We start from the raw sequence: 57294 nt of genomic DNA on the forward strand, positions 1-57294 counted from the left end.
CATTCTCGTTCTTCAAGATTTTCGTTCGGCTTCATTCAAGGGCTGGTTCAACCCCGGATGGCAAGGACGCTCCGCGCGATCACCTCACACGGCAAGGTCACACCACCGCCGCGCTCCGGTCCTTGCCATCCTTTGGTGATTAGGCCGCATCGTGCTCATACTTTCAGTGAGTAACTCGAAATCATTCCGAGAATCATGCTATCGCTCAAACGAATGCCGTGACTCTGCCCTGGATCAACTGCTACCTGACAGCCGCTGGCCGCCCTGATGACGTCGAGTAGCCGTGACCAAAGAACAGCTCCCACGGCAGTAACGAACACCACATCATCCGGCAGATTCTTCAACACGTAATCGCGAGAAGTGAAAATGGGTAACTCCTGAATCCTATCCGGGGTCGGGTATATCAGAAACATCGCCGTGCCGAGGTCTGTCTCCGAGCCTGCCTGCACTGGCACGACAAACGAACCGGCATAAAGCTGGGAATAGAGGTCAACCACTCGGCTTGGGTCGGCCGGCAGAGCCTTGAGAGTTTGGAGGAGGTCCGAATTCATAGTGCGGCCTAACAGCAACTTAGCTGCAAACTTTGCAGCCTATCTAGTTTCACGGTTCGACTGTATTTTCGACTTAATTGACTGCCCACCATAGCTTCTTGTTTTGCAATGAGCCTTGAACACGCGTCGAGAAAGACTGCAAATTGAATACCGAATTCGGGTCACTTTCCCAACTCCGGCTTCTCCATGAACGCGTAGCACAGCATGTGGCAGATGCCCATGTGCGCGTCTTCCACGCGGCCGTAGTGCGTGTCGTTGACGACAATGACCTGTTCCGCCAGTTCGGCCAGCCGACCGCGCTTGCCGCCGACCAGCGCGACGGTGTGCAACCCATTCTGCTTCGCCCACTCGAAGGCTTTCACCAGGTTCGGCGAATTGCCGCTGACACTCATCGTCATCACCAGATCGCCCGCCTTGCCGTAGTTCATCAACTGGCGGACGAAAACATCGTCGTAAGAGTAATCGTTGCCGAGCGCGGTCATCCAGCTCACGTTGTCATTGAGCGAGAGCACGCGAAACCGTTTGCCGAGCTTGTCGGACGAACCTTTGCCGAGGTCAGTGGCGAAGTGCGAAGCGTTGGCCGCGCTGCCGCCGTTGCCGAACACAAAAATCTGCCGGTCGTCCTTGAGCGCCTGCCGCAGCTTCTCGACGAGTTGCGCCACGCCATCCAGCGGGATGGAATCGTGCGCCGCCTTCTGCGACGTGATGTAATCTTTAATCCATTGTTTCATCTTGAGGCTATGATGCAACGCGGCAAGGGGTTTGTCAGTGGAATTTTCGGCCTGAACGGTGCAATCGTGAAGCATCCCCGATGTAACGGTGTGGCAGCCAGCCAAAGGGCGCGCGGACTTCAGTCCGCTTCGATGTGGTTCACTGTTTGATGTTCGATGACTGTTTTGCCAGATCAAGTTGAAGCGGAATAAACTCCGCGCGCCTTGGGGCCGGCGGCCTCGCCCCGTGGAATAGCAGTGTTCGCGTTGCCGGAAGCGGGCGCGGCGCTCATGCCACGGGGCGAACCGTGACTCCGGGAAAATTTCCCAACTACCTGCCCACGGCCTGGCGTCAACGGCAGCAACCACCATCCCGCGCCGTTGTGCAAAGGCTATTTGGAAACCGTCGCAGCGAATTCGTCAGCGGTCAGCGCGCGCAAGGTTTCCGTGCGGACGTTGCCGGCCTCGGCCAGCCGCGCGAGTTGCTGCAACGCTTGGCGTTCGTTGTCCGCGCTGAGGATCAACAGACCGTCGAACGCACCCACCGTCCAGTATTGCGCTTCCACTTTGACGCCCGCCTTCGCCGCGGCCTCGCGAAACGCCGCCGCGCGACTCGCGGACTTTTGGATGGCGCGCGCGCCTTGCTCGGTGAATCGAATGAGACTGACATACCTGATCATAATGATCCTTTCACTTTTGGTTTACGTCGGTGTTATTGCCTTTCCAGTCCGGCACTGGTATCAGGCCCGCAGTGAAGTTATCACCTTGCGGCGGGAAAGTCTTGTTCGGCCTTGGGCAGATGACCACTCGAAACCAAATGGCAAATGATTGACCATTGCGAGCGGCGGTTTGAAAATTGTCCGCGGAACCAAGCCTCAAATATGACATTGAGCAAGCCCCCCCTTGAAAAGCCACAGCCAACCCACCCCCTGACCCCTCCCAGGAGGGGAGAAGGTGGGTTCATGGGTTCAACGCGCGAAATTATTTCGAGGAATTCCCTCGCGGTCCGACTGGGGAAGAGTGAGGGTTAGCTTCACTCGCATCGTTCCGGTTTAGACTTCTACTGGCTGGTGGGCTAAGATAACAAAGAAACTATGGCTTCGACCATTGAACAATCCGACACAGCCGCGACGGCGACCTTGACCACCCGCGTCAAACAATACGTCGGCGAAGTGGTTTTCATCTACGCGTTCGATGTGGCGTATGAAATGTCCCGCCAGCCGGTGCGTGAATTATTGGGCCAGTCAGTCGCGCAATTCGTGGTCGGTGCCAGCAAACGCAGTCCGCGCCATCTCTTTTTCTACAAACCTCAAATGGTCCGCCTGCCGCCCTTGGAACGCATTGGCCCGCATGGCCGCGTGCGAGTCGAACGCGTGATAAAATTGCTGCCGGTTGGCGCGATCAGCATCACCGTCCGGGTTCCATTTGCCGTCGATCACATTGAAGAACTGGTGGCGTACCACGATCTGCAATTCAGCAACGGCTCGTTGCACGACGAAGTGCGCCGCTTGGCCGAGGAAGTGATCGAAGAATTGAAATGCTTTTACATTCGTCCGCACCCGCGGTTGATCGAGGAGGAAGCCTACACCGTGTTCTGTCTGGAATCACCGTTGACCGCGCGCGACGGCACCCCCCTGAGCGCGGAGAACTGGCTGCAAACGCACCGGCGCCAGGTCGCCTCGCTGCTGACCCAGGAGCCGGACATCGACCAGTTATCCAAACAGGAAACCGACGAGTCCACTGGCCGTTATCTCAGCTATTACAAGAACGACCTGGTGGTGATCGATTGGGATTCGGCCCTCATCATCGACGAGCCGCAAAATTTCGACGAGGCTCTTTACATCATGGAACTGGCGAATCTCCAGTTGGCGGAACTGGAAGCCTACGATCGCATCCTCGACGAGGCGCTGGAGCGTTCGTATCGCGACCTCGGCGAACGTCCTTTGCGCAAGCGCGGCAACATCCTGCGCGAGCTGCGCGAAATCCGTATTGACCTGGCGCGTTTCAACGATGAATTGTCCAACATCACCAAGTTTTTCGGCGACTGGCACCTGGCGCGCATCTACGAAAACATCTCAGCGCGTTTTCACCTGGCCGAATGGCATCGGACGATCGGTGGGAAACTCAAAACGCTCGACGATCTCTACCAGTTGCTCAAGCACGACCAGAACAATCTCTGGATGCTGATTCTGGAAACAACGATCGTGCTGCTGTTCATCATCGACCTGGTGATATTGTTCATGGGGCTAAAGACACCATGAGGTTGGAGTTCAAGCTTCAGCTTGTTTACCGACATGAACGCAATGACCCGACAAGCTAAAGCTTGAACTCCAACTGTGGCCAAACCCAAGCACATCGAACTCGGCGACGGCACGATCATTATCCCCATCCTGTACGAGGACCGTGCGATCATGGCCATCGACAAGCCGGCGGGGTGGTTGCTCGCACCAGATTCCTGGGACCGAACCGGGCGCAATCTGCAACTGGCAATTCAATCCTCGCTCAACGCCGGTGATTATTGGGCGCGTTCGCGCAACCTGAAATACCTGCGGTTCGTTCACCGGCTGGATGCCGACACTGGCGGCGTTCTGTTGCTGGCCAAAAGCCCGGGCGCGCTGCGGAGTTACAGCGAACTCTTCGAAAGCCGCCGCGTGGAAAAATATTACGTGGCCGGCGTGGATGGAATTCCCAAGCACTCAAGCTGGACGTGCCGTATGAAGTTGTCGCCCAAGCTAGGAACAATCGGCCAAATGAAGGTGGACGAGCGCCACGGCAAGGAGGCGGAAACTCATTTCCGCGTTTTGCAAACCACGCAGCAGACGGCGCTCGTCGAAGCCCGACCGTCCACTGGACGAACCCATCAAATCCGTGTCCACCTTGCCGCCTCCGGCCATCCGGTGCTGGGGGATCCGCTCTACCATCCGAAGGAGGCATCGAAGGCAAAAGCCGGGCGGGTTCAGTTGGCGTTGCGAGCGGTCAAAGTAAGCTTTCCCGACCCGTTTCAAAAACGGACGATTCACATCGAAGCTCCAACCGCCGAATTCTTGAAGCAGTTTTCTTTTGATTGCGGTTTGGCGACGCTCCGCCTAAGTTTCGCCCGTGAAACTGACGGTCAAATGTGATTACGCCACCCGCGCAGTTTTTGGACTGGCGCGGCATCATCACACCGGCGCTTCACTGCGAGTTGAAGCCCTGGCAGCCGAGCAGGGCATTCCCGCCAACTATCTGGTGCAGATTTTAATCGAGTTGAAATCGCAGCAGATCGTCAAGAGCGTGCGCGGAAAAGAGGGCGGCTATCTCCTGGCGCGCCCGCCGGCGGAAATCACTCTCGGCGACGTTCTCCGCTGCGTGGACGGACATATTTTTGACACGCCCGCCCTGAGCGATCTCAACTGTCCGCCCGAACTGCGCAAGGCGTGGCAGAAAATGAAAACGGCACTCGACGAAACCGCCGACGCCATCACCTTCCAGCAATTGCTCGAAGAAAGTACGGCGAAGGAGAAGATGTATTACATTTGAGCCCGTTCAGCCGAAAGCCCCCAGTTCCCAACGATTCGATTGCCGAGACGATGCTGACAACGCGCTAGGGATTGAGGGCCTTGACGATTTCGCGGGTGGTGAGCAAGGAGAATTTCTGCCGTGATTCACGCAAGGGTTTGTAAAATTCTGAAGTGGCGCCTACCCAGGCAACGGTTCCGCCATCGGTGTGCAACAAGAAGTGCGATGGATTGTGATTCTTTGTCTGTAGTTCGAGATCCACCACCAAGTCGCCCCAAATCTTCATGTAGATGTCCACCCGACAGAACTGAATGGTTCCGGAGACGCAGAGGTCGGCGGAGTCGCTGTCGGAGGGGCCGACCACTTTTGCCCCTAGGCTCTCCAAATCCATCTTCAAGGAATCCGCCAGCCAGGTTCCTGGATCATTCAATGCATATACATGACTTAGGACCATGCCGAAGCCATTGCGAACGTTGCCGATCTCACGCCAGTCCGCCTTTGACGTGCGCTTCTGCAACGCGTCGCCTTCCTGTTGCCAAGTTTTGCTGTCGGCGGCCGCGAACGGTATGTAGGTGTACTCAGCCGGCTGTTCGGGTTTGCTTGTTGGATCCGGCTTGGCCAGTGTCGCAACGGATTGGAAACCCTTAATGCAAATGGTCTTTCCTTTCAGCGGTAAGTCTGATCGCTGTGGAACCGACGACTGATATTCCTTGAGAAAAACGTGGCGACCATTTGTGGCGCAACCCGCGCCAAAAATGACCATCGTTGAAAGTGCCGCTAAAACGCAGACCCGCGGAAACGACTTGATGAACGTAAGCATAGTTACCCTTTCTCGTTGCGGTAGCCTCACCCGCTCGCAAGTCCAAACGTCACCCGCTCTTTCGCCTGATGGCGGAGAGCGGTTGCGCACGCAGGAGCTAACAGTTCGTGAGAATGTTCTGGGGAATGGGACGTGTCAATCGTGGATCGGAACGAGATTTCATCGGAGCAGTTCTTGAACTTTTTGCGCGTCCTTCGTCGGCGGCTGGCACGCGGTGCCGGTGCACAGGTAAACGACCGGGCCATCTTTCGCCGGCAATGTTCTCGCAAACGGTTCGACGGCACCGACGTTGCCGAGCACAACTTTGTTCGGTTGATAGACGGAATGGACGGCGCGGAGCAGGGCGCGCGTCTCCGGTTTTGACCGAGCACCGGCAATCACCGCCCGCTTTGGTTCTTCCATCGAGAAATCAAGCGCCGAGAGCATGTAGGGAACAGCCTGTGGAAAGTTTTGCAACCGATGTGAAAAGAACCGCAGCGTCTTCTCGGCAGCCTGCTTGAAATCTTTTCGGTCGGTGATCGCGCCCAGCTTTAACAACGCGAGCGTAGCGACGGAATTGCCGGATGGCTCCGCGCCGTCGTAGTCTTCCTTGACGCGCAGTATCAGGTCTTTCGCGCCGGCGGCGCTTTGCCAGAAGCCGCCGTTCTCGGCGTCGTAGAACTTCGCGGTCATGGCTTCCGCCAAAGCGATGGCGAAATCGAGATGCTTCGGGTCAAGCGTGGCTTCATACAAATCAATCACGCCGGCCAGCAGGAACGCGTAGGCTTCGAGCAGTTGGACTGAGTCGCGTTCCCCGTCCCGCCAACGGTGGTAAAGCGTTTTGGTCTTGGCATCCCAAAGCTTTGCCTGAATAAAGGCGAGGTTCTTCTCGGCGGCGGGGCGATATGATTCATCACCGAGCACGGCGTAAGCGCGCGCCATCGCGCCGAGCATCAGGCCGTTCCATGAAGCCAGCACTTTGTCGTCGAGATGCGGGCGAATCCGTTTGGCGCGGGTGTCGAACATTTTCTTCTTCGCCGACGTGAGCAATGGCTGATCGCCAGGTGCGAGTTTCGGATCGACGACGCTCAGCACGTTTTGATTGGGCAGCGGGTTGGGATCGCTGTGATCGACGAAGTTGCCTTTCTCGGTGACACCAAAGTAGCGGATGGCCACATTGAATTCTTCCGGAGTTAGCAACTTCGACAGTTCCTCGCGCGTCCAGCAGTAGAACTTGCCTTCCTTGCCTTCGCTGTCGGCATCTTCGGCAGAATAAAAGCCGCCCTCGCGATGCGTCATGTCACGCCGCACGTAAGCAATGATGTCGCGGGCGACATCGGCGTGATGCTTTTCCCCGCTGACGAGGTAGGCATCGAGATACAAGTTCACCAACTGCGCGTTGTCGTAGAGCATTTTTTCGAAATGCGGCACGAGCCATTGGGCATCTACGGCGTAACGCGCAAAGCCGCCACCGATCTGATCGTGAATGCCGCCTGCAGCCATCCGGTCGCAGGTGTGCAACACCATCTGCACTGCATCCCTGTCTTTGCTGTGGACGGCGTAGCGAAGTAGAAACCGCGGAATGCTCGGCTGAGGAAACTTGGGCGCGTCGCCGAAACCGCCGTGCTGCGAATCATACATTCGTTTGAATGACGACGCGGCATCGCGGAGCGCGGAGGACGTGAGAATCAAGTTGGTCGTGGCCTGGTTGGAGGTTGCGGCTTCGAGCTTCTCGTGCAACTGGGCGGCGGAATCGGTCACATCGCTGCGGCGCTCCTGCCAAACTTTCACGATTTGCTGGAGCACCGACAGAAAGCTTCCCCGGCCATAGCGATTCTCTGGTGGGAAATAGGTGCCGCCGAAAAACGGTTTCAGGTCGGGCGTGAGAAAACAATTCAACGGCCAGCCGCCGGAGCCGGTCGTGGATTGGACGAAGGTCATGTAAATCTTGTCCACGTCGGGCCGTTCTTCACGGTCCACCTTGATGCTGACGAAATGTTTGTTGAGATATTTGGCGACTTCTTCGCTCTCGAACGATTCGCGTTCCATGACGTGACACCAATGGCAGGTCGAGTAACCAATGCTGAGGAAGATCGGTTTGTTCTCTGCGCGCGCCTTGGTGAATGCGTCCTCGCCCCACGCATACCAATCAACAGGGTTGTGCGCGTGCTGGAGCAGGTAAGGGGATTTCTCGCGGGCGAGACGATTCGTGTGGGTGTGAACAGTGGCGTTGGTTGACACAGGCAAATTGGGTTGAGGGTGAACAGATTCTTTTTGGCAGGCGCTCAGGCCGAGCGCGACGACTGGCACGAGCGAAACGACTGCAACTTTATCCATCAGGAACACGGCCAGACCATAGCCCCACGCCGTGGTACGGGCAAAACAAACGTGAAACGCAATTCCACTTTTTCCATCGTCACTGGAGTCGGAGTTGATTAGCCTCCCGGTATGTTGTCGGAGAAACCGTGGAGCCCCTTGTCCGTGCTGCGTCTGCTGCTGCTGCTGTTTGTTTGCCTTTGCGTTGGCGGCCTGATGGGCGGTGTGATCAGACATTGGTTCGGGCTGGGCGTCGCGGATGAAACCTCATTGTTCAATCTGCTGGTCGGCGTGCTCAGTTTTCACGGGGCAGCCCTGGTGCTGGTCACATTATTTCTCCGGGAAGAGCACATCGGCTGGTCCGAGGCGTTTGGTTTCGCCACGCCGGAGCGCGGGCGTGCCCTGCTAATAGCGCTCATGATCGCCTGTATCGTGTTGCCCATCGGCTGGCTGTTGCAGTCGGCCTCCGCCGAAGCGCTAAACACATTCGCAGAAAAATTCCCCACGTTTCATATCAAAGCGGAGGAGCAACAGGTCGTTCACGCTTTGAAGACAACCACTTCGTGGGTTTATCGTGCGTGCCTCGGAGTGACGGCGATTGTGCTGGCGCCGCTGGCGGAAGAACTTCTATTTCGCGGCATCCTTTATCCCACCGTCAAACAAAGCGGTTATCCGCGTCTCGCCTTGTGGGGAACGTCACTGGCCTTCGCCGCCGTCCATCTCAACCTGGCGACCTTCGTGCCGTTGACCTTTCTGGCAATTGTTTTGACATTGTTGTACGAGAAAACCAACAACCTGCTGGCGCCGATCCTGGTCCACAGTCTTTTCAACGCCGCCAATTTTGGAATGCTTTATCTGCAACAACAACTCCTCGGTCAAATGACCTTTGGGTCGTGAACGAATTTGAATTAATCAACCGTTTGACTCCGCTGCTGCCCGTCAACGAATCGGTCGTGGTCGGCGCGGGCGATGACTGTGCGGTGCTGGAAGTCGGGCTGCCCAAACAGTGGATGCTCTTCAAGACCGACGCCGTCGTTGAAGGGATTCATTTTACGAAAGCGGCGTCGCCGGAAAAGATTGGCCACAAGGCGTTGGGGCGGTGTCTGAGCGACATTGCTGCCATGGCAGGCACGCCGACCGCCGCGCTCGTCACGCTGGCTTTGCCGCGCGATTTCGATCCGAGCTTTGTCGAATCGATTTACGCCGGCATGAATGCACTGGCTGGCCGATACGAGGTGGCCATCGTCGGTGGCGAAACCACGACCAATCCCGAGCGAATCCTCATTTCAGTTTCGCTCATCGGCACGGTAGCCAAAGGAAAATGTCCACTGCGGTCGGGCGCTTTGGCGGGCGACGCAATATTTGTAACAGGCGAACTTGGCGGTTCACTGACCGGCAGACATCTAGAGTTTGAACCAAGGCTGGCGGAGGCGCGCTGGCTGGCGGAAAATTATGCCATCCACTCAATGATCGACATCAGCGACGGTCTGGCTGGCGACCTTCGGCATCTGCTGCAAGCGAGTCGCGTCGGCGCGGAGTTGCTCTCTTCGGCGATTCCCGTCAGCCGCGCTGCGCGAGTCGCAGCCAAAGTGGAAGGTTCAACGAAACCGCCGTTGCTGGCGGCGTTGACCGATGGCGAGGATTTTGAATTGTTGTTCACAGTTGCGAGTAAGGACGCCGTTGCGCTGCTCGACACCTGGAAGCAAATGTTTTCTGAACTCCCGCTCAGTTGCATCGGCAAGGTGACCGCCGGGAGTGAAGTCACGATACGCGACAAGGATGGAGTTCGACCGATGACCGCGCATGGTTACACACATTTCGCATAGTCCCGCTGAGACGGAGGCGCTGGGCGAAAACTGGGGGCGCGCGGCTGTTGCCGGGCTGGTCATCGGTTTGACCGGCGATCTGGGCGCGGGCAAGACGCAATTGGTGAAGGGACTCGCTCGCGGGCTGGGAATTTCTGCTCGTGTGCATTCGCCCACGTTCACGCTGGTCAACGAATATACCGGCGGCCGGTTGAAATTGTTTCATCTGGATTTGTATCGCCTTGAGACGCGCGAACAGATCCTGAGTGCCGGCCTCGAAGAATATTTCTACAAACCGGCCGGGGTGACCGTCGTGGAATGGGCGGAGCGATGGTTTGAGGAAATTAAGAATTCAAAATTAAAAATGCAAAAGTGTCCGGAGCATTACCGGCGGGTTCACATCGAAACGCTCAACGAAACCGGGCGACGAATCAGCTATGAAGATTTTGGCGCTTGAATTTTCGTCGGCCCAACGGAGCGTCGCCGTGGTGGAAGGTGGAACTGACCACTTGCCGGTGGTGCTTGTTGAGATGGTCGAAGCCGGTGGTCGCGCCACGCGTGCGCTGGGTTTGATCGAAGAGGTATTGAAGTTATCACGCGTGGAGCGGGAGCAAATCGACTGTCTGGCCGTCGGCCTTGGCCCCGGCTCTTACAATGGCATCCGCGCGGCCATCGCTCTGGCGCAAGGCTGGCAATTGGCGACGGGCATGAGGATTCTCGGCGTCAGCAGCGCGGAATGTCTTGCGGCACAGGCGCAGGAGCAAGGCTGTTTCGGCAAGGTCAACATTGTCATTGACGCCCAGCGAAAAGAGTTCTATCTGGCAAGCTACGAAATCGGCGATGCAGTTCGGCGCGAAGTCGAACGTCTGCGGTTGGCATCGCCAGGCGAGGTTGAAGCCAAGATGAAAAGCGGGGAAATGGTGGTCGGGCCGGAAGTGAAGCGGTGGTTTCCCGCGAGTCGGGAAATATTTCCAGCCGCGGCTGTGTTGGGTCGATTGGCCGCTGGTCGCCGGGATTTTATTTCGGGTGAAAAGCTTGAACCGATTTATCTGCGGGAAAGCAATTTCGTCAAAGCCTTGCCGCCGCGTGTGATTCCAACCATACCGAAACCATGAAAGCGGCGGTACTCCACGGCAAAGAAGACGTGCGGATCGAAAAAGTGGAGGCGCGTCTATTGCGGACGGGCGAAGTGCGCGTGCAGATCGAAGCTGCGCTCACCTGTGGCACGGATCTGAAAGTTTTTAAGCGCGGCTATCACGCGAAGATGATCGTGCCGCCGGCGGTTTTTGGGCACGAGCTGTCCGGCGTGATCAGCGAAGTTCATCCGGCGGTGCCGGGATGGAAAGTCGGTGAGCGCGTCGTGGTGGCCAACTCCGCGCCGTGCGGCAATTGTTCTTACTGTCGCAACCACCAGGAGAACTTGTGCGACGACTTGCTGTTTCTCAATGGGGCCTATGCAAAATCCATCATCGTTCCGGCGCGGATTGTGGAGAAGAATATGTTGCGGCTCAAGCCGGGCACCAGCTTTCGTGACGCCGCCCTCGTCGAACCATTGGCTTGCGTGGTGCAAGGGGTTGAAGATGTTCAACTGCACCGTGATCAAAACGTACTGGTCATCGGCACCGGCCCAATCGGTCTGATGTTTGTCGCGCTGGCAAGGCATCTCGGCTGCCACGTCGTCGCGGCGGGGCGTGGCAATACCCGGATGAAGGCGGCGCGCAACTTGGGCGCGGAAAGAATTGTCGAGGTGACGGGCAAGAGCGACTTGGTGCGCACGATCCAGACGGAGGCGCGTGTAGAGTTCGACGTGGTGATCGAGGCGGTCGGCAAGCCGGAGGCGTGGGAGGCGGCGATCCGGCTGGTGCGCAAAGGGGGCGCGGTGAATTTGTTTGGCGGTTGCCAGTCAGGGACGAGCGTGGCGCTGGACACAGCGCGAATGCATTACGCGAGCCTGACGTTGAAGGCCAGTTTTCATCACACGCCGAGGACGATTCGGCGCGCGTTGGAGTTCATTGAAAACGGCGTGATTCGCGCAGCGGATTTTGTCAGTGGCGAATGGCCCTTGAGCCGGTTGCCGGAATTATTTGAGTCGATGGCCGCGGGCAATCGGGCGGTGAAGACCTTGATTCGCGTGCACGAATGAGCCGGCCGCCACCAGCAGGTCAGGGGTGGCGGTTCGCTGGGCCTTTACCAGATCATTCAGCAGCCCACATCAACCGCCATTAAACTTAACGATCGGCCATCGCTTTGGTGCCGTAGCTGAGGCATCATTTACAATCGGACACCCCCTCAATCGACTGGATTCCTGGGAGGATAATGGAAATGGTGGCCGGGATGGCGGCACGGTTTTCGGAGCGGGTTTTATTGCTCAAATTGCTGGAAGCAGTGGAGGGAGCTAAATAGTTAAAAAAAACGCTTGTGAAATTTTTCACGATGCGGCAATTTCTCGCGCGCTTCCGGAAAGCGCCGGTGTCAAACCAAGCGAATGGACATCTCCCGGCGCAGTTGTTAAACGAATGGAACTGGCAAAAAAAATATCCTTATGCCTGCTGCTCGCGGTCTGGCCGTTGACCGGGCTGTTGGCCCAAGCCACGCCGGCGCCGCCGCCGGCAAGCGAGGCGGTACTGCAGGAAGCCCCCCCGGAAAGCGTTGGCCAGAGCGTACCCGAAACCAAGGAAGAAGGATTGCCGTCGAGTGCGACGGAAATTTTTCATATTGGGAAATTTCCAGTCACCAACTCGATGTTGGTGACGTGGATCGTGGCCGTCGGCATCATCATTTTTGCACAGCTTGCGACCCGGAACATGAAATCCGTGCCTGACGGGGCGCAGAATTTTTGGGAATGGATCGTCGAGAGCCTTTACGAGTTTCTCGAGGGGATCGTGGGTCCGGAACTGGTGAAGAAAACGTTTTGGTTTTTTGCGACCATTTTCATTTTCATCCTTTTCACGAACTGGTTTGGGCTGATTCCCGGAGTCGGCACGATTGGCTGGGGAGTGGAGCGCGCGCACGGGTTTGAGCTGACACGTCCGTGGTTGCGCGGAGGTAATGCCGACTTGAACATGACCTTTGCGATGGCGGCGATTTTCATGGTACTCTGGCTGATCTGGGCGTTGCGATCCAACGGCATTTGGGGTTTCACGCTGCACCTCTTCGGGCCGAAAGGCGACAACACGGGTTTCATCAAGTATTTGATGATCGTGGTTTTCTTTGCAGTTGGCTTTCTGGAGGTACTCTCCATTGGCTTCCGGCCCATTTCGCTGAGCTTCCGGCTTTATGGAAATATTTTCGCCGGGGAAAATCTGCTTGAAGCGTTGTCGAACACGATTCAACACCCGGCCTGGGCCAAAGCGGTCTTCAGCGCGTTGTTGCCGGTGCCGTTTTATTTTCTGGAAATCCTGGTCGGGCTGGTGCAGGCGTTCGTGTTCATGCTGTTGACGACAGTTTTCACCGCGTTGATCTGCACGCACGAAGAGGCGCACGCGAAAGAGCATCATTAAGATTTCGGCGGTTCGACCGTGTTCAATCGCGGGAGCCGCTGAGCAACAACGAAAGAAAGGAAAACATCATGTTAACGCCAATGTTGGCAGAAATGAGCGGCAGCATCCACGTGGGTCTGGCCGGACTCGGCTCGGCAATCGGTGTGGGGCTAGTCGGCATGAAGGCTTCTGAAGCGGTGGGGCGCAACCCCGGCGCGTTCGGCAAAGTCATCACGCTGGCGGTGTTGGGCATGGCTCTGTCCGAGGCCATCGTGTTCTACGCGCTGTTCCTCGTGAAGGCAACACCGTAGGTCATATTGGGCGCGGAGTCCGACCGGCTCCGCGCCGTCCCTAAATAAAGAAAGTCCATGAATCAATTTACATTTCTCGCGAGCATCGGCAGCGACCTGTCGGAAACCGCCAAGAGCACGGCGGAGAAATTCGGCTTGGACAAGCCGCATTTTATCGCGCAGGTCATCAGCTTTGGTATCGTCGCGTTCCTGTTGTATCGCTTCGCCTACAAACCGATCCTGACGATGCTGGAGGAACGGCGGCAACGCATCGCAGAAGGTCTGGCGAACGCGGACAAAATCAAAGCCGAACTGGCGCGCACGGAAGCTTTGCAGCGCGCGGCATTGGAAAAGGCGAATGTGGAGGCCGGCAAACTCATTGAAGAAGCCCGCACCGCCGCGGCGCGCGTGCAGGAGCAGGAGACCCAAAAGGCCATCGCCGCCGCCGAACAGATCATCGCCAAAGCTCGTGAAGCCGCGGTGCAGGACCATGCCCGGATGTTGACGGAACTCCGCCGCGAAGTGGGGCGATTGGTCGTTGCGACCACCGGCAAGGTGACCGGCAAGATCCTGACGACGGAGGATCAGCAACGGCTGGCCGAAGAAGCGAATCGTCAACTGGCGGCCTGATGAAAATTTCCAAACAAGCGCGGCGCGATGCCAAACAACTGTTCCGCAGTTGCCAGGTAAACGGTTCGCTGGATGAGAACCGCGTCCGCCAGGTTGTGCAACTGGTCATTGCGCGAAAGCCGCGAAAGTTTGTCGCGATCCTGTCGCATTTCCAGCGTTTGGTGAAACTGGAAGTGGCGCGGCGCACGGCCAAAGTGGAAAGCGCGACGTCACTTTCTGAAGAATCGCAGTCCAGTGTACGGGCGAATTTGACCGGGGTTTATGGCGACGGATTGACCATTTCGTTCGCGCAAAATCCGGCGTTGATCGGCGGTTTGAGGATTCACGTCGGCAGCGATGTTTACGATGGCAGCGTCCAGGCGCGATTGGCCGCGTTGCAGGAAAGCTTTTAAGATCAAATGATGGGTTGCGGGGCTAACATCTCTCAACCTTCAACTATCAACTGAATACATGAGCAACTTATTGCAAGAAATCGAAGCCCAAATCTCGGGCGTGAAAACGAGTGTGGCGAAGCAGAACGTCGGCACCGTCCGCGAAATCGGCGACGGCGTGGCCAAGATCGAGGGTCTCACCGACGTGATGCTTAATGAGATGATCGACTTCGGCAACGGCGTCACCGGGCTGGCGTTGAATCTCGAAGAAACCGAGGTCGGCGCCATCATTCTCGGCGATTACACCGGTATCAAGGAAGGCCAGGAAGTCCGCACCACCGGCAAATTGCTTCAGGTGCCCGTCGGCAAAGGGCTGCTGGGGCGCGTTGTCAATTCGCTCGGGCAGCCGGTCGATGGCAAAGGGCCGGTCAAAAGCGAGATTTCCTATCCGGTCGAAAAAATTGCGCCCGGCATCATCAAACGCAAATCCGTCAGCCAACCGGTGCAGACCGGCATCATGGCCATTGACGCGATGATCCCGATTGGCCGCGGCCAGCGCGAACTCATCATCGGCGACCGTTCGACCGGCAAGACGACGATTGGTGTCGATACGATGATCAATCAAGCGATCATCAACCGCGCCGCGGAAGCAGCGGGCGACAAGGAGTATCGGCCGCTTTACAATATTTATGTCGCGATTGGACAGAAGCAGTCGAACGTGGCGCGCGTCATCAGCGTGCTCGAGGAAGCCGGCGCGATGCCGTACACAATCATCGTCGTGGCGTCGGCTTCGGACTCGGCGACGAACCAGTACCTCGCGCCGTTCGCGGGTTGCGCGATGGGGGAATGGTTCATGGATAACGGCATGGACGCGCTCATCATTTACGATGACTTGTCCAAGCACGCGACGGCTTACCGTCAAGTGTCGCTGGTGTTGAAACGTCCGTCCGGTCGCGAGGCGTATCCGGGCGACGTGTTTTATCTGCACAGTCGTTTGCTCGAACGGTCGGCGCGAGTCGCTGAGAAATATGGCAACGGTTCGCTTACCGGACTGCCGATCATTGAAACTCAATTGGGCGACGTTTCGGCCTACATTCCGACGAACGTCATTTCGATCACCGACGGCCAGATTTATCTGGAAACAGATTTGTTCTATCAGGGTGTGCGACCAGCCATTTCGGTCGGCTTGTCCGTGTCGCGTGTCGGGTCGGCGGCGCAAATCAAGGCGATGAAGCAGGTTGCCGGTCGCGTGAAACTGGAACTGGCGCAGTTCCGCGAGCTGGCGGCCTTCGCGCAGTTTGGCTCGGACCTGGACGCGGCGACGCAGGCGAAAATTGAACGCGGCAAGCGCGTGGTTGAGGTTTTCAAGCAACCGCAATACAAGCCGCAACCTGTCGAGGCGCAGGCGGCTGTGCTTTGGGCGGTGCAGAATGGTCATTTCGACGACGTGGCGGTGGACAAGATCAAAGATTGTCAGAACAAACTGACCGATTATCTGACCAGCCGCAAAGCGGAGTTGATGGCGAGGATTGCGAAGGAAAAGGCGCTGAGCGACGCGTTGATCGCAGATTTGAAGGCCGCGGTCACGGAGTTCAAACAAACGTACAAGTAGGCATGGCAACCACCCGCGATTTAAGACGCCGCATCAAGTCGATCAAGAACACGTCGCAGATCACCAAGGCGATGCAGATGGTGGCGGCGTCCAAGATGCGCAAGGCCCAGCAGGCCGCGCTGTCGGGACGGCCGTACGCCACATTGATGAACGAGGTGCTGGGTGAAGTGACGGCCAATGCGGGGGATTTCTCACATCCACTGATGGAGAAGCGCGAGGTAAAGCGGCGCAGCGTCATCATCATCAGCACGGACAAAGGATTGTGCGGCGCGCTCAACAGCAACCTGCTGCGCGAGGCGGCGAAATTCGACAAGGACACGACGATCTATATCACCGCTGGACGCAAAGCGTCTCAGTTCGTCGCGCGCACCAGACGTCAACTCGCTGCCGAGTTCACTTACAAGGACGCGCCGTTGTTCGGCGAGGCGCGGGCGATTTCAACCTTTGCCCGCGAGCTGTTCACCAAAGGCGAGGTGGATCAAGTCGATGTGCTTTACACCAATTTCATCTCCACGTTGAACCAAAAGCCGGAACAGCATCAATTGTTGCCGGTCGGCGAGATCAACGGCGTGTCGATGGATATTCACGGTCACGCGACCTCGGAGAAGTTGACGCAGAGTGGGACGGAGTTTCTCTTCGAGCCAAGCGTGGGCGACGTGCTGGGCGCGATGCTGCCGCATTACTTGAATTTCCAGATCTATCAATTTCTGCTCGAGGCCAAGGCGAGCGAACACAGTGCGCGCATGGTCGCCATGAAGAATGCGACCGACAACGCCAAGCAACTCATCAAAGACCTGACGCTCGAATACAACAAACTGCGCCAGGCGAACATCACGAAGGAACTTTTGGAAATCACCAGCGCCGCGATGTCGCTGGGCTAATACGAATCAGAGAAAGAACACATGAATAAAGGTAAAATCGTTCAAATCATCGGTCCCGTCGTGGACGTTGAGTTCGCTGGCGAGCTTCCCGCCATCTACAACGCGTTGACCGTGGAGTTCAGCGTGCAGGGGCAGCCCGTCAAGCTGACGCTCGAGGTGCAGCAGCATCTTGGCGACAACTGGGTGCGCGCCGTCGCCATGTCCAGCACCGAAGGGCTGAAGCGCGGTTACGATGTCGTGGACACCGGCAAGGCGATTTCCATGCCCGTGGGCGACGCCGTGATGGGCCGCGTGTTCAACGTCATCGGCGAACCGGTGGACGAGCGCGGGCCGGTCCAGGCCGACAAGTACTATCCCATCCATCGTCCGGCGCCGCCGTTGGTTGATCAAACAACTTCACCCCAGGTCCTCACCACTGGCATCAAAGTCATCGACCTCATCTGCCCGTTCTTGAAAGGCGGCAAGGTCGGCGCGTTTGGGGGCGCAGGCGTCGGCAAAACAGTCGTCATCATGGAACTCATCAACAACATCGCCAAGCAGCACGGAGGTTATTCCGTGTTCGCCGGCGTCGGAGAACGCACGCGCGAAGGGAACGACCTCTACCACGAAATGTCCGAAGCGGGCGTCATCAACCAAAAGGATTTGAGCAAATCGAAGGTGGCCCTCGTGTATGGGCAGATGAACGAGCCACCCGGAGCGCGGCTTCGCGTGGCGCTGTCCGGCCTTGCCATCACCGAATATTTCCGCGACGAGAAGAATCAGGACGTGCTGCTGTTCATCGACAACATTTTCCGTTTCTCGCAAGCCGGCTCGGAAGTTTCCGCGTTGCTGGGCCGCACCCCGAGCGCGGTGGGTTATCAACCAACCCTCGCCGCGGAAATGGGCGATTTACAGGAACGCATCACTTCGACCAAGAAGGGTTCAATCACATCATTCCAGGCTGTTTACGTGCCCGCGGACGATTTGACGGACCCGGCGCCGGCGACGACGTTCGCGCATCTGGACGCGACGATTGTGTTGGAACGATCCATCGCCGAGCTGGGCATTTATCCGGCGGTTGATCCGCTCGCGTCGAACTCGCGCGCCTTGACACCGGAAATTGTCGGGCAGGAACATTATGACGTGGCGCGTGGCGTGCAAAAGGTTTTGCAACGTTACAAGGACCTGCAGGACATCATCGCGATTCTCGGCATGGACGAACTTTCGCCGGACGACAAACTTACTGTATTCCGCGCGCGCAAGATTCAACGCTTCCTGAGTCAGCCGTTCTCGGTGGCTGAAGTCTTCACAGGTCACGCCGGAAAGCAGGTGGCCATCACCGACACCGTCAAAGGCTTCAAGGAAATCCTTGAGGGCAAACACGATGATGTTGGTGAAGGCAATTTTTACATGAAAGGCAAGATCGAAGAGATCAAAGAAGGTTGAGAGATTATAGTTGAGAGTTGAGAGCAGCCCGCCAATTCTCGACACTCAACTCTCAACGTTCAACACTCAACTCACATGGCCACGCTGAAATTAGAAATCGTCACGCCGGAAGCGAAGACCTACTCGGAGGACGTTGACATGGTCACGCTGCCGGGAGTGGAGGGCGAGATGGGGATCTATCCCATGCACGTTCCGCTGATGACCCAAATCGTGGCCGGCGAAGTTGCCGTGCGCAAAGACGGCCAGGATTATTTTCTCGCCGTGGGAGAAGGGTTTGTGGAAATCACGGGCGACAAGGTCGCCATCATGACGGACATGGCGATCAAGGCCGCCGACATCGACGAAGCCAAAGCCGAGGAGGCCCGACGCCGCGCTGAAGCCCGCCTGGCCGAGAAACTCGACGATGAAGAGGCCGCGCTGGTGAGCGCCGCGCTGATGCATTCGCTGGCCCAACTGAAAGTGAAACGGCGACAACAACGCTAAGCGCAAAGCAGATATTGGATTGGGAAAGGCCGCTGAATACAGCGGCCTTTTTGCTGCCCGGTCGTGCAGAGCAGTCCAGGCGGATGCCAGAATAAATTTCCGGACAGAAATGCACAGGCCCCTCACCCGACCTTCGGCCACCCTCTCCCCATCGGATGAGGAGAGGGGCGGGGTGAGGGGCCATTCAGAATTCAATCTTGTCAAACGGTAAGGTTTCGCGACAAACAAGAATTTTCTAGCAATGTTTTGCCTTCTTTCTGTCGTGACCTTATAAACGCGCGGACAAATATGAGTTCGTTGCGACACAGAGCCAATCCTTCCACCACCAAAACTGGCCTGCCTTCACCCCTGCACGTGGGTGGGGGCCGGAAACTCATGGTTGCCAACCGCAGCGAGATCGCCATCCGCATTTTCCGCGCCGCGACCGAACTGGGCTTCCGCACGGTCGCCATTTACGCGCAAGAAGACCGGTTAGGAATTCATCGCTTCAAGGCTGACGAAGCCTATCTCATTGGCGAAGGCAAAGGCCCGGTTGGCGCTTATCTCGATATTCCGGGCATCGTGGCCTTGGCGAAGGAGAAGTCCGTGGACATGATCCATCCTGGCTACGGCTTTCTCGCGGAGAACGCGGAGTTTGCCCGGGCGTGCAGGGAGGCGGGGATCACCTTTATCGGCCCACGGGCGGAGTTGTTGGAGTTGATGGGCGACAAAGTTGCGGCCCGTGCGCTGGCCGCGAAGTTAAAAATCCCCACGCTGTCGGGTACGAGCGAACCAGTGGCCGACCGTGCTGAAGCTTTGAAGGTCGCGCACGAAATCGGTTTCCCGCTCATCATCAAAGCGGCGTTTGGCGGTGGCGGTCGAGGAATGCGCGTGGTCGAAAAGCAATCGGAACTGGGTAATCTTCTGGACGAGGCGCGCAACGAAGCGGGGCGCGCGTTTGGCAACCCGGCGGTCTTTCTGGAAAAATACATCCCACGCGCCAAGCACATTGAGGTTCAGGTGTTGGGCGATCAACACGGCGCGGTGGTGCATTTGCACGAACGGGATTGTTCGGTTCAGCGCCGGCACCAGAAGGTGGTGGAGATTGCCCCATCCGTCGGATTGGATGAATCGGTGCGCCGTGAATTATGCGACGCCGCTGTGCGTATGGCGCGTGAAATCTCGTACGACAACGCCGGTACAGTGGAATTCCTGTACGACCTTGACAGCCGGTCCTGGTTCTTCATCGAGATGAACCCGCGCATTCAGGTCGAGCACACCGTGACGGAAGTCATCACGGGGATCGACCTGGTCCGCTCACAAATTCTCGTCGCGCAAGGTTATCCGCTTCACGGCGCCGATTTGGATCTGCCGCCGCAGGACGCAATCCCGCGTCAAGGCTACGCCGTCCAATGCCGCGTCACGACCGAGGACCCGGAGAACAAATTCATGCCGGACTACGGAAAAATTCTGACCTACCGTTCGGCCGCCGGTTTCGGAATCCGGCTGGATGGCGGCATGGGTGATGCCGGCAGCGTCATCACCCCGTTCTACGATTCGTTGCTGGTCAAAATCACCGCTTCCGGGCGCACCCTGCCGCTGGCGTTGCAACGGATGGACCGGGCGCTGCGTGAATTTCGCATCCGGGGAGTCAAGACCAATATTCCGTTTCTGGAAAATGTCATCCAGAATGAAACGTTCTGTACGGGCAACGCCACCACGACGTTGATCGACACCACACCGGGGTTGTTCACCTTCAAACCGCGTCGGGACCGCGCCACACGGCTGCTGGCGTTCTTGGCGGATGTCATCGTCAACGGTAACCCGCAGGCGCGCAGTCGCACGCCGAAGATTCCACGTCCCGTCGTTCAATCGCCGGAATACGACCACAAGCACATTCCGCCCGGGGGAACGCGCCAATTGCTGTTGGAACTGGGGCCGGAAGGATTTGCCAGATGGACATTGAAGCAGAAACGGCTGCTCATCACCGACACGACGTTCCGCGACGCGCACCAGTCTCTGCTGGCCACACGCGTTCGCACTTACGACATGCTGGCCGTGGCGGACGCGCTGGCACGGCGCACCCCGCAATTGTTTAGCCTGGAAATGTGGGGTGGCGCGACCTTCGACACGGCGATGCGTTTTCTGCACGAAGATCCGTGGCGGCGTTTGCGCGAGTTGCGGGAGCGCATTCCCAACATTTGTTTTCAAATGCTTTTGCGCGGCGCCAACGCGGTAGGTTATTCCAATTATCCCGACAACGTCGTCGCTGGATTCGTCAAACACGCGGCGGAGCAGGGGATCGACATCTTCCGAATCTTCGACTCGCTGAATTACCTGCCGAATTTGAAGGTGGCGATGGAGGCCGTTCTGAAGACGCACGCCGTTTGCGAGGCCGCCATCTGCTACACGGGAAATATCCTCGATCGCCGACGCAGCAAATATTCGCTCAAGTATTACGTGAAGCTAGCGAAGGAACTCGAGCGCATGGGCGCGCATATTCTGGCGATCAAAGACATGGCGGGCTTGTGCCGTCCCTACGCGGCCTTCCAGTTGGTGAAGGCATTGCGTGAAGCGGTCGGCATCCCGATTCACTTTCACACGCACGACAGCAGTGGGGTGAATTCCGCGTCCATTCTACGTGCCAGCGACGCCGGAGTGGACGTGGTGGATCTGGCGATTGCCTCGATGTCCGGCTCGACCAGCCAACCAAACCTAAATTCCGTCGTGGCGGCATTGCAGAATACGCCGCGTGACACTGCCCTGGATTTGTCCGCGCTCAACGAGTTCGCCGACTACTGGGAGCAGGTGCGCACTTTGTACGCGCCTTTTGACACGTCGCCGGCCAGCGGCAGCGCGGAAGTGTACGAACACGAGATGCCCGGCGGCCAGTACACGAATCTGAAAGAACAAGCAGCGGCGATGGGTCTGGGACATCGTTGGCCAGAAATCGCGCACACGTACGCCGAGGTCAACCAGCTTTTTGGTGACATCGTCAAGGTCACACCCAGTAGCAAGGTGGTGGGTGACATGACAATGTTTCTAATCTCGCGCGGCATCAAACCGGCGGATGTGCTCAATCTCGAACCGGGCGTGACGCCATTTCCGGAATCGGTGATTGAGATGCTTTCCGGTGGCTTGGGTCAACCCCAAGGCGGTTGGCCAAAAAAACTCCAGCGCGTCGTGCTCGGAAAGAAGAAACCCATCCGTGGTCGCCCTGGTTCGCAATTGCGGCCGTTGAATTTCAAGAAGGCCCGGACCAATTTGTCCGCTCAGTTGAAACGCGAAATCACCGATGACGATCTTTACAGTCACCTGATGTATCCGGAGGTGCACGAGGATTTCGCCCGGTTCTCGCGGGATTACGGCGATGTCTCCGTGCTGCCGACTTCCGCCTTCTTCTACGGGTTGAAACCCGGCGACGAAATCTCCGCCAATATCGAGGAGGGAAAAACGCTGTTCATCAAATTGATCAACGTCGGCCCGGTGGACAAGGACGGACATCGCACGCTCAACTTCGAATTGAACGGCATGCCGCGCGAAGCAACGGTGATCGACCGCTCGGTGCAACCCAAGGCCAAAAGCCGCCTCAAGGCCGACCCGACCGACCCGTTGCAAACCGGTGCGCCCATTCCGGGAATTATTACTTCGATAGCGGTGAGCGTCGGGACCAAGGTCACCAAGGGCGACAGGCTGTTGACGATGGAGGCGATGAAGATGCAAACCACACTTTATGCCTCGGCGGATGGAGTGGTGGACGAGATTTGTGTCCAGGTTGGTGAGCCAGTCGAAATCAAAGATCTGCTGGTCCGCCTCAGAGTTTGAACAACGAGAGCTGCCAGCGTCTAACTTTCAATCACGTTGATTTCCACCGGCTCGACGCTGACGCCGAGTTTTTCCAACCATTGGATGTCGCCGTCGCCGAGCCACGGTTCCAGATCCCTCGCCTCAAAACTTTCGCCCTCCAATCTCATCTCGTTACCACGCTTGGCTCTCTGTTCCGGTGTCGCCGAGGTAACGAGGCCCAAATCTTCTCCTCTCAACCGTCAACCAACAATCAGAGCCTCCCGACGTCTGTCAGCAGGTCAGTGGCAAGCACCGCAGAATCATTCCCACTCCCAATCCTTGAAGAGTTTGGCGATGGGGAACTGGAAGCCGGGCAGCAGATGTTCGCCTTCAAGCAGAGCGCCCGAACCGACGAGTTTGCGTTGCGTCGGCGCGTGGCAGACCTCGGCCGTTTCGCTTTCGGGATCGATGATCCAGGCGATTTGGGTGCCGCTGGCAAAGAAGTCTTTGAGGCGCGCGTCGATTTCCGCGCGGGTGTTGTTGGGAGAGAGAATCTCGACGGCGAGATCCGGCGCGCCGGGAAAGAAGCGGCGCTCCGAGGGTTTAAATCCCAGCGTCTCCATCCGGCTCTTGGGAACAAACGACACGTCCGGAGCGCGGCAGTTCCGGTTGAACATCCAGAAGCCGGTGCTGGAGTCGAGCACGGCGCCCAGCCGGTGTTTTTCGGCGAAGTTACCGATGGCAATAATCAAACGGGTGCAGATTCTTCCATGATACCAATTATTTTTTGGGCTCATAACCAGTTCGCCGTTGACGACTTCGTGGATGTACCCGTCCTCCGGCAGGGCCTCCAACTCGGCCTCAGTCCAATCTCTTGTGATGCTTTCGACGGCAGAGTTCATGGAGAGAGCGTAGATTGGCCGAACGGCAATGTCAACCTGCGGCAATCTGCGACCGGACTCCGCGTGAAAGCGTGGACACGAGTTCAGCCAGATTCACCCAGCAGTTTCTCGAGGCTTTCTCCGTCGGAACACGAAGCTTCAACTTTCAATCACGTTGATCTCGACCGGCTCGACGCTGACGCCGAGTTTTTCCAGCCATTTGATGGCGGCCTTGATATCGCTTCGTTTTCCATCCAACTCCAGACTGACAATGCCAATCTCATCGGTGACACTGGCCTGGCGGACGTTGGTGACCACAGGAAATTTATGGCCAAGCTTCCAAATGAGAGGTTCCTTGATGAGCTTCGGCGGATACATCAACCAAAGACGGCGCTGTGTGGGCGAGTCAGACTTGGTTGCTGACAGTTTGTTCTTTGCGTTGGCCATAGGAATTAAAAATTCAAAATTAAAAATGAAAAACGCTATCCAAAACGCCGGGCGTGCCTTCGCCCATTTTTAATTTTACATTTTTCATTTTGAATTACTTCTAGCCTCCGGCGATCGCCGGGATGATGCTGACTTCGTCGCCGTCTTTCAGAGGCGTCTGCTGGTTTTGCAGGAAACGAATGTCCTCCTCGTTGACGTAAACGTTGACGAAGCGCCGGACTTCGCCTTTGTCATCGACGATCCGCTCCTTGATACCAGGAAAACGGGTTTGCAATTCGGTGATAGCCGCGCCGATCGTGGCGGCTTTGACCTCAACGACTTCCTCGTTGTTGGTTAACTTGCGGAGCGGCGTTGGAATTCGGATTGTCTTTGGCATAAATTAAATTTCAATTACTTGATGGGGCTGAATTTAGTGGCTGAAAGAGTTCCGCGTAACGGGATTCAACGTAAAGCGTGGACAGGTCGAAAAGCTCGGACACAAGCAGATCCCAATCCACCTTCTGCCATGCCGAAGGACAACGATCCTGAATACCTTCTTTGTGGAATTGGTCGCGAATGTGTCGGCCTGCTTCGCGTTTTAGTTCGAGGTCAGATACCGGGTCGAGTGTATCTATGATGGGTTGAAAATCCCGCGCGATCTGTTTCGCATAAGGATCATCTGAATCGCGCAATGCCTCGGCAACTTTCGTGCATAGCGCGCGAAGCCGCTCCTCTTTGGCTCTTAGTTCGGTTCGTGTTATTTCTGACATGGAAGTATAACACCTAAAACATTATTGAATTACGCGTTGACCTTCTCTTGACTCGCCAACAGCGCTTCGAATTCCCGCAGGCTCGGTTTGATTTCGCGCGGATGGCCGACGTGGCCATTCACGGCATCGAGTGTCTTGAGGCCGTTGCCGGTCACGCAAAGCACCGCGGAATCATTGGCGGGAATTTTGCCGGAGGCAATAAGTTTCTTGGCCACGCCGACGGTGACGCCGCCCGCGGTTTCTGTAAAAATACCTTCACATTCCGCCAGCAGTTTCATGGCTTCGCGAATTTCATCGTCCGTGATGTCGTCGGCCGCACCGCCGGTGTCTTTCATGGTTTTGAGCGCATAAAAGCCGTCGGCGGGAGTACCGATGGCGAGGGACTTGGCGATCGTGTTGGGTTTGACCGGCTTGAAGAAATCCAGGCCCGCCTTTTGCGCAACCGAAATGGGAGAGCAGCCGGTGGCCTGCGCACCGTGAATGTGGTAGGACGTTTCGGTCGCCAGTCCGAGCTTGATGAATTCCTGATAGCCCTTGTGAATCTTGGTCAAGAGGGAACCGGATGCCATGCAGACAACCGTGTGTTTGGGAATGTGCCAGCCGAGTTGCTCGATGATTTCGTAAGCCATGCTCTTGGAGCCTTCGGCGTAATAGGGGCGCATGTTGACGTTGACGAACGCCCAGCCAAACTTGCCCGCGATTTCGGCGCAGAGGCGATTCACTTCATCGTAGTGGCCTTTGATGCCGACGACGTTTGCGCCATAGATCAACGAGTTGACAATTTTTCCCTGTTCCAGATCGCTGGGAATAAAAACGTACGCTTTCAAGCCGGCGGCGGCGGCGTTGGCGGCAACGGAGTTGGCCAGGTTGCCGGTGGACGCGCAGGCGACGGTAGTAAACCCGAGTTCTCGCGCGCGGCTCAAGGCCACGCTCACCACGCGGTCTTTGAACGAGAGAGTGGGGTAGTTGACCGTGTCGTTCTTGATCCAGAGTTCGCGGATGCCGAGACGTTTGGCCAATCGGTCGGCTTTGACCAGCGGTGTAAAACCGACTTGAAAGCCCACGGTCGGCCCATCAGCCACGGGCAGCAATTCTCGGTAGCGCCACATGGTTTGCGGACGCGATTGAATGGCCGCGCGGGTCATTGACCGTTTGATGCGGGGATAATCGTAAACAACTTCGAGCGGGCCGAAGTCGAACTCGCACACGTGCGTGGCGGTGAGGGGATATTCCCGTCCGCATTCACGGCACTTGAGCGCCTTCATGAAACCTTGCTGCTTTTGCATAAATGTTCTTTCCACTGTAGCAGCCGACGTCAGTCGGCTCATTCTTTAGTTAGAGCGGACTGACGTCCGCTGCTACGAACCACTTCGGGGTAATAAAAAACCCCGCTCATGGGATGAGAAGGGGTGAAAGTTCACGCGCACTTCTCATTTTTCCCAAACCGCTGTCGGTTCGAGCTGGAATTGGCACCTGGACATTGAAGATCGCGCTTCAACCGGTTGCCGTGGTGTCATCGGGCCAGTCCCTCAACCACTCTGCATGAGATTCGTTGTATCAACGAATGCGGATAGATTGATTGATAGCTTGGAATCTGTCAAATAATTTTTCTGTGGTTTAGTTTTGCGGTTGGACGAATTCCTGTCGGGCGAGGGGACGAAGTCGCCAATCAAAGGCCACTCGCGTGGATCAAGGCATTTCGAGCTTGCGTTTTTGAGGCATGCCCGGAACATTTCCCGCCTCTATGGGAACTGAAATTACGACGTCAACGCGCTTCTACGACTTTTTGGCGTGGCTGGATGCCAATAAGAGACGGCTGATCGTGGCCGTGGTCATCCTTGCGGTGGCCGGCTTGGTCACTGCTTTCATGATCTGGCGCGGCAATCAGCGCGAGTTGGAAGCCAACGAAGCCCTGTCCAATGTGCAACCCGGCAGGACTTCCTCCCGCCAGATTGAAGTGGTTCCGTCGGAGGCTTATTTGAAGGTGGCCATGGAATTCAATGGCACAAGCGCTGGCGCGCGTGCGTTATTGCTGGGAGCGGTTTCTTTGTTCGTGGAAGGCAAAGCTGCCGAGGCGCAGGCACAGTTTACAAAATTTCAGCCGGAATACCCGGACAACCCACTTCTACCCGAGGCCATCATGGGCATTGCCGCCTGTCTGGAAGCACAGGGCAAAAGCGCTGAAGCCATTACCAAATACCAGGAAGTGATCTCTCGCTTTCCGAGAGATCACACGGTCGGTCAGGCGAAGCTGGCCCTGGCATTGATCTACGAAAACCAGAACAAGCCGGAACAGGCGCAGAAGCTTTATGCTGAATTGACGCAGGGCACCGCTTACAGTTCGTCCGGCGCAGAAGCCGGGATGCGTTTGGAAGAGTTGTTGCTCAAACATCCTGGCCTCGCCCCAACAAATGCTCCACCTTCGAGAATCTTCAAACCAGAATAATATGAACCAAACATTGCTCAAACAGTGTGTTGCCGAGTTGATCGGCACGTTTACGCTCATCTTCATCGGAGTGGGCGCCATTTACAACGATGGTTCCAATGCCAACGTCGGCTTGCTCGGTATTGCACTCGCGCATGGTCTGGCGATTGCCGTGATGGTCTCCGCGACCGGCGCCATCTCCGGTGGTCATCTGAATCCGGCGGTGACCCTTGGAGTGTATGTCGGTGGTAAAATGGATTTGCCCAAGGCCATTGCTTACTGGATTTCACAACTCGTCGGCGCCACCGTCGCCGGAATCATGCTGGTAAATTTGTTGGGTAACGCTGCTCAATCCGGCGCGCAAATTGTCGCTGCCGGCACGCCTGACCTCGGTGCCAACGTCACCAAGATGCAAGGCATCATGATTGAAGCCGTGCTGACATTTTTTCTTGTGTTTGTGGTTTACGGCACGGCGGTGGACGCCCGCGCGCCGAAGATTGGCGGTCTGGCGATTGGTTTGACTGTGGCGTTGGACATTCTGTTTGGCGGACCGCTGACGGGTGGGGCGATGAATCCGGCGCGCACGTTCGGCCCGGCGCTCGCCAGCGCACATTGGAACAATCATCTCGTGTACTGGATCGGCCCGATGCTCGGCGGCGCGCTGGCCGGGCTGGTGTATGGCCGCTTCCTCATCAAGGAGAAAGACTGACGCCCGGTCATTGCATTTGGAATCTGGATCCAAACCAAGCGCTCTTTGTCGGCAATGTTTGACGCAAATCCATTATGAAGTTGGCCATCATAGGAACAGGGTATGTCGGACTGGTGACGGGCGCCTGCTTTGCCGAGAAGGGCCATCACGTCATCTGTGTCGATAACGACAGTGCCAAAGTCAAACTTCTCCACAGCGGCGGCATTCCGATTTACGAGCCGGGTCTGGCAGAAATGGTCAAAACGAATGTCGCTGCTGGACGACTAACCTTCACCGACAACACTGCGGCAGGGGTCGAGAGTTCAGATGTGATTTTCATTGCGGTGCCGACGCCGCCGCTGCCCGATGGTTCCGTGGACCTGAGTTTCATTGAGAAGGTCGCGCGGGAAATCGCCGGGGCCATGAGTTCTTACAAAATCGTCGTCGATAAAAGCACGGTGCCGGTGCGGACCGGCGACAAGGTGTCTGAAACCATCAAACGTTACTGCAAAGCGAAAGTGGACTTTGACGTGGTCAGCAACCCGGAGTTTCTGCGCGAAGGATTCGCGGTGGATGATTTGATGAAGCCCGACCGCGTCGTGATTGGCGTGCGCTCACAACGTCCAGTGCCGGCGATGAAGGAGATTTACACACCATTCAACGCGCCGATCATCGTCACCGACATCAATTCCGCGGAGTTGATCAAACATGCCGCCAATTCCTTCCTCGCGCTGAAAATTTCCTACATCAACGCCGTCTCGGTCATTTGCGAGGCATCGGGTGCGAACATTCAGGAAGTCGCCAATGGCATGGGCATGGACGCGCGCATTGGCCGCCGCTTTCTCGACGCTTCACTCGGCTTCGGCGGCAGTTGTTTTCCCAAGGATTTGAGCGCGTTCATCAAAATCTCCGAGCAGCTTGGCTACCATTTTGGATTGTTGAAGGAAGTCCAACGGATCAACGCCGAGCAGATGGATCGTTTCGTCAAGAAAATCATCGACACGCTCTGGGTGCTCAAGGAAAAGAAAATCGGCGTGCTCGGTCTCGCCTTCAAGCAGAACACCGACGATGTGCGCATGTCGCCGGCCATTGATTTGTGCCATCGCCTGCAGCGGGAAGGCGCGCTTCTCCGCGTTCACGATCCGCAAGCGATGGAGAAGGCCAAGGCTGAACTGAAGGAAGTGACTTACGTCGATGACATGAATGAAGTCGCTGAGGGCTGTGATGCCTTGATCGTTGCTACTGAATGGCCGATTTTCAAGAAGCTCGACCTTGAACGCGCCCGCAAGGCGTTGACTCATCCAATCATGTTCGACGGCCGGAATCTTTTCGACCCGGCAGAGATGGAACGATTGGGTTTCATTTACAAAAGCATCGGACGGTGATGTGGCATCGGAGTGATGGACAAGCACCGAAAGCCAACCCTCCAGCACTCCACCACTCCATCGACCCAACCGGTCGAAGTCGCCGCCGGACTGATCTTTCGTGACGGCAAACTGCTCATCACCCAACGACCCGCCGATGCGCATCTGGGCGGATTGTGGGAATTTCCCGGTGGTAAAAGACATCCTGGGGAGTCATTCGAGGAATGTCTGCGGCGCGAACTGTTCGAGGAGTTGGGCATCGAGGTGACGGTGGGCGCGCTGGTGGAGGAAATCACCCACGCTTACCCCGAAAAAACTGTGCGCCTGAAATTTTTCCGCTGTCGATGGGAGCGGAACGAACCACGGGCGCTTGGCTGTCCCGCATTCCTCTGGGTCAACCTCTCGGAACTGGCAGGTCATGAGTTTCCCGCGGCGGACGCAGAATTATTGCAGTGATTGGAAAACTCCCCTGACCTCTGGCGCTGATTCGCACCGGCCCGATACTCACTCACTTCTCACACCTTCCCGTAAAATTCCTCCACAACCGTTTTGAAATTGTTTTCAGCGACGTTGACGATGCGTATCTCCCGTTGGGCGTTCTCCACCGAATCGCTCGCGTGCGCAGCGTTGACCATGATGGTCTGGCCGAACTCGCGCCGAATGGAGCCGGGCGGCGCTTTGGAGGGATCAGTCGGGCCGAGGACGTCGCGAATCTTACGCACGGCCTCGACGCCTTCATAGATCAAAGCGATGCACTTTTCGCTGCCGGGTTGGTTTAGTTGGTCGGGCGGACATTCGGACGGCGCGCGTCCTGACATGAACTTGACGATGTTTTCGAATTGGTTGTCACCGTAAAGCGGGCCGAGGATACGTCCCAGTTCCTGCTCCTGCTGGGACGGGATTTTCAGATTGAATTCCTTTTCAACCGCGGCCTTCGCACGCGCGACCACAACGCTCACGAGCTTGGTGCGCAGCACTTCCTTGACCGGCCCATAAAACTCGGTCGCCTGCGCCACGCTCATGCGATGCACCTTGATGCCTACGATGAACAGGCCGGTGCGCGAGAAAAAATCAATCACGTTGCCGGGCCGGCCGGTCGGGAAACGGAAATTTTCCGGCTTGATCAACACCAACGTGCGTTGTGGCGTTTCCCCCGGCTGATAAGGAATTGTGTTTTCCAGGACACCGCCGTCCGTGTCGGAGTAGCGCGCCCAGAGTTTCAACTTCATCTTGGCCTCATCGACGTTGGGAGCCGCCAGCACCGCCGGTTCGAAATAACGCACCTGATCGTTCTCATCGATGACGAGGTCGCCGTAAGTATCACGGATAGTTTCGCCGCCGCGCCGGTCCGCGCCGATATTGCCGATAACTGAGCGGATTTTGCGCACCGCATCGTCGCCTTGAAACAACAGCACCATGACCCGGCGACGCCGCTTGGTCTTGGGATCGGGCGATAGATTCTGCAAGATGTACTGATAAATCAGCTCTTGGATGCGTCGGTCCTGGGGATCATTGGCCGAAACGATGGCTTCGGAGTATTGCTTCACAAGCTCCGTGCTCGGGCCGAACAAGCGGGCACCGACCATTTCCAGTCCAGTGCGGGTGATCAAGCGGCTCAGAATGCCGCCGGTGCGGGACTTGTTCAGCGAGTAGGGTGTGATGATGACGTAAGCAAGCTGTTCAGACATAAAGGCAAATCAACCAGCGGACTTCGGCGCGGCGGCGGGAGTCGTGGTCGTGGCTTTGCCTCCGAGAATTTTGAACATGACCACACCGCAGGTTGGACATTTGCCTTTAATCGCTTTGCGGCCGTTCTTCATGACTTCTTCCACGGCATCGGCAATTTCCTTTTTGGCCTTACACTTGACGCAATATCCTTCGGGCATAAAAATTCAATCGACAAAATGTCTCACGCGCTGTTTCTGCGGCGGCGAGTAGCTTACGGGTCAGTTCTCGCAAGCGTCAACTGGAAAACCACTTCGACAACCAGTCCAGAAATACACGCAACCTATTGATGACGAATCAGATGAGATACAAACTGTCGCGCCGTCTCAGCGAGGGAGAGGACGCTTAATCCTTCGCTTGCGATGTCGAATTTGATGCCAGCGCGGATTGTCGCAACGTAGTTTTGAGGATTTTTCCGGTCGCGTTGCGGGGCAAGGCGGCCATGAACACCACTCGGCGCGGCACTTTGTAATCAGCGAGTTTCTGACGGACAAATTGAAGCAGCGCCTTCTCTTCAAGCCTGGTTCCGTCGGCAGCGGCAACGAAAGCAACGGGTTGTTCCCCTTTGCGCGGATCGGGCATACCGATCACTGCGGCCTCTTTCACGCCGGGAAAATGGTAGATGATTTCTTCAATCTCGCGCGGATAGACGTTGATGCCGTTGACGAGCAGCATGTCTTTCTTGCGGTCGGTGATGTAGAAATAGCCGTCAGGATCGCGATGTCCCACGTCGCCAGTGAGCAGCCAGCCGTTGCGCAAGGCTTTCGCGGTTTCCTCCGGTTGATTCCAGTAGCCTTGCATGACATTGCCGCCGCGGACGCAGATTTCGCCGGTCTGTCCTGATGCAAGCAGATCGCCGGCATCATTCTGAACGCTGACTTCCACATTGGGAATGGGGACGCCGATCGAGCCCGCCTTCCACGGTCCCGCCAGTGGATTCATACTCACGACTGGACTGGCTTCGCTCAAACCATAGCCTTCCAGCAAAGGTGTGGAAAAACGCTCGGTGAATTCTTTCAACACCTTCGCCGGTAACGGCGCCGAACCGCTGACGCACAAACGCAAGGGTAATTTTAATTCCGCAGGCGCGCTCGTCAGGCTGCGGAAGAATTGCGGTATGGCTGGGAGAATCGAGGCCTTCCGATGAACCACCTCTTGAATCACGTTCTTGGGCGGATGCAACGATTTGGCCAGCACCATTGAACCGCCTGCAATCAGCGGCAAAAAAACCCCCACACACAGCATGAAACTGTGAAACATCGGCAACAGCACAACGAAGCGGTCGTCACCCACGGCCTGAAGCACCTGGCAACAGCTATCGACGTTGTGCAGCAGGTTGCCGTGCGAAAGCATCGCTCCCTTCGGCTTGCCCGTGGTCCCAGAGGTGTAAATGATGACGGCCAGATCGGATTCGTTCCGCTCCGACAACTTAAATGAACTGGATGGCCGCGGCAGTCCCCCGAAATCTTCGATGCGCAGACAACGAAGTTGCGGTCGCATCGCCGTCAATGCCGCCGTGCCCTCACCCATCGACGCATCGGTGATGAGAACGTCGATCCCTGCGTCGCTCAAAATGTAATTGACCTCATCGGGTTTGAGAAAGTTGTTGATCGGCACCACGACGCCGCCAGCGAGGAAGACACCAAACAGGGCCGGCACAAACTCTGGACAATTTTTGAGCCACAATCCAACGCGGTCGCCCGGCTCGACCACAAAGCGATTCTGCAAGCAATGGGCGACGGCAAGCGAGCGCGTCCAAAGTTGCTCGAAGGAGTATTCATCTTCACCCCAAAAAATGGCGGTCTTTTGTGAAAACTTTCCGGCCGAGGTTGAAAATGCAGTCGCCAGGTTCATTGCGCGTGATTAAACCATCTCGTTGCCCGGAAGCCAAGTCCGAATTCCTGACAAAAGTGAATTGATTTCAACTTCCTGCTTCACGTTGCGCCGGTCAAAACCTTAAATAGCGGTGCATGATTGATGGCGATAAAAAGCTGGCCGATTTTCTGGTTCACTTGAAGTCGGCGCCGTGGGCTGCCCTCGACACCGAGGCCGACAGCCTCCACGCGTATCCGGAAAAAGTTTGCCTGCTGCAAATCAGCACACCGGCCGGCGATGAGTTGATCGATCCGCTGGCCAACCTTGATCTTGATCCTCTGCTGGACGCCTTGTGTGGCCACGAGTTGATCATGCACGGAGCGGATTACGATCTGCGATTGCTGCGCAAGCATCACGCCTTCGTGCCACGAACCATCTTCGACACCATGCTCGCCAGCCGCCTGTTGGGTGGTCGCCAATTCGGCCTGACCAACCTGGTCGCCGAGCACCTTGGCGTGACGCTGGACAAAGGCTCGCAAAAAGCCGACTGGGCGCGCCGACCGCTGACCCAGCGGATGGAAATCTACGCGCGCAACGATACGCATTATTTGAAACCGCTTGCGGACAAGCTCAAGCTTGAACTCCAACAGAAAGGACGGCTCGCCTGGCAGCAGGAAAGCTGCGCCCGGCTGATTGCTGATTGCGCGCGGCCGGCGTCACCTGATCCAGATCTGGTCTGGCGAATCAAGGGAAGCCATTTGCTCGGCCCGCCGGGTCTCGCCGTGCTGCGCGAACTCTGGCACTGGCGCGAGGCTGAAGCGGTTGCCGCCAATCGACCACCGTTCTTTGTTCTCAGTCACGAAACCCTCGTCAAGGTGGCCGGGGCGGCAACGAATGCTCATCCTTTCGACACGTTGTTGCCGCGTCATTTTTCTGATCGTCGCCGTGCTGGATTGAAAGCCGCCATCGCTCGCGGCCTGGCCGTGCCGGTCGGCGAACAGCCGAAACCGCTTCGCCAGATAAACCGCCGGCCGAGCGAGGCGGAAAAGCGTCGGTTTATCGAATTGCAGAAGCGGCGCGATCATCACGCCCATGAACTGGGCATTGACCCTACGTTGATCGCAAGCCGGGCGACGCTGGCGGCGCTGGCTGAAGATTGGAACGCCCACGAAAGCGAGTTAATGAATTGGCAGCGGGAGTTATTGCAGTCGCGCACATGAGTTGCTTGAGCAACACAGGGAGCATTGATCGCGACAGGAATGAGCCTTTCCATATAAAGGTAGATCACTCGTCATGCACCTGGGCAAACGCCACTTTGAAGTGGACATTTGCCAGAGTCTGAGATACGCATAGAAAACTCAAATGAAGGCGACCTTGAGACCCCACATCCGGCAACTCACAGCCATGCTCTTCGCGCTCCTGGCGATGAGCGCGTCCGCAACGGTGCATTACGTGGACGCGAACAACGCCAGTCCGGTGCCGCCCTACATCGACTGGGCCACGGCCGCGACGACTATCCAGGACGCCATCGACATCGCGTTACCTCAAGACGAAATCGTAGTTACGAACGGCATTTACGCAAGTGGCGGGCGAGTGGCTTACGGCTCATTAACGAACAGGGTTGCGATCATTAAGCCATTAAATGTCAGAAGTGTGAATGGTCCGGGTGCAACAGTTGTTGAAGGGTATCAAGTTCCTGGGTCGATCAACGGAGACTCAGCCATTCGTTGTTTGTATCTCACTAATGGTGCCCAATTAATCGGATTCACACTGCGCAAAGGTGCAACGCGAACCTCCAGGACGTTTACGGATCCTTCGACCAGCGGAGGAGGGGTCTTCGGCGAGAAATATGGGTTGTGTATCGTTTCGAATTGTCTATTAACCGGAAATTCAGCACGCGATTACGGCGGTGGTGCCGCTGGGGCTAGACTGTACAATTGTGTCGTCAGCAATAATACCTCAGGGCTATTTGGGGGTGGAGTCCTGACCCCTGCCTGCCTCAATTGCACTTTGATCAGCAATTCAGCCCAGTTTGGCGGTGGTGCGTACGAGGGATACTTGACGAACTGCGTCTTGTCGGGAAACAAGGCCTCGCAGGATGGGGCAGGGGCAAATGGCAGCATATTATACAACTGCGTCATTCGAGATAATATCGCGAACAATAATGGCGGTGGAGTTTACGCTGGAGCCGTTTACAACTGCACGATAGTTGGTAATTCAGCGAGCCAAGGTGGCGGCCTGCATAACACTTTTCCAGCTCGTAATTCAATCATGTATTACAATAATTCCGGAGGGAACTATTACAATTCCGGCTACGCGAACTGCTGCACAATTCCTCTGATTATAGACGACGATGTGAGGAGCTTCACCAATGCGCCAATGTTTGTGAACCTCCTCAGCGGCGATTTCCGACTTCAATCCAATTCACCATGTATAAACTCAGGCTACAACGCCTCTGCTCCTGCTGGTGTGGATTTGGACGGGAATCCACGCGTCGTCGGCGGCTACGTTGACGTGGGAGCCTATGAGTACCAAAACCCATCTTCGGTCATCTCGTTGGCCTATCTCCAAAGATACGGCCTCCCCACGGATGGTTTAGCGGATTACATGGACTCTGATGGCGATGGTATGAACAACTGGCAGGAGTGGCAGGCAGGCACTAATCCCACGAATGCCCAATCCGTCCTACACCTTTTAAGCCCTATGGTAAGTGGATCAGGAGTGGTGCTAAAATGGGCAGGGATCAGGGGTATTACTTACTCCTTGCAGAGATCAACCAATCTCACGAACCAGACGCCTTTCCTGAACCTGCGCACGAATATCCCTGGTCCAAGTGTTAGTGGCTACACGAATACTTTCACGGACACTAATGTAACTTTTGTTTGGGCATTGTACCGGCTCGGGGTGCAGGAATAACTTGAACTTTGAGGTGCAGCGGTATGCCGGCGGCAGCGCGAATCGTCGTTCCGCCGTCCTCCTCAACGAGGCGAAACCAAACTTGGCGTGCGGGAACCGCAGTTCAAAGTTTATCTCACCACATCAAACGCGAAACCCTTCAGGTATTCCGTTTCAGGAATGGCTGGAATAATGGGATGATCAGGTGATTGAGCGTAAGTGGCAACCCGCCGCAACGTGCGCCGCGCATCGAACGCCGCCGCCAAAATCACTTCCTGAAATGTCACGGCATCCACGTGGTGCGAGCAGCAGAACGTGGCGAGCGTTCCGCCGGTTTTCAACAACTTCAAGGCGCGCAGATGAATCTCCTTATAACCTCGCAACGCGTCCGGCACCGAAGCCCGATTTCTCGTGAACGACGGCGGGTCGAGCACGATCAGGTCGAAACGCGGGACAACCTTTTCGTGCGGCTTGACTGCGGTTTGCGCTTTCAGCCAGTCGAAGACATTCACCGTTTCAAACGAGCATTTCTCCGCCAGCCCGTTGGCGGCGGCGATGCGCGTAGTCGCGGCGATGGCATCGGCGCTCTGGTCGAGCATGTGGACGTGCGCTGCGTCAGCTCGCGCTGCGTGCAGCCCGAAGCCGCCGAGAAAGCTGAAACAGTCCAGCACCTGACCGCTTTTTGCAAACTCGGCGACGAGTTGGTAGTTCATTTGTTGATCCAGGTAGAGACCGGTCTTGTGTCCGCCGAGGATGTCCACTTCAAATTGCAATCCGTTGAGGTTGATTGAAACCGGCTCCTCCAGCGTACCGACGAGCAGCCCGTTGGCGTCGGGCAATCCTTCAAATTTGCGGAACGCGGTGTCGCTGCGTTCCACGATGGCGCGCGGGGAAAAGATGGTTTGCAGTGCGGCAAGGATCATCGGTTTGCGTTGATCCGTGGCGAGCGCCGAAGTTTGCAGCACGAGCACATCCTCATACTTGTCAACGATCAAGCCGCTGAGAAAATCGCTCTCGGAATTGACGACGCGGTAAGAGGTCGCGTTGGGCAGATGCTTTTGTCGGACGGCGAGGGCAGCGCGGATGCGTTGTTCGAAAAACGGTTGATCCACGGCAATCCGTTCCGGTGAAAGGACGCGGACATTGATCTTGGATTTTGAATTGTAGAAGCCAACGCCGAGGAAACGTTGCCGATGGTCTTTGACTTGGACCAACTGGCCGTCGGCGGCCGGTTGGGTCAGTCGGAGGATGGAGCCGGAATAAATCCACGGATGGCCCGCCAAAACGCGGTCGGCTTCGCCTGGTCGCAGTAAAACAGTCGGCAATGATTCCATAATTTTGTAAACATTTGGCGAACCTGTCGGTGCGCGGGGCTGATGAAGGCAGAGACAGACGGAAGATGAAAGCGAATTCTGACGAAGGCCGGTGGCCAGAAATAACCCTGCTTTTGTTGTTGGCTTTGGGCAGCCGAGTGGTTAGACTGGGGATGTTCCGATATGAAAGATGTCAGCACAGTCGGCGTGATACTGAAGCACAAAGGCTCGAAGGTCTGGTGCATTTCGCCGGACGCGACGGTCTTTGAAGCCATCAGCATGATGGCGGAAAAGAACGTCGGCGCGCTGCTGGTCATGATGGACGACAAGTTGTTGGGCATTATTTCCGAGCGCGACTACACCCGCAAAGTTGCGCTCAAGGGAAAATCCTCCAAAAAAACGCAGGTTCTGGAAATTGTTTCCAGTCCGGTCATCTTCGTCACCCCGGAGCATTCGGTGGAAGAGTGCATGCGCATCATGACCGAACATCGCGTTCGTCATCTGCCGCTGCTGCAAGAGGAAAAGGTCGTCGGTGTCATTTCCATTGGCGACTTGGTGAATTGGATCATCTCCGCCCAGAGCGCGACCATCAACCAACTGGAGAGTTACATTACCGGCGGCTATCCAGGTTGAAGTCGTTTCCACTGACCTGTCCGCTACGAGCGTCACGAACAGTCCCAAACGACTCCAGTTCGCCGGTTCAACAGTTGGCCAAATCTTCACTCGGAAAAATTCGTTCGGCCGCACGAGGGGGGACCAATCATCAAACAATGTTTGACCAACCAATCGCAGAAGTGTGAAGCGGCGGAGGACCGTGACTTACTCCAACGCGTGATGGTGGAAACTGATGAAGGTCACGGCAAAACTATGCCCGCACGGAGAGTCTCAGAACCGCTGCCGACATGAACATAGAAAAGAACAAGAGCTGGCTACCGACTCGACACTGGTGGGTGCTTGTATCTGTGGTGCTTGCTTTGGCAATCGCTATCCTACTCGTGACCGCGCACTCAACCATGCCAAGTTACGCCGGTCGCTCCGCCGAGAGTTGGTTGCGCGATGTATTCGGCTCAACCACCAGTCGCAAGTCTCAAACTGCGGCCATCGCCGCGTTCAGCGAGATGGGCACGAACGGGGTTGCATTTCTCGTCGAGTCCTTGGAACGACGGGACGGTGCTCTGAGCCTTCTCTACCGTCGCCTTTTTACCAGACTTCCGCCAATGCTTCGACAGCGGCTGACCGCCCCGGTGGATACGGACAGTTTAGCTAATGCCGCCAGCTTGGTGCTGCTCAACGTACGCGACAGCGCACCAGAGCGGACCTTCCCGCGGCTTGTCCGATTATTGTCGTCGGACCATTCCCGGACGCGGTTGTATGCCGCTGGAGTGGTTCAGCATTACGCGTTGAATTATCGGCAATTCGATTTCGCCCCCTTCCGTGCGGAACTGGTGGGTGCGTTGCGCGATACCAACGATTGGATACGGATCGAGGTGGTCATTGCGCTGGACGCCCTCAACTTGAGTGGGCCTAAACTGCTTCCGGCACTCAGGGCGGCATTGACGAATTCCAATCCAACGATCCGCAATGCGGCACAGGCTACCGCTGACCGACTCGAGGCCAAGAATGCTGCGGCCACTCGATACCATGCCCCGTAACTCGAAATTACAATGGGACTTTGGTGGGTTGTTTCCGCATGGTCGATTCTTTAAATATTCAAATGTTGGTGAATGAAATCATCGGGCTTGATCGGTTGTGGCTTATAGCCCGCAGTTTTCAGCACATCGAAGTGCCTGTCTTCCGTAATCACAAAGTCGGCGTCGGCGGCGATAGCGCAGTCGCAAAATTTATTATCGTCAGGGTCAGTCGTGATGGCATTAAAACGAAACTGGGGTTCGACTTGACGGACATTGTGGTGCAATTGTGAAAGCAACTCGAGCAAGGCGAGGACATCACGCGAGCGTTGAGCGCCGGACAGTCTGGTTGTGACTTCTTCGTTTCCGAGCAGGATTTCAGTCGAGACAGCGAGTGTAAACCGGCCGTCCAACCAGGCGCGGAGGATCGGATAAAACGGCTGCCTCCGCCCGAAGATTTGGAGAAAGACGCCGGTATCCAGGCAGACCGTCATGCGTAACGGTGCTCAGCACGAAATTGTTTCACCAGTGCGGCAACGCGTCGCAGTCGTCCTTGATCAGCGTCCTTGTCAAAGGCCTCGTTAAGGCGGTCGGCCAGTTCCTCGGCCTCGACTTGCAGCAACACTTGATTGAGCAACGAAAGTTGCTGTCCGTTCATGTGCTCGATCTTTTCGTGCAACAAAGGCTTTAACTTCTCTGGCTCGACGGGCGCTGACCATGGCGCAATCTTCATGTTTTTCTTTTACCACGCCACGCGTTCGCTTGCCACTTGAATTTCCGTGTTTGCCCGCAGTTGAATTCCTGGCTAACTAAGCGTGATGGGCAAAGTGAAATCGCAATGGGACTTCGGTGAGTTGTTTCCGACGGAGGCAACGCGCAAAGTGCTCACGGTGGGCGAGCTGACGATGCAGATCAAACGCACACTGGAAAAGCAGGTCGGACAGGTGTGGGTGACGGGCGAAGTTACGAACCTGCGCGCGCAAAGTTCCGGTCACATTTATTTCACCCTCAAGGATGCCAGTGCGCAATTGAGCTGCGTGTTGTTTCGCGGCGAGGCGCAGGCCAGTCGCGACTTGTTGCAGGACGGCCAGAAGATAATTGTTCAAGGCGAGCTCACGGTTTATGAGCCGCGCGGGCAATATCAACTGCGCGTTGTGTCGGTGGAGCTACAGGGCATTGGCGCGTTGCAACTGGCGTTTGAAAAGCTGAAGCAGAAACTCCAGGCCGAGGGACTGTTCGCCCCCGAACGCAAGCGTCCTCTGCCTCGCTACCCACAGCGCATCGGCCTCGTCACGTCGCCGACGGGCGCGGCCATTCGCGACGTGCTGCATGTGATTCAACGGCGCAATCCGGCGTTGGAAATCATCCTCGCGCCGTGCCGGGTGCAGGGCGAAGGTGCGGCGGAGGAAATCGCCGCGGCGATTCGGTTGCTGAATGAATTCAATGCGGGAGTTCAAGCTTCAGCTTGTCGGGGCGATGAAGAAAAGGGGAACAAGCTGAAGCTTGAACTCCAACCAGACGGTGGAATCGACCTCCTTCTGGTCACCCGCGGCGGCGGCAGTCTGGAAGATTTGTGGGCGTCTAACGAGGAAGTCGTGGCGCGCGCGATTTTTGAATCGGCGTTGCCCGTCGTTTCGGCGGTGGGTCACGAGATTGATTTCACCATCAGCGATTTCGTGGCGGATGTCCGGGCCGCCACGCCCAGCGCCGCGGCGGAGATCATTACCGAAGGCGTGTTTGCCAGCCGCCGATTTCTGTCCGAGGTGTCCGACGGCTTGCGTCAACGAATGGAACAGCGCGTGGCGCGCGAGCGGGAATCGTTGGAGCAACTTGCCCAACGGGTGGTTCGCACTCATCCGCGTCGGCGGTTGAACGAAAAGTTGCAACAGCTCGACGATTTGCAAGGCAGTTTGTCGCGCTGCGTCAGACAGGGAACCCGCAACCAGCGCGTCGCCTGGCAAACGTTGGCGGAACGGTTGCTGCGCGTGCGTCCGGCGCTGATTCTTGGGCAGCGGCGGGAGTCGCTGCGTCAAAAGCAACGCCGATTGCACGAGCAGGGGCGTCATCGGGTGGAAGAATTGCGGAGCGGCTGGACGACGTTGGAGGCGCGGCTGCGTCTGCTTTCGCCGGAGCAGGTGTTGTCACGCGGCTACTCCATCACGATGGACGTGGCCACCGGCAAGGTTCTGCGCGCCGCCGATCAAACCAGGGCCGGACAACGGTTGAAGACGCGTTTACATTCAGGCGAGGTCATCAGTCGGGTCGAGAATTAATCGTCAGCTAATCGCCGGAGTTTTTTTGGCAAGGGACTTGACCGCGCAACTTCACCTCGGGTAGTTTCCTGCGTTTTTTTGAACCTTTAACAGAATATCCAATGGTTGATGAACGTCCATACGCCGGATGATTCAGCGGCCTTGGGTGGCCAAGAGAATTAAAATGTTAAATCGAATTTTTTGTTGCCTGATTATTTCCATTTTTGTTGGTCGGGCGCAGCAGGGCGACAAGCCCGGTGAGGTTCAAAACGCAGCCACGTTTCCCGTTCCACCGTCGCCCGCGTTGTCGCCGGAGCAGGCGTTGAAAACGTTCAAGCTCGCGCCTGGTTTCCGGATCGAGTTGGTGGCCAGTGAACCATTGGTGAGCGACCCGGTGGCGATGGAGTTTGATCCGGATGGCCGCCTTTGGGTCGTTGAGATGCGCGGCTTCATGCCGAATGTCGATGGCGTGGGCGAAGACGCGCCGGTCGGCCGGGTGGTGGTGCTGGAAGATGTTGACGGGGATGGGCGGATGGACAAGAGCACGGTGTTCCTCGACGGATTGGTCATGCCGCGGGCGATTGGGTTGGTGCGTGACGGCGTGTTGGTGGCCGAACCTCCCAAACTGTGGTTTTGTCGGGACACGAACGGCGATGGCAAGTGCGATGAAAAGATTGAGGTGGCCGGTGATTACGGCAACCGCACCAGTCCGGAGCACACGGCCAACGGACTGCTGGGCGCTTTGGATAACTGGATTTACAGTGCAAACTACACCACGCGGTTTCGAAATGTGGATGGCGAGTGGAAACGGTCGCCCACCGTGTTCCGCGGTCAGTGGGGATTATCGCAGGACGATTTTGGCCGGCTCTTTTTCAATTCGAACGAGGACCAACTTCGTTGTAACCTCGTGCCGTCGGCGTATCTGGTTCGCAATCCCAATTTTCGCAATCCGGTCGGATTGAATCATCAAGTCATTCGGGATCAAGCCGTGTGGCCGGTTCACGCCAATCCGGGCGTGAACCGCGGCTATCGCCCCACGCAATTGCGGGCGGACGGCACGCTGGCCACGTTCACGGCGGCGTGCGGGCCGGTGATTTATCGCGGCGATAATTTCCCCGCTGAATTTTACGGCAATGCCTTTGTATGCGAGCCCGCGGGCAACCTTGTCAAAAGAGATATTCTTGCAGAGCGGGATTGTGCCATCACTGGTCAGGGCGCCTACGCGAAATCCGAATTTCTCGCCTCGACCGATGAGCGGTTTCGGCCGGTCAATGCCTGTAACGCACCGGACGGCACGTTGTATCTGGTTGATATGTATCGCGGCATCTTGCAGCACCGCATTTTTGTGACGAGCTATTTGCGCAAACAAATCGAGTCGCGCGGTCTGGAAAAACCGATTGGGCTGGGCCGCATCTACCGCGTCGTCCACGACGCGAAGAGACCCGGCCCGCAACCACACTTGAGCAAAGCCAGTTCAGTGGAGTTGGTAAAATACCTTTCGCATCCAAATGGCTGGTGGCGTGACACCGCCCAACGACTCCTGGTGGAGCGCGCTGATTTGTCGGTCACCGCCGATTTGAAAAAACTGGCCACCACTGGTGACAATCCGCTGGGTCGGTTGCACGCGCTGTGGACGCTGGATGGTATGGGCGAAAGCGACCTGGGGACGCTCACAACCGCGCTGGCCGATCATCATCCCAAGGTGAAAGCCGCCGCCATTCGACTGCTGGAACCATTCCTTAAATCGAACGAAAAGCCGAAAGTATTGGCGGCGTTGTTGCCGTTAATCAACGACGACCAGCCCGATGTTCAATTGCAACTTGCCTTCACGTTTGGCGAAGTCGCCGGTGCAAGAGCGGAGGACGGAATGATCGCGCTGCTCCAGAAATCAGCTGATAACGTGCTCGTGCGCGAGGCCGTGTTCAGCGGATTGGTGGTGCGGGAATTGGAGTTTTTGGAAAGATTATTGGCGGTCAGGAACTGGAGCGCCAATAAACCCGGTCGCAATGAAATGCTCAAGGGGTTGGCCCAATGCATCTTCACCGCCGGCAAACCCAAAGGCGTGGAGCGCGTGTTCGAATTGGCGGCCAGACAATCCGGCGCGACGACCTGGCGGCAACTGGCCTTGTTGGATGGGATGGTGGCCACGGCGCCGGCGCCAATGAAGAGCAAGACGTCGTTCAGAATCAAACCGATCAATTTTCCGGCGGAGCCAAAGGCAGTGATCGCCTTGCAGGAATCGGGCAACCCGGCGGTCCGTGAGCGGATCGAAAAGATTACGTCGTTGATCACGTGGCCGGGACAACCCGGCTATGTGCCGCCGCCGCCGGTCATACCGTTGACCACGGAGGAAAAGGAGCGCTTCGAACTGGGCAAGACTTTGTTTGAGTCCAGTTGCGCCCAGTGCCACCAGCCGCACGGACTGGGGCAGGAAGGCTTGGCGCCGCCGCTGGTGGATTCGGAATGGGTGCTCGGCTCGGACCAGCGTCTGGCGCGGATTGTCTTGCAGGGCGTGCACGGCCCGCTCAACGTCAAGGGCCGCGTTTATGAGTTGGACATGCCGGGCTTGGGGATTTTTGACGACAACCAGATCGCGTCCATCCTGACTTATATCCGCCGCGCTTGGGATCATGGCGCGCCACCCGTCGAACCGATGACGGTAAAGAAAGTGCGCGCCGAAACCACCGGCCGCGAGGAAGCTTGGAGTGAATCGAAGCTGTTGAAGATTCCATAAACGTCCGGTTTGAGAATCCTCTGGAGTGGATTAGGAATTGCCAGTTTGAAGTGCATCATGTGGTTTTCTTTTGAGTCTGGCTGGCTCGCAAGCGAATACGCCCAGGTGATAATGATCCCGAAAAGGTTGCAGACCGGCGCGGGCAGTGGGCCTGAATCCAGCCAAATATTTCGGCGTTTTCAAACGCAATGCAGAATTGCGTCGGATATAAATCCCCTCTGGAATGGCTTGTGAAAGGTCTTTACTTGAGCAAGCGCAATGGGTAATTTTGGTCAACGTCCGATAACCAAACCTTTACGCTTATGAATTCGAACCACACTTCTGCGACCCGTGATGGGGAAACGCGACGCTCATTTCTCAAGAAGGCCACGACTGCTGCGGTCGCTGTCGGTGCAACCAATCTTTTCAAAACGCCGGTCTATGGCCAGAACCAGGCGCCCTCGCCGAGTCACGTGGTCGGCGCGAACGATCGCATTGTGATTGGAGTCATTGGCACCGGAAAGCAGGGCATGACCCACGTCCGCCTCAACAAGCAAAACGCGTCGGACAACAACATTGTGTTTGGTGCCGTTTGTGACCTTTACCAGAAGCATTTGAACGAAGCCAAGAAACACACCGAGCTGGCGGATGCCAATGGCTATGGCGACCACCGGAAATTGCTTGAGCGAAAAGACATTGACGCCGTGATCTGCGCGCCCGTGGACAACTGGCACGCGCAGGTGACGCTCGACGCGCTGGACGCCGGCAAACATGTCTATTGCGAGAAACCAATGACCCGTTACGTGGAAGAAACATGGGCCGTCTATGATGCCGTGAAGCGCACGGGTAAAGTTTACCAATGCGGGTCGCAGTACACTGCCGACCCCATGGTTCACAAGGCCGCCGAGTGGATCAAGGCGGGCAAACTCGGTCCGCTGGTCTGGGCGCAAGGCTCGTACTGTCGCAACAACAAGACCAACAGTGAGTGGTCGTTTCCGATCGACTCGGACGCGAACGAGAAAAACCTCGACTGGAACCGTTGGCTCGGCCGGGCTCCCAAGATTCCCTTCAACCCGGACCACTACTTCAGTTGGCACAAATATGTTGCCTATAACTCGGGCCTTCTTGGCAATCTGCTCAGCCACCGTTTCATCCCTTTGATGCTGGCCACCGGCAATCCAGAGTTCCCGCACCGGGTTTGTTGCACGGGCACGCGCAAGGTTTCCACCGACCGCGACATCCCCGATACGACGCACGTGCTGGCGGAATTTCCCAGCGGCCTGACCTTCGTCATTGTCGGTAGCACCGTCAATGAGCAGGGACTGCCGGACATGATGCGCGGTCGCAAGGGGACACTTTATATGGCCGCCAGCAAGAACAAGCTGGAGTTGCGACCCGAACGCATCTTCGCTGACGAACTGGACACGATAGAATTCAGCGACCCGGCACCGTTTGGCAAGATCGAGAACCTGCACAAGAATTTCTACCATTGCATCCGCAATGGGGGCACGCCGTTTTGTAACGTGGACTTGGTCGTGCGCGCCAACACCGTGTTGTGCCTGGCGGAAATGTCCGAGCGATTGAACATCACGGTGCTGTTCGACGAGAAGACCCGTACCATTACCACTGGCGGCGGGAAGGTCATCCCTCCGCTCAGCTATGACACTGTCGTGCCACCACGGTACGCTTGAAACGACCGCGAGGCGAGTCTAGGTATGGTTGGCTCGAGCAGTCTTCCAGAATGGAAAGCCGCATAACATTCTGGATGGTCTTCGGTGTCCTTGCTCTTGGTCTTCTCAAGCCAACCAGCGCTTTGGGCCATGCTGACCTTCTCGCGCTGATCGACATTGTTACCAAACAAATCGAAAGCGATCCCAAGAACGCCGCGCTCTATCTGCGGCGTGGCGAACTCTATCGCGTGCACGCCGACTGGAAACTGGCGGAGAGCGATTATGATCGAGTTGCTCAACTCGATCCCCAACTCCTCGCGGTTGATTTTTGCCGCGGCAAATTGTGCTTTGATTCCGGCCAGAACGAGCGGGCGAGGGCGCTGTTGGACAAATATCTCGCGGGCCAACCTGACCATGTCGATGCGCTCATGACCCGCGCGCGACTGTTGTTGAGGCTTGGAGAGCGCAAGGCGGCCGTCAACGATTTCACCCGGGCAATTGCAAAGACCTCCGACCCAATGCCGGAATATTTTCTCGAACGCGCCCAGGCGCAGGCGGACGACGGCGAAGTTGAAGCGGCGGTGCGCGGATTGGACGAAGGATTAAAACGGCTCGGTCCGTTGGTGGGACTGGAGCTTTACGCCATCGAGCTTGAGCTGGCGCGAAAAAACTTCGATGGGGCGTTGAACCGGCTGGAAGCAATCACCGCCCGCTCGGAGCGGAAGGAGAAGTGGCTCACCCGGCGTGGCGAAATCCTGATTCTGGCCGGGCGTCCCGACGAAGCGCGAAAGTCATTCGCCGCAGCATTGGCCGCAATTGAATCTCTGCCGCCGCGTCTGCGACAAACTCCGGCGATGATCGATTTGAAAAAGCGCGTGAACGAAGCGCTGGCTTTAATTACTTCCGATTCAAAGTCGGAGACAGTGCGTAAGAGGTAAGAAGTTTCTGCTCAATCGCGTGCAGAAATGTAGCCGCCGAAGTAACGAGGCGGATTAATCAACAACCCAAACCCTCCGCCTCCACCTCCGACGGCTACATTTTCAGACCCGGTCTATGGAAACGTAATGCCGACACGATAAAACTTGCTGGCTTGAACGGCATTCGTATCAGTGACCACGCGGATCGTGCCGCTGTCGCTCTGCATCGATGAAGTAAGTGTGGTGAAAGTGCCCAAGCTCAAGCTGGTTCTGAATTCCACGTAATACGTCCGGTCGGTCAAGCGCGGGCTGAACGTGAGCAGCTTTTGTATCGGCTGGCCGGCGACGTTGGCGATCGTCAAGTTGAACCGTGACGCGGCATTGGTTGGCACCGTGCCCACGATATATTCGTAACCGTTGTTCTGGCCGTCACTGTCGGGGTCAAGGCCGGGTGCGGCGTTGGGATTGTTTTCGCCGAAGTATTGCACCTGCCAGGCGTCGTCGATTCCGTCGCTCGCGTAGATTCCGAAGTCGTCGATACCAACATTCAAGACGGTCAAACCGAGCGTGCCAAATTTCTGCTGATAATCTCCCCGCACCGTTGCCCCGGTGTTTTGATAAACATTTCCGGCGGTGGCCAAGCCGCTCGAATTGATGGAATTGATTGGGCCAGTCACGATGCTCCAGGAAATTTGGTTGGCGGCCAGCGCAAGAAAGGTGGAGTCGTCAAGCGCGGCACTCGCGTTGAGTTGACGCGTACTGGTTTCGTTTACGGTCGTCGGCGACGCGGTGACGAGAACGCCGGTCACATCGTAAAGCTGGCCGATGTAACCGTGCTTGGCAATTTCGACAGGCGAGACCACGGTGCCGATGCCAGCGATGCCGCCGATGCTGCCATCGTTGGAATAACTGGCGCTGGTGGTCTTGCGTCCGCCGCCGTCTGCCGTCTCGGCAGCGATTGAATAGCTGGCACTGGTGCGTGTACCGGCGCTGACCGGCATGGCCATCACAACGGCCAGCGATAGCATCGCTGTGAGTGGCCGGACGAGGAAATGCCTTGCCGTGCAGTCCTGACGCTCGTAGATTTGCCCCATGAGCAAGGCCAAGAGTCGGAACGCTGGCAGAATCGAGTTGGGGCGATATGTCGTTGCCGACCCGGCGATCTGCCACGGCAAACCCACTTTTAAGGGCACCCGCATCATGGTCTGGCAGGTATTAGATGACGTGGCCGACGGACACTCGTGGGATTTCATCTGCAACCGGCGCTGGGGCGGCCGCATTCCGCTCGCCGCCGTCGCCGAAGCGGTGCGGCTCGCGCGCGAAGCTTGGCTCGCGCGACATGACGGGCTTGACCGACCGCCCCAGCGACGCCATCTCCAATTGGCCGCCGCTTGAACCTGCTGGACGAGAATTTTCCCGAAGATCAACTCCCACAACTCCGGGCGTGGCGGATCCCGGTGCGCCGAATCGGCCACGACTTCGCCCAAGCCGGAGTCAAGGACCCGGACATCCTTCCACTCCTGCACCGTTTGGGCCGTGTCACCTTCTTCAGCTTGGACTGGGACTTCTTCAAACAGAGCTTGTGTCATCCGGCCTATGGTCTGGTGTGGCTCGATGTGCGGGCCGACGATGCCGCGCACTTCCTGAGGCGCTTCCTCAAGCACTCCCGCTTTGACACTCAAGCCAAACGCATGGGGACCGTGGTGCGCGCGCATCACGATGGGTTCCAGTTTTGGCAGTGGAATCGCCCCGGGTTGCGGCGGGTGGGCTGGTAACGAGGCGGACAAAAGACTGCGATCTCCCGATGAATCCGCCTCCTCACGTCGGCGGCTACGTCGCGGCTCGACGTTTTTGAACGGGCGGGTCGCCGTCGCAACAGCAAGTGCGTGAAAGAGGTGTTTGGTTTTCATTTTGATGCGGTGTTTGTTTGGGAATCGTCAGATTGATTTGCCAGCCACAGTTCGTAACTGCGTTTGGAAATGGAGAGCGAAGCTGCACTCAACGCATCGGCGGTCTTCTCTTTGGCAAGGAAAAGCAGAAAGCCAGTCGGCGTTTCAATCACGGCGCTGATATCGCCGGGCTTTTGGAGTTGAACGCGCAAAACATTTTGCAGCTCCGCTGACAAATCTTCGAAATAAGATTTCTGGTCACGCGGATGATTCTCCGGTGAAGCAAGCACCTGAGCCAGTTGCGCGGTGGCTTCGACGGAGTATGCCGTGCTGCTCGCCTTGACCTTTGCGGGCAAGGGAGACGGTGACTGCGTTCGGAGTTCCGCGTTCACGCGATCCGGGCGAGCAGAGAGTTGCCACGTGACTTCGCTGAAGGAGCCGGCCCGACTGTCTCTCAAGATGGCCGCCAGCTTTTCCACCAAACTTTGTGTAGCAGCCGAGGGCGAGTCTTGTAGCCGCCGAGGTGACGAGGCGGATTCATTGGGCGCTCCAGCCTCCGCCTCGTTACCTCGGCGGCTACGGGATTGGTTGGCCACGTTCAGCAATTCAGCGCGGAGCTCCTTGGCCTGCTGGCGTCGCGCGGCGTGGAGAGCGTCATCATTTTCAAAATGCGCGCGCAGTTCCCGCTCCACTACGATGGGTTTGGCGACGGAGCGCGCAAATCGCTCCGCATCGTCGCCCAAAGCCTTTTTGATTTCCGACAGCATCTCCGGCGCGCGCGTCGTTGAATTGATGCGGCGGACTTCAGCTTCAATTTCTGCGCGGGCCAGTTCCACTCCGTAAACTTTCTTGAGCACGGCTTCTTTTTCCAGGTCCTGCCGGACGAGCTTTTCGATCAATGCTGGAGGCAGCGTTTGTTCAAACGGCGGCTTGTTGCCCAGCCGATGTTCGTAATAGACGCGCTCAATCGCCGTGCGATCGGCAGACAACGACGCGAGGTCATCCGCTGCCGCCAGCGCGGAAGTGGCGATTAGAATCAGGAGCGCGGCGTTCACGCCGCATCCGCGTTCGCACAATTCGAGGCGCACAAACCGAGGTTGGGTGTTCGGACCGGCAGTGCGTTGAAGCGGCCTGAAGGCCGCGCTCCTGTCCGGGCCGACCGGTTCAACGCCGATCTTGGAGTTGATAACGGCAAGCAGCGCGGCTGAAAAAGGTAGCCGCCGACGTGAGGAGGCGGAGGAAGGAAAATTGGTTCGCAGAGCGTGTACGGAAAAGCTGTTTGGTGTCCCGGCTTTAGCCGGCAAACGCGACCAACGCACGCTAAAGCGTGGACACCAAACGGTGGAATCCGCTCGCCCTTGCATTTCCGTACACGCCCGCAAGTAATCCGCCTCGTTACCTCGGCGGCTACGATCCGGACTTTCAGTCATCCGTTTCATGGTTTCAGATAGAGATACATTGTGGTTGGGGGCGAGTAGCTGAACGTGTCGTTGAAGTAGTTGGTACCATTTAGTCCGCCCCAGATAATCATCTGGGTGCCGGTCCACACGGCGGTATGCCTCTCGCGCGCGGCCGGTGGTGAGCCGCCTATGGTTGTAGCAGCCCAATTACCGTTGTAACGCCCGCCATCACTCAAGTCGCCGCTGAAGCCTGATCCTCCCCACACGATCATCTCATTGCCTGTCCACAAGGCGGTGTGAAGAGAGCGTCCCGAAGGCGCGCCCGTTGTACTCGTCGCCGTCCAACTGTCGTTCGTCGGATTGTAACGTCCGCCATCGTTAAAACTCCCGCCGTTGTATCCTCCCCAGACGATCATCTCGCTGCCGGTCCACACCGCCGTGTGCTGCCCGCGCGCGGCGGGTGCGCTGCTGGTAGATGTGGCGATCCATCCATTGGTCGTGGGATTGTAACGCCCCCCATTGTTCAAGTAGCCGACGAAGTTGATGGGAACTCCGCCCCACACGATCATCTCGTTGCCAGTCCAGATGGCAGTATGATACTCACGAGCGACCGGTGCGCCGTTGGTAGTCGTCGCCGTCCAACCGTTGGTTGCAGGATTGTAACGTCCTCCATCATTCGATGCGTTGTTGACGTCGTTCCCTCCTCCCCAGACAATCATTTCGCTGCCCGTCCATACGGCACTAAAATTGTAGCGTCCAACGGGTGCGCCGTTGGTTGTCGTAGCTGTCCAACTGTCTGCCACGGGATTGTAACGCCCACCGTCGTTGAAGTTACTACTGGCATCGTTTCCGCCCCAGACAATCATCTCGCTGCCAGTCCACACAGCGGTATGAGAGGCGCGCGCGGCGGGAGCGCCGTTGGTTGTCGTCGCCGTCCAACTATTCAGGGCAGGATTGTAGCGCCCTCCATCGTTAAAGTAACTGCCGCCAAAAATCAGTCCACCCCAGATAATCATCTCGCCACCGGTCCACACGGTGGTATAAGCCGCCCGTCCGCCAAGCGGGCTGCTGTTGGCTCGCTGCTCCCAGCCCGCCTCGCCAAGTTCGGTTCTGCCGATTTTCAGATAGCCCGCGTTGACCAGATTCGCCGAAGTTGGATTCGTTGAAAGAATCACTCCGCCGCTGGCCACTCCGCTCTGTCCGCTGGCGTTCAAGTTGGCCAACGCTGCGCCCGAGGCGAGTTGGTTTGAAGAAACTGCCCCCGCGGCAATCTGTGCATTTCCGACGGAACCGCTCACGAGGTTTGCTCCGTTCAAACTGGTCAAGCCGGACCCGTTTCCGCTCACGCTAGTTACCGTTATTGCACCCGCGGTAAAATTCCCCGAGCCATCGCGCTTTACAATTGTGCTTGGGATGTTCGCGCTGGTGGCGGCATTGGCGGCACTCGCGCCGCTGGCCACATTCGCGGCGGATTGGCCACCGACATTCGCGACGAGGGTCGCGCTTTGAGTTCCTGTTACGTCGCCGGAAAGCGAACCGGAAAAATTGTTCGCGGTCGTGGCCGTCGTGGCGTTGCCCGCAAGATTGCCAGTGACGGTGCCGGCTATGAAATTTCCCGACGCGTCGCGTTTCACAATGGTGCTCGCCGTATTGGCGCTGGTGGCCGCGTTGGCCGCGTTCGCCCCGCCCGCCACGTTGACTGCGGTTTGCCCTCCCACACTTGCAACCGCGGTGGCGCCTTGTGTCCCGGTCACGTCACCGCTCAAGGTGCCGGACAAATTTGTCGCGGAGCTGGCGGCACCAATGAGGTTTCCGGTGATTGTTCCCGCCGCAAAATTTCCCGAGCTATCGCGCTTCACAATTGTGCTTGGCGTGTTCGCGCTGGCGGCGGCATTGGCGGCACTCGCGCCATTGGCAACGTTCGCTGCGGTTTGCCCGCCGACGTTGGCGACTGTTGTGGCGACTTGCGTTCCGGTGACATCACCAGTCAAATTCCCCGTGAAATTCGCGGCGGCGGTCGCGGTGTTCGCCATCATCGCATAACCCACGGCGGCGATGCGCTGGTCGGGCGTGAGCAGTTGCGAACCATTCACGCCGTCGTTGAACCAGACGCGCAGGCGGACATCGCCGTTGGTAAACACCGTGGGTGGAATGGCGGTCATGTTGGCGAACGAAGTGTCGCCCAGCAAGACGGCGTAAAGGCCGTTGGACACACCCGCCGTCACTGCCGCAGTGGGCTGGCTGCCCGCGCTGCTGGTGCCGTCGTTACTCCAGAACGTGGCGGTGGCGTTGCTGTTGACGAGGGCGAACTTGAACAGGCCGTTGCCGTTGAAGTTCGTGCCGCCGATGGCGAGGCGACCCTGGTAGTTGATGAGTTGCGGCACTTGCGCGAGGAGCGTCGTGGAAGTGAATAAGGACGCGATGAGAAGGCAGAGTTTGGTCAGTTTCATAACATTCGAGATGGATCTGTTCATCCACATCAAAAGGAAAAAGCGGGAAGTGTTACCGGAAAAGCGGGAAAAGTTTCAGCGGCTACGTTGTCCGCCTCATTTGGCTTCCCAAGTCCATCACTGAATTGTTGCCCTTCCGGAGACGTTCGCTCCGCGAATTGTGGTCTTCGGCGGCTAGATTCTCCACCTCCTTACCTCGTTTGCTACGACTTAGGCGACCGCGGGGTTACGGTTTCTTTGGACTCCAGCGACGGTCTCCTTCTGGAAGTATCGTCAAGCGGACGAAGGCGTTTGAGGCGGTAGCGAGGAGGTTTGAGGCCGTCCAACCGACCGAGGCGACGTAGAAATTGCGGTCGTCCGGTGTCTCGACCCGCAGATGAAAGGTTTGACCGTGCGTGACGATGGTCGAACGCGGCGGATCCGGGCGACCGGCAATGTCGGCTCTGATATGGCAGCGCAACGAGGGCAGCAATGCGTCCGGAACGTTCAGGAACTCCAATCGTACCGGCCAGCCGCCGGGTTCTTCAAACGGCACACGCCAGAAGTTGGCGGTGCAACGATCTTCCTTGAACGCTTCAACTTTCAGCAGATAAACGCCGTCGTCGCTGGGCGGCGTGATCCCGTGTTGAGTGGCCATGTGGGGCAACTCGTCATTGTAGTAGCGGGAAACCAGCCACGGGCCGACCACCGCGACTGTTATGACGGCGACGAAAGCGGCTTTTAATGGCTCTCGTTTCACCCATTTCCAGGCGCGCTCCGTCAGGTTCGTCCGGCGGGCGGAGATCGGTTTGTTCTCCTGCCAGCGATCCAGGTCTTTCGCAAGTGCTTCCGCCGAGGCGTAACGGCGAGTAGGATCTTTCTCCAGGCATTTCAGGCAGATGGTTTCCAGGTCGCGATCGACAGCGGGATTGAGCGAGCGCGGCTTGGGCGGTTCAGCTTCGGTGACGAGTTTAAGCGTGGTAAGCGAGGTTTCGGCTTTGAATGGCAATTTGCCAGTGAGCAGTTCATAAAGAATGACGCCGAGGCTGTAAATGTCCGCCGCGGTGCTGACCTGGCGCGTTTTCCCAGCGGCTTGTTCTGGGGACATGTAGTACGGCGAACCTAACACGGCTTCGGTGACGGTGAGGTTGCCGTCAACCGCCACACCTTTGGCCAGACCGAAATCAGTGACGTGCGGTTCGCCCGATTCGTCGAGGAGAATGTTCGAGGGCTTGAGGTCGCGGTGGATGATGCCGTGTTGGTGAGCGAAGTGGACGGCGCGGGCGATTTTGGCGATGAGCGAGGCGATGATGGATTGTTGATGGCGGATGCTTGATTTGGAGCGGGCAGAACGTCCACCCTCACCCCGTCCCTCTACTCCAGGAGTGGGAGAACCACTTGCAGCGCCTGTTGTCTCCGCAGTCTGCAACCCGACCTCGGCAATTTTATCCGCGAGGCTGCCACCAACAATGAGTTTGAGGCTGAAGAACGGGCGGCCTTCGTGTTCGCCCACTTCGTGAATGGGAATGATGTTCGGGTGCTCAAGTCGAGCCGCCGCCTCGGCTTCGAATTGAAACCGCTTGCGCTCGGTTTCGTTGGCGAACTGGCCCGCCAGAATGAGTTTGAGGGCGACGATGCGGTTGAGAGTGAGATGGCGGGCCTTGTAAACCACGCCCATGCCGCCGCGCGCAATTTCTTCGAGGAGCTCGTAATCGCCGAAACGCTTCGGCGTCGCGCTGGCGAGTGACGGTTGGTCGGGCAGACCAAGTTTCAGCAGGCAGGGAACGCACACGTCGCCCGGGGCGTCGGCAGGCAACTCGGCGCCACACGATGGGCATTGGCGAGTAGCGGTCATGATCACGTGGTTCTCATCAACTTTATCAACAGCAAATGTGCCGAAGTGTTACGAACATTCGTGCTTGTAGCCACCGACATGAGGAGGTGGAAGCAACAAGAAATCCGAAATCCGAAATTCGGAGTCCGCCTCGTTACCTCGGCGGCTACAAAACGAGTCCGCCTCCTCACGTCGGCGGCTACGCGGCGTGTTATCTGGCAAAGAGCGCAAACAACTGGCGAATTTCGTCTTCGATTCCCGCGACATTGTCCACCGTGCGGCCGATTTCGCGAAAGAGCAACCGGCGGAAATCAGCGCGCAAATCGTGCGCGGCCTTGCGGGCGGTGGCCTCGGTCATTTGCAGTCGGGCGGCGGCCGCTGCATAATCGCCACGGACGGCATCGCCTGTGATGAAGTTGTGCAACACGTCAAACACGGTGGCCTTACCAGCGGCGGCGCACTGCGCTTTCAATTGTTGGAGGACTTGTTCGATTACGACGTTGGCCCACGCGCGGTCGAGGAGTTGAGCTGGGTCTGCGACTGTGGCCGGTAACAGGCGGTAACGTTCCTCGGCCAGAGCTTCGTCGATGGAAATGAACGCAGCGTTGCCGCCACGTTTCTGCGCTTGGGATTTGTCGCGTTCGTTGCTGAGAAAATTCTCAAGGCAGGTGAGCAGGAACGTGCGGAACCGGCCTTTGGCCGGGTGGACCGTTTGCAGACCGTCGCGCGAAAGTAACTCCGCAAAAAATCCCTGAGTGAGGTCTTTTGCATCGGCAGGACTGCGTCCGCGCCGCCGGATGAAGGCGTAGAGTGGAGGCCAGTAGGTTGCGCAGAGTTGCTCCAAAGCTTGCTTTGCGTCGGGCGACTGACGGTTCGCGGCGTCCAGGATCATGGTCCAATGAGTGAGACCGAACCGAGCCTCTGTGGCATCTGACTTCGTCTGAGTCTCTCCAGACATGGGAATTCCTTTCGAGTGCATTTAACATTGTTTCAAATGTCGAAGCAAGCGGGCATTTGGGCTGTGCTGGATGATGGATGAAGTTGGAACTCCTTTGCATAAAGGGCCTCAGCAGTTAACGTCGGCACATGGAACAACGCACCTTAACCCTCGGCCACTCGCCCGACCCTGATGATGCGTTTATGTTTTATGGCTTGGCGAAGGGGCTAATCCCGACGCACGGGTTCAGTTTTCAGCACGTTTTGCAGGACATCCAGACGCTCAACGAGCGGGCCACGCGTGGTGAATTGGACATCTCGGCCATCAGCATTCATTCCTACGCGTACGTCAGCGACCAGTATGCTTTGCTGCCGAGCGGCGCGAGCATGGGCGATGGTTACGGGCCAATGCTCGTCGGAAAGCAGAAGTTCACCAAGGCCGAAATCGCGCGCAACAAAATCGCGGTGCCCGGCACATTGACCAGCGCGTTTCTGGCTTTGCAACTCTGGCTCGACAAGAGCGCGAAAGACTTCAATTACGTCGTTGTGCCGTTCGACCAGATTTTTCAAGCGGTCCTTTCGGGCACGGCGGAAGTTGGATTAATCATTCACGAAGGGCAACTCACGTATCGCAACGAAGGCTTGCAGGTTTGTGAAGACCTCGGCGTCTGGTGGGGCCGCGAAAATGACGGCTTGCCCTTACCGCTGGGCGGCAATGTGATTCATAAACGTTTCGAGCCAACGGTTCGCAAAACGATTTCCGAGATTCTGACCGCGAGCATTCAATACAGCCTCGATCATCGCGCGGTTGCCGTAGAGCACGCGCTGCAATACGCTCGCGACATGGGTCGCGATCTGGCGGACCAGTTTGTGGGGATGTATGTAAACCACTGGACACTGGACTACCGGGAGAAGGGGCGCGAATCCATCCGCCGATTCCTGGGACTTGCTTTTGAACGAGGGCTGATTCCGCACCGGCAGGAGTTGGAGTTTGTTGTGTGAGATGGCGCTGACCGGTGAAGCAAATTCGAAATCCGAAGCTCGACATTCTTCACCCCGTGGAATAGCACAAGTCGCATCGCCGGAAATAGCCAGGCGTTTATTCCACGGGGGAACAGAAGCCCGAAACTCGAAATCCGCAACGCCGGAATCGGTGTGGGCTGTTGATCTCAAAGCCCTTGGTGCGTCGCGCAACCGCCTCCCCACACGGGAGGTTTCCCGCCCCGACCGCCAGCGAAATTCGGATTTCGGATTTCGGATTTCTGGTTGGCTTCGGGTTTCGAGTTTCGGACTTCTGCGTCCGACGCTCCGCTGGTTCCACCGGAAATAGCGAAGAAGCTAGGTTGAAATCATTTTGACTTCAACCCATCAAACGGCAAACTTTTGCGCGCCGGTAGCTGGAAGGATGGCTGAGTGGTTTAAAGCTGCGGTTTACTAAACCGCCGTGGCGCTTGCGTCACCGGGGGTTCGAATCCCTCTCCTTCCGCCACTTCTATTTTTGAAAACGATCCACCCGCTCAGCTCGCCAAGTTTTCTATTGGGTGCCGAGCCGGTAGAAGCGTTGACCAAGTGAAGTGAAGTCGGTGACAACGAGGTTCGTGGTCTCCGGTGGCGCGCTGATATCGGCCAGGTTGGACCACGTATTGGCAGGCGCAATGACGTCACTGAATTGCACGGTGTAGGATTGCCCTTGCCACGCGGTGAAGTGCAGTTCGAAGTGGTTGTCCACCAGTTTCGCGGCGTCAATTCGCGGCGGCACAACATACTCAAGTTCGAGGCTGGGGGGAGCGTTGGGATCTTCGCGCGAGCCGAAGCGGCGAGAGGTGAAGATCGTGTCTTCATCGCCGCAGAGCAGCAGCCAGCCGTAATTGGATTCCGGGTGGTTCACCCATCCTTGCACGTCGGCTGCCAGCTCGGGTGTGAATTCAAAGCGATAGGAGCCGAGGCCAGCGATGAATTGGAAGGAACTTTCGATGCTCGAAAAGTCCGCGTCGGCGGCCCCGCCCGGAGCGGACCACTCGTTGGTGGGATAAAAACTGTGCAACCAGGTGGCTTCGCCCGGGCTGGCCGGCAGTCCTTGCCCAAAGGTGCCCGAGTTGGTGGCAGATTTGTCACCTTCACCCCAAGGTCGCAACATGCGGTGCAGCCCGAAGGTTGAGTTGGCCTGGCCGGCGCTCGGCACCTGCGTGACTTCAACCACGAAGGCCACTGAGAGGATGACGGCGTTGGTGGGAATGTCGGTGAAGTCAAATTTGAACAACCCACGATTCCGCGTGCCGTTTTGGGTCCTCCCGGACAACACCCAGGCCTGGCCGCCATTGTTGTTGGTGGGCGCGACCTCGATCAGGCTCGTGTCCGCCGAGGGCGGTTTGGTGACCCAGACTGCCGTCGCCCGCACCGTGGCGAGGCACAGCCCGGCCAGGAGGATGACCTTGAAGTTATTTCCCAAACGAATTGAATTCAAAATGCTAAACAGACGCCTCTGCGAGCGCGCGGGGCTTTACAGAATGCCGACCTCGCCGCGAATGGCAACGCCATCCACGCTGGAGGTGCCGCCATTGAGCAGGTTCTCGCCGGCGTTTGCGTAACCCGGAATGATGTTGTTCAACTGGTTCTGGGTTGCGCCGAGATGTTTGCGGATGATTTCACCAAGCACGGAGCGGTAATCACAGGAACGGCGGAGGTAGCCCGCCGCCACGGGGTTGGTGC

At 57.2% G+C, this 57294-nt stretch carries 55 protein-coding genes, 1 tRNA gene and 1 riboswitch (1 of these 57 only partly in view); of the genes, 33 read left to right on the top strand and 23 right to left on the bottom strand.

Going from position 1 to position 57294, the window contains the following annotated elements; all coding sequences use genetic code 11:
- Positions 1-155: 155 nt before the first annotated feature.
- From HY298_25775 to HY298_25785, 3 genes are all read right to left on the bottom strand, one after another.
- A complete protein-coding gene (locus HY298_25775; GenBank protein ID MBI3853668.1) occupies positions 156-551 on the bottom strand; it encodes an SseB family protein in 396 nt (131 codons plus the stop codon).
- Between the two features lie 161 nt (positions 552-712).
- Complete coding sequence (locus HY298_25780; protein ID MBI3853669.1) at positions 713-1282, bottom strand: SIS domain-containing protein; 570 nt, start codon at positions 1280-1282, stop codon at positions 713-715.
- Between the two features lie 371 nt (positions 1283-1653).
- Positions 1654-1941, bottom strand: a complete 288-nt coding sequence (locus HY298_25785) for a GYD domain-containing protein (GenBank protein MBI3853670.1) — start codon at positions 1939-1941, stop codon at positions 1654-1656.
- Positions 1942-2355: 414 nt separating this feature from the next.
- Here HY298_25785 and HY298_25790 point away from each other — a divergent pair, with 414 nt between their 5' ends.
- The 3 genes from HY298_25790 to HY298_25800 all read left to right on the top strand — a co-directional run bounded on the left by HY298_25790 (position 2356) and on the right by HY298_25800 (position 4780).
- Positions 2356-3522 (top strand): hypothetical protein, encoded by a 1167-nt coding sequence (locus HY298_25790; GenBank protein ID MBI3853671.1) that lies wholly within the window; start codon positions 2356-2358, stop codon positions 3520-3522.
- A gap of 75 nt (positions 3523-3597) precedes the next feature.
- Positions 3598-4383: an RluA family pseudouridine synthase gene (locus HY298_25795; GenBank protein MBI3853672.1), complete on the top strand. Its 786-nt coding sequence runs from the start codon at positions 3598-3600 to the stop codon at positions 4381-4383.
- The gene (locus HY298_25800) at positions 4361-4780 is read left to right on the top strand and encodes an Rrf2 family transcriptional regulator (protein ID MBI3853673.1); all 420 of its coding nucleotides are present in this window, start codon (positions 4361-4363) and stop codon (positions 4778-4780) included. Before HY298_25795 ends, HY298_25800 begins: the two co-directional genes overlap by 23 nt.
- A gap of 64 nt (positions 4781-4844) precedes the next feature.
- Here the strand turns inward: HY298_25800 and HY298_25805 are convergent, their stop codons facing one another.
- On the bottom strand, positions 4845-5579 hold the full coding sequence (locus HY298_25805; protein ID MBI3853674.1) for a hypothetical protein: 735 nt from the start codon (positions 5577-5579) through the stop codon (positions 4845-4847).
- A 159-nt stretch (positions 5580-5738) separates the two neighbouring features.
- Positions 5739-7895 carry a thioredoxin domain-containing protein gene (locus tag HY298_25810; GenBank protein MBI3853675.1) on the bottom strand — a complete coding sequence of 719 codons (2157 nt, stop codon included), beginning with the start codon at positions 7893-7895 and terminating at the stop codon, positions 5739-5741.
- A 111-nt stretch (positions 7896-8006) separates the two neighbouring features.
- Here HY298_25810 and HY298_25815 point away from each other — a divergent pair, with 111 nt between their 5' ends.
- The 14 genes from HY298_25815 to HY298_25880 all read left to right on the top strand — a co-directional run bounded on the left by HY298_25815 (position 8007) and on the right by HY298_25880 (position 22654).
- Entirely contained in the window at positions 8007-8771 is a 765-nt protein-coding gene (locus tag HY298_25815; GenBank protein ID MBI3853676.1) for a CPBP family intramembrane metalloprotease, read from the top strand.
- Positions 8768-9700 carry a thiamine-monophosphate kinase gene (locus HY298_25820; GenBank protein MBI3853677.1) on the top strand — a complete coding sequence of 311 codons (933 nt, stop codon included), beginning with the start codon at positions 8768-8770 and terminating at the stop codon, positions 9698-9700. Before HY298_25815 ends, HY298_25820 begins: the two co-directional genes overlap by 4 nt.
- A complete protein-coding gene (gene tsaE / locus HY298_25825) occupies positions 9678-10136 on the top strand; it encodes a tRNA (adenosine(37)-N6)-threonylcarbamoyltransferase complex ATPase subunit type 1 TsaE (GenBank protein MBI3853678.1) in 459 nt (152 codons plus the stop codon). Before HY298_25820 ends, tsaE begins: the two co-directional genes overlap by 23 nt.
- On the top strand, positions 10117-10794 hold the full coding sequence (gene tsaB / locus HY298_25830) for a tRNA (adenosine(37)-N6)-threonylcarbamoyltransferase complex dimerization subunit type 1 TsaB (protein MBI3853679.1): 678 nt from the start codon (positions 10117-10119) through the stop codon (positions 10792-10794). The genes tsaE and tsaB overlap by 20 nt, the downstream gene beginning before the upstream one ends.
- A complete protein-coding gene (locus HY298_25835) occupies positions 10791-11822 on the top strand; it encodes an alcohol dehydrogenase catalytic domain-containing protein (protein ID MBI3853680.1) in 1032 nt (343 codons plus the stop codon). The genes tsaB and HY298_25835 overlap by 4 nt, the downstream gene beginning before the upstream one ends.
- 373 nt (positions 11823-12195) lie before the next feature.
- Positions 12196-13179 carry a F0F1 ATP synthase subunit A gene (gene atpB / locus HY298_25840; protein ID MBI3853681.1) on the top strand — a complete coding sequence of 328 codons (984 nt, stop codon included), beginning with the start codon at positions 12196-12198 and terminating at the stop codon, positions 13177-13179.
- Between the two features lie 68 nt (positions 13180-13247).
- Positions 13248-13469, top strand: a complete 222-nt coding sequence (locus HY298_25845; GenBank protein ID MBI3853682.1) for an ATP synthase F0 subunit C — start codon at positions 13248-13250, stop codon at positions 13467-13469.
- A 57-nt stretch (positions 13470-13526) separates the two neighbouring features.
- Positions 13527-14078, top strand: a complete 552-nt coding sequence (gene atpF / locus HY298_25850; protein MBI3853683.1) for a F0F1 ATP synthase subunit B — start codon at positions 13527-13529, stop codon at positions 14076-14078.
- On the top strand, positions 14078-14470 hold the full coding sequence (locus tag HY298_25855; protein ID MBI3853684.1) for a F0F1 ATP synthase subunit delta: 393 nt from the start codon (positions 14078-14080) through the stop codon (positions 14468-14470). Before atpF ends, HY298_25855 begins: the two co-directional genes overlap by 1 nt.
- 58 nt (positions 14471-14528) lie before the next feature.
- Complete coding sequence (locus HY298_25860; protein MBI3853685.1) at positions 14529-16061, top strand: F0F1 ATP synthase subunit alpha; 1533 nt, start codon at positions 14529-14531, stop codon at positions 16059-16061.
- 2 nt (positions 16062-16063) lie between these two features.
- On the top strand, positions 16064-16942 hold the full coding sequence (gene atpG, locus HY298_25865; protein MBI3853686.1) for an ATP synthase F1 subunit gamma: 879 nt from the start codon (positions 16064-16066) through the stop codon (positions 16940-16942).
- A gap of 21 nt (positions 16943-16963) precedes the next feature.
- Positions 16964-18367 carry a F0F1 ATP synthase subunit beta gene (gene atpD / locus HY298_25870; protein MBI3853687.1) on the top strand — a complete coding sequence of 468 codons (1404 nt, stop codon included), beginning with the start codon at positions 16964-16966 and terminating at the stop codon, positions 18365-18367.
- Between the two features lie 75 nt (positions 18368-18442).
- Entirely contained in the window at positions 18443-18850 is a 408-nt protein-coding gene (locus HY298_25875; protein ID MBI3853688.1) for a F0F1 ATP synthase subunit epsilon, read from the top strand.
- Between the two features lie 375 nt (positions 18851-19225).
- Positions 19226-22654 carry a pyruvate carboxylase gene (locus tag HY298_25880; GenBank protein MBI3853689.1) on the top strand — a complete coding sequence of 1143 codons (3429 nt, stop codon included), beginning with the start codon at positions 19226-19228 and terminating at the stop codon, positions 22652-22654.
- Positions 22655-22935: 281 nt separating this feature from the next.
- Here HY298_25880 and HY298_25885 read toward each other — a convergent pair whose 3' ends face one another.
- From HY298_25885 to HY298_25905, 5 genes are all read right to left on the bottom strand, one after another.
- Positions 22936-23517 carry a Uma2 family endonuclease gene (locus HY298_25885; GenBank protein ID MBI3853690.1) on the bottom strand — a complete coding sequence of 194 codons (582 nt, stop codon included), beginning with the start codon at positions 23515-23517 and terminating at the stop codon, positions 22936-22938.
- Positions 23518-23655: 138 nt separating this feature from the next.
- Entirely contained in the window at positions 23656-23943 is a 288-nt protein-coding gene (locus HY298_25890; GenBank protein MBI3853691.1) for an NIL domain-containing protein, read from the bottom strand.
- A 100-nt stretch (positions 23944-24043) separates the two neighbouring features.
- Complete coding sequence (locus HY298_25895) at positions 24044-24319, bottom strand: MoaD/ThiS family protein (GenBank protein ID MBI3853692.1); 276 nt, start codon at positions 24317-24319, stop codon at positions 24044-24046.
- A 10-nt stretch (positions 24320-24329) separates the two neighbouring features.
- On the bottom strand, positions 24330-24692 hold the full coding sequence (locus tag HY298_25900) for a hypothetical protein (protein ID MBI3853693.1): 363 nt from the start codon (positions 24690-24692) through the stop codon (positions 24330-24332).
- Positions 24693-24721: 29 nt separating this feature from the next.
- Positions 24722-25978 (bottom strand): threonine synthase, encoded by a 1257-nt coding sequence (locus HY298_25905; GenBank protein MBI3853694.1) that lies wholly within the window; start codon positions 25976-25978, stop codon positions 24722-24724.
- A gap of 141 nt (positions 25979-26119) precedes the next feature.
- Positions 26120-26241: riboswitch (SAM riboswitch) on the bottom strand.
- Between the two features lie 195 nt (positions 26242-26436).
- On the opposite strand from HY298_25905, the gene HY298_25910 reads away from it, so the two are divergent.
- The 4 genes from HY298_25910 (at position 26437) to mutT (ending at position 29625) form a co-directional block, all read left to right on the top strand.
- Positions 26437-27138, top strand: coding sequence for a tetratricopeptide repeat protein (locus HY298_25910; GenBank protein MBI3853695.1), 702 nt, complete (start codon positions 26437-26439; stop codon positions 27136-27138).
- A 1-nt stretch (position 27139) separates the two neighbouring features.
- Positions 27140-27826: an MIP family channel protein gene (locus HY298_25915; GenBank protein ID MBI3853696.1), complete on the top strand. Its 687-nt coding sequence runs from the start codon at positions 27140-27142 to the stop codon at positions 27824-27826.
- A 74-nt stretch (positions 27827-27900) separates the two neighbouring features.
- Positions 27901-29190, top strand: a complete 1290-nt coding sequence (locus HY298_25920) for a UDP-glucose/GDP-mannose dehydrogenase family protein (protein ID MBI3853697.1) — start codon at positions 27901-27903, stop codon at positions 29188-29190.
- Between the two features lie 15 nt (positions 29191-29205).
- Complete coding sequence (mutT, locus tag HY298_25925) at positions 29206-29625, top strand: 8-oxo-dGTP diphosphatase MutT (GenBank protein MBI3853698.1); 420 nt, start codon at positions 29206-29208, stop codon at positions 29623-29625.
- A 59-nt stretch (positions 29626-29684) separates the two neighbouring features.
- Here mutT and HY298_25930 read toward each other — a convergent pair whose 3' ends face one another.
- The 3 genes from HY298_25930 to HY298_25940 form a co-directional block, all read right to left on the bottom strand.
- Positions 29685-30857, bottom strand: a complete 1173-nt coding sequence (locus tag HY298_25930; GenBank protein ID MBI3853699.1) for a nucleoside-diphosphate kinase — start codon at positions 30855-30857, stop codon at positions 29685-29687.
- A 9-nt stretch (positions 30858-30866) separates the two neighbouring features.
- Positions 30867-31055 (bottom strand): hypothetical protein, encoded by a 189-nt coding sequence (locus HY298_25935; protein MBI3853700.1) that lies wholly within the window; start codon positions 31053-31055, stop codon positions 30867-30869.
- A gap of 184 nt (positions 31056-31239) precedes the next feature.
- Entirely contained in the window at positions 31240-32748 is a 1509-nt protein-coding gene (locus HY298_25940; GenBank protein ID MBI3853701.1) for a long-chain fatty acid--CoA ligase, read from the bottom strand.
- A 116-nt stretch (positions 32749-32864) separates the two neighbouring features.
- On the opposite strand from HY298_25940, the gene HY298_25945 reads away from it, so the two are divergent.
- Both HY298_25945 and HY298_25950 read left to right on the top strand, forming a co-directional pair.
- Entirely contained in the window at positions 32865-33929 is a 1065-nt protein-coding gene (locus tag HY298_25945; protein ID MBI3853702.1) for an HRDC domain-containing protein, read from the top strand.
- Between the two features lie 142 nt (positions 33930-34071).
- Positions 34072-35625 (top strand): hypothetical protein, encoded by a 1554-nt coding sequence (locus HY298_25950; protein MBI3853703.1) that lies wholly within the window; start codon positions 34072-34074, stop codon positions 35623-35625.
- Between the two features lie 110 nt (positions 35626-35735).
- On the opposite strand, the gene HY298_25955 is transcribed toward HY298_25950, so the two are convergent.
- The gene (locus tag HY298_25955; GenBank protein MBI3853704.1) at positions 35736-36938 is read right to left on the bottom strand and encodes a class I SAM-dependent rRNA methyltransferase; all 1203 of its coding nucleotides are present in this window, start codon (positions 36936-36938) and stop codon (positions 35736-35738) included.
- Between the two features lie 162 nt (positions 36939-37100).
- Between HY298_25955 and HY298_25960 the strand changes: the two genes are divergently transcribed.
- Together HY298_25960 and HY298_25965 are read left to right on the top strand one after the other, a co-directional pair.
- Positions 37101-37550, top strand: coding sequence for a CBS domain-containing protein (locus HY298_25960; protein MBI3853705.1), 450 nt, complete (start codon positions 37101-37103; stop codon positions 37548-37550).
- Between the two features lie 380 nt (positions 37551-37930).
- Complete coding sequence (locus tag HY298_25965) at positions 37931-38569, top strand: hypothetical protein (protein ID MBI3853706.1); 639 nt, start codon at positions 37931-37933, stop codon at positions 38567-38569.
- A gap of 50 nt (positions 38570-38619) precedes the next feature.
- Here the strand turns inward: HY298_25965 and HY298_25970 are convergent, their stop codons facing one another.
- Positions 38620-39039 (bottom strand): putative toxin-antitoxin system toxin component, PIN family, encoded by a 420-nt coding sequence (locus tag HY298_25970; protein ID MBI3853707.1) that lies wholly within the window; start codon positions 39037-39039, stop codon positions 38620-38622.
- Entirely contained in the window at positions 39036-39278 is a 243-nt protein-coding gene (locus HY298_25975; protein ID MBI3853708.1) for a hypothetical protein, read from the bottom strand. Before HY298_25975 ends, HY298_25970 begins: the two co-directional genes overlap by 4 nt.
- Positions 39279-39363: 85 nt before the next feature.
- Between HY298_25975 and xseA the strand changes: the two genes are divergently transcribed.
- From xseA to HY298_25995, 4 genes are all read left to right on the top strand, one after another.
- Positions 39364-40818 carry an exodeoxyribonuclease VII large subunit gene (gene xseA / locus HY298_25980; GenBank protein ID MBI3853709.1) on the top strand — a complete coding sequence of 485 codons (1455 nt, stop codon included), beginning with the start codon at positions 39364-39366 and terminating at the stop codon, positions 40816-40818.
- 163 nt (positions 40819-40981) lie between these two features.
- A complete protein-coding gene (locus HY298_25985; protein MBI3853710.1) occupies positions 40982-43531 on the top strand; it encodes a HEAT repeat domain-containing protein in 2550 nt (849 codons plus the stop codon).
- Between the two features lie 302 nt (positions 43532-43833).
- Positions 43834-45201, top strand: coding sequence for a Gfo/Idh/MocA family oxidoreductase (locus HY298_25990; GenBank protein MBI3853711.1), 1368 nt, complete (start codon positions 43834-43836; stop codon positions 45199-45201).
- 50 nt (positions 45202-45251) lie between these two features.
- On the top strand, positions 45252-46118 hold the full coding sequence (locus tag HY298_25995) for a tetratricopeptide repeat protein (protein MBI3853712.1): 867 nt from the start codon (positions 45252-45254) through the stop codon (positions 46116-46118).
- Positions 46119-46231: 113 nt separating this feature from the next.
- Here the strand turns inward: HY298_25995 and HY298_26000 are convergent, their stop codons facing one another.
- The gene (locus HY298_26000) at positions 46232-47191 is read right to left on the bottom strand and encodes a hypothetical protein (GenBank protein MBI3853713.1); all 960 of its coding nucleotides are present in this window, start codon (positions 47189-47191) and stop codon (positions 46232-46234) included.
- Here HY298_26000 and HY298_26005 point away from each other — a divergent pair.
- Complete coding sequence (locus HY298_26005) at positions 47190-47492, top strand: DUF433 domain-containing protein (GenBank protein MBI3853714.1); 303 nt, start codon at positions 47190-47192, stop codon at positions 47490-47492. The two genes, HY298_26000 and HY298_26005, sit on opposite strands and share 2 nt — an antisense overlap.
- Complete coding sequence (locus HY298_26010; GenBank protein ID MBI3853715.1) at positions 47489-47872, top strand: hypothetical protein; 384 nt, start codon at positions 47489-47491, stop codon at positions 47870-47872. The genes HY298_26005 and HY298_26010 overlap by 4 nt, the downstream gene beginning before the upstream one ends.
- Positions 47873-48003: 131 nt before the next feature.
- Here HY298_26010 and HY298_26015 read toward each other — a convergent pair whose 3' ends face one another.
- The 4 genes from HY298_26015 to HY298_26030 all read right to left on the bottom strand — a co-directional run bounded on the left by HY298_26015 (position 48004) and on the right by HY298_26030 (position 54541).
- Positions 48004-49041, bottom strand: a complete 1038-nt coding sequence (locus tag HY298_26015; GenBank protein ID MBI3853716.1) for a hypothetical protein — start codon at positions 49039-49041, stop codon at positions 48004-48006.
- 380 nt (positions 49042-49421) lie between these two features.
- Positions 49422-51836, bottom strand: coding sequence for a hypothetical protein (locus tag HY298_26020; GenBank protein MBI3853717.1), 2415 nt, complete (start codon positions 51834-51836; stop codon positions 49422-49424).
- A gap of 226 nt (positions 51837-52062) precedes the next feature.
- Positions 52063-53670 carry a serine/threonine protein kinase gene (locus HY298_26025; protein MBI3853718.1) on the bottom strand — a complete coding sequence of 536 codons (1608 nt, stop codon included), beginning with the start codon at positions 53668-53670 and terminating at the stop codon, positions 52063-52065.
- Positions 53671-53860: 190 nt separating this feature from the next.
- Positions 53861-54541 (bottom strand): sigma-70 family RNA polymerase sigma factor, encoded by a 681-nt coding sequence (locus HY298_26030; protein MBI3853719.1) that lies wholly within the window; start codon positions 54539-54541, stop codon positions 53861-53863.
- A 194-nt stretch (positions 54542-54735) separates the two neighbouring features.
- On the opposite strand from HY298_26030, the gene HY298_26035 reads away from it, so the two are divergent.
- Positions 54736-55587, top strand: coding sequence for an ABC transporter substrate-binding protein (locus tag HY298_26035; protein ID MBI3853720.1), 852 nt, complete (start codon positions 54736-54738; stop codon positions 55585-55587).
- Between the two features lie 397 nt (positions 55588-55984).
- A tRNA-Ser gene (locus tag HY298_26040) sits at positions 55985-56074 on the top strand.
- Positions 56075-56119: 45 nt separating this feature from the next.
- Here the strand turns inward: HY298_26040 and HY298_26045 are convergent.
- Positions 56120-57049 carry a DNRLRE domain-containing protein gene (locus tag HY298_26045; GenBank protein MBI3853721.1) on the bottom strand — a complete coding sequence of 310 codons (930 nt, stop codon included), beginning with the start codon at positions 57047-57049 and terminating at the stop codon, positions 56120-56122.
- A gap of 36 nt (positions 57050-57085) precedes the next feature.
- Positions 57086-57294, bottom strand: partial view of a DUF1501 domain-containing protein gene (locus HY298_26050; protein ID MBI3853722.1) — the final stretch only. Its footprint extends 1507 nt past the window's final position; only the last 209 of its 1716 coding nucleotides appear in the window; its start codon lies off the right edge, out of view; the stop codon is at positions 57086-57088.

The sequence above is a fragment of the Verrucomicrobiota bacterium genome (genome assembly GCA_016200005.1).
GTDB lineage: Bacteria > Verrucomicrobiota > Verrucomicrobiia > Limisphaerales > PALSA-1396 > PALSA-1396.

Excerpts from the sequence above, each read along its gene's own strand:
- tsaB (MBI3853679.1), top strand. The coding sequence starts at position 10,117 with ATGAAGATTTTGGCGCTTGAATTTTCGTCGGCCCAACGGAGCGTCGCC.
- HY298_25920 (MBI3853697.1), top strand. The coding sequence starts at position 27,901 with ATGAAGTTGGCCATCATAGGAACAGGGTATGTCGGACTGGTGACGGGC.
- HY298_25910 (MBI3853695.1), top strand. The coding sequence starts at position 26,437 with ATGGGAACTGAAATTACGACGTCAACGCGCTTCTACGACTTTTTGGCG.
- atpD (MBI3853687.1), top strand. The coding sequence starts at position 16,964 with ATGAATAAAGGTAAAATCGTTCAAATCATCGGTCCCGTCGTGGACGTT.
- HY298_25855 (MBI3853684.1), top strand. The coding sequence starts at position 14,078 with ATGAAAATTTCCAAACAAGCGCGGCGCGATGCCAAACAACTGTTCCGC.
- HY298_25990 (MBI3853711.1), top strand. The coding sequence starts at position 43,834 with ATGAATTCGAACCACACTTCTGCGACCCGTGATGGGGAAACGCGACGC.
- HY298_25950 (MBI3853703.1), top strand. The coding sequence starts at position 34,072 with ATGAAGGCGACCTTGAGACCCCACATCCGGCAACTCACAGCCATGCTC.
- HY298_25835 (MBI3853680.1), top strand. The coding sequence starts at position 10,791 with ATGAAAGCGGCGGTACTCCACGGCAAAGAAGACGTGCGGATCGAAAAA.
- HY298_25995 (MBI3853712.1), top strand. The coding sequence starts at position 45,252 with ATGGAAAGCCGCATAACATTCTGGATGGTCTTCGGTGTCCTTGCTCTT.
- HY298_26020 (MBI3853717.1), bottom strand. The coding sequence starts at position 51,836 with ATGAAACTGACCAAACTCTGCCTTCTCATCGCGTCCTTATTCACTTCC.
- HY298_25975 (MBI3853708.1), bottom strand. The coding sequence starts at position 39,278 with ATGAAGATTGCGCCATGGTCAGCGCCCGTCGAGCCAGAGAAGTTAAAG.
- HY298_25985 (MBI3853710.1), top strand. The coding sequence starts at position 40,982 with ATGTTAAATCGAATTTTTTGTTGCCTGATTATTTCCATTTTTGTTGGT.
- HY298_25900 (MBI3853693.1), bottom strand. The coding sequence starts at position 24,692 with ATGTCAGAAATAACACGAACCGAACTAAGAGCCAAAGAGGAGCGGCTT.
- HY298_26005 (MBI3853714.1), top strand. The coding sequence starts at position 47,190 with ATGAGCAAGGCCAAGAGTCGGAACGCTGGCAGAATCGAGTTGGGGCGA.
- HY298_25965 (MBI3853706.1), top strand. The coding sequence starts at position 37,931 with ATGCCAAGTTACGCCGGTCGCTCCGCCGAGAGTTGGTTGCGCGATGTA.
- HY298_25930 (MBI3853699.1), bottom strand. The coding sequence starts at position 30,857 with ATGTCTGAACAGCTTGCTTACGTCATCATCACACCCTACTCGCTGAAC.
- HY298_25790 (MBI3853671.1), top strand. The coding sequence starts at position 2,356 with ATGGCTTCGACCATTGAACAATCCGACACAGCCGCGACGGCGACCTTG.
- atpF (MBI3853683.1), top strand. The coding sequence starts at position 13,527 with ATGAATCAATTTACATTTCTCGCGAGCATCGGCAGCGACCTGTCGGAA.
- mutT (MBI3853698.1), top strand. The coding sequence starts at position 29,206 with ATGGACAAGCACCGAAAGCCAACCCTCCAGCACTCCACCACTCCATCG.
- HY298_25780 (MBI3853669.1), bottom strand. The coding sequence starts at position 1,282 with ATGAAACAATGGATTAAAGATTACATCACGTCGCAGAAGGCGGCGCAC.
- HY298_25860 (MBI3853685.1), top strand. The coding sequence starts at position 14,529 with ATGAGCAACTTATTGCAAGAAATCGAAGCCCAAATCTCGGGCGTGAAA.
- atpB (MBI3853681.1), top strand. The coding sequence starts at position 12,196 with ATGGAACTGGCAAAAAAAATATCCTTATGCCTGCTGCTCGCGGTCTGG.
- HY298_25955 (MBI3853704.1), bottom strand. The coding sequence starts at position 36,938 with ATGGAATCATTGCCGACTGTTTTACTGCGACCAGGCGAAGCCGACCGC.
- HY298_25885 (MBI3853690.1), bottom strand. The coding sequence starts at position 23,517 with ATGAACTCTGCCGTCGAAAGCATCACAAGAGATTGGACTGAGGCCGAG.
- HY298_25970 (MBI3853707.1), bottom strand. The coding sequence starts at position 39,039 with ATGACGGTCTGCCTGGATACCGGCGTCTTTCTCCAAATCTTCGGGCGG.
- HY298_26030 (MBI3853719.1), bottom strand. The coding sequence starts at position 54,541 with ATGATCCTGGACGCCGCGAACCGTCAGTCGCCCGACGCAAAGCAAGCT.
- HY298_25880 (MBI3853689.1), top strand. The coding sequence starts at position 19,226 with ATGGTTGCCAACCGCAGCGAGATCGCCATCCGCATTTTCCGCGCCGCG.
- HY298_25785 (MBI3853670.1), bottom strand. The coding sequence starts at position 1,941 with ATGATCAGGTATGTCAGTCTCATTCGATTCACCGAGCAAGGCGCGCGC.
- HY298_25940 (MBI3853701.1), bottom strand. The coding sequence starts at position 32,748 with ATGAACCTGGCGACTGCATTTTCAACCTCGGCCGGAAAGTTTTCACAA.
- atpG (MBI3853686.1), top strand. The coding sequence starts at position 16,064 with ATGGCAACCACCCGCGATTTAAGACGCCGCATCAAGTCGATCAAGAAC.
- HY298_25810 (MBI3853675.1), bottom strand. The coding sequence starts at position 7,895 with ATGGATAAAGTTGCAGTCGTTTCGCTCGTGCCAGTCGTCGCGCTCGGC.
- HY298_26035 (MBI3853720.1), top strand. The coding sequence starts at position 54,736 with ATGGAACAACGCACCTTAACCCTCGGCCACTCGCCCGACCCTGATGAT.
- HY298_26000 (MBI3853713.1), bottom strand. The coding sequence starts at position 47,191 with ATGGGGCAAATCTACGAGCGTCAGGACTGCACGGCAAGGCATTTCCTC.
- HY298_25960 (MBI3853705.1), top strand. The coding sequence starts at position 37,101 with ATGAAAGATGTCAGCACAGTCGGCGTGATACTGAAGCACAAAGGCTCG.
- HY298_25905 (MBI3853694.1), bottom strand. The coding sequence starts at position 25,978 with ATGCAAAAGCAGCAAGGTTTCATGAAGGCGCTCAAGTGCCGTGAATGC.
- HY298_25805 (MBI3853674.1), bottom strand. The coding sequence starts at position 5,579 with ATGCTTACGTTCATCAAGTCGTTTCCGCGGGTCTGCGTTTTAGCGGCA.
- tsaE (MBI3853678.1), top strand. The coding sequence starts at position 9,678 with ATGGTTACACACATTTCGCATAGTCCCGCTGAGACGGAGGCGCTGGGC.
- HY298_25775 (MBI3853668.1), bottom strand. The coding sequence starts at position 551 with ATGAATTCGGACCTCCTCCAAACTCTCAAGGCTCTGCCGGCCGACCCA.
- HY298_26025 (MBI3853718.1), bottom strand. The coding sequence starts at position 53,670 with ATGACCGCTACTCGCCAATGCCCATCGTGTGGCGCCGAGTTGCCTGCC.
- HY298_25945 (MBI3853702.1), top strand. The coding sequence starts at position 32,865 with ATGATTGATGGCGATAAAAAGCTGGCCGATTTTCTGGTTCACTTGAAG.
- HY298_25875 (MBI3853688.1), top strand. The coding sequence starts at position 18,443 with ATGGCCACGCTGAAATTAGAAATCGTCACGCCGGAAGCGAAGACCTAC.
- HY298_25890 (MBI3853691.1), bottom strand. The coding sequence starts at position 23,943 with ATGGCCAACGCAAAGAACAAACTGTCAGCAACCAAGTCTGACTCGCCC.
- HY298_25815 (MBI3853676.1), top strand. The coding sequence starts at position 8,007 with ATGTTGTCGGAGAAACCGTGGAGCCCCTTGTCCGTGCTGCGTCTGCTG.
- HY298_25915 (MBI3853696.1), top strand. The coding sequence starts at position 27,140 with ATGAACCAAACATTGCTCAAACAGTGTGTTGCCGAGTTGATCGGCACG.
- HY298_25845 (MBI3853682.1), top strand. The coding sequence starts at position 13,248 with ATGTTAACGCCAATGTTGGCAGAAATGAGCGGCAGCATCCACGTGGGT.
- HY298_25895 (MBI3853692.1), bottom strand. The coding sequence starts at position 24,319 with ATGCCAAAGACAATCCGAATTCCAACGCCGCTCCGCAAGTTAACCAAC.
- HY298_25935 (MBI3853700.1), bottom strand. The coding sequence starts at position 31,055 with ATGCCCGAAGGATATTGCGTCAAGTGTAAGGCCAAAAAGGAAATTGCC.
- xseA (MBI3853709.1), top strand. The coding sequence starts at position 39,364 with ATGGGCAAAGTGAAATCGCAATGGGACTTCGGTGAGTTGTTTCCGACG.